This window comes from Nocardioides alkalitolerans DSM 16699, assembly GCF_000426525.1.
Lineage (GTDB): Bacteria > Actinomycetota > Actinomycetes > Propionibacteriales > Nocardioidaceae > Nocardioides > Nocardioides alkalitolerans.
The window spans coordinates 56229-111674 of the sequence record NZ_KE384533.1; the positions used below are offsets into that span (position 1 = coordinate 56229).

At 74.8% G+C, this 55446-nt stretch carries 57 protein-coding genes (1 of these 57 cut by a window edge); 22 read left to right on the forward strand and 35 right to left on the reverse strand.

What is annotated here, in order from left to right:
• The first annotated feature begins 86 nt into the window (after positions 1–86).
• Positions 87–932, forward strand: a complete 846-nt coding sequence (locus tag K329_RS0116980; protein ID WP_043644097.1) for an aldo/keto reductase — start codon at positions 87–89, stop codon at positions 930–932.
• Between the two features lie 55 nt (positions 933–987).
• Entirely contained in the window at positions 988–2967 is a 1980-nt protein-coding gene (locus tag K329_RS0116985) for a beta-propeller domain-containing protein (protein WP_028473992.1), read from the forward strand.
• Between the two features lie 21 nt (positions 2968–2988).
• Here K329_RS0116985 and K329_RS0116990 read toward each other — a convergent pair whose 3' ends face one another.
• Positions 2989–3384, reverse strand: coding sequence for a nuclear transport factor 2 family protein (locus K329_RS0116990; RefSeq protein WP_028473993.1), 396 nt, complete (start codon positions 3382–3384; stop codon positions 2989–2991).
• A gap of 87 nt (positions 3385–3471) precedes the next feature.
• Here K329_RS0116990 and K329_RS0116995 point away from each other — a divergent pair, with 87 nt between their 5' ends.
• Both K329_RS0116995 and K329_RS0117000 read left to right on the forward strand, forming a co-directional pair.
• Positions 3472–3975: a mycothiol transferase gene (locus K329_RS0116995; protein WP_028473994.1), complete on the forward strand. Its 504-nt coding sequence runs from the start codon at positions 3472–3474 to the stop codon at positions 3973–3975.
• A gap of 49 nt (positions 3976–4024) precedes the next feature.
• Positions 4025–4747, forward strand: coding sequence for a sortase domain-containing protein (locus K329_RS0117000; protein WP_043644099.1), 723 nt, complete (start codon positions 4025–4027; stop codon positions 4745–4747).
• On the opposite strand, the gene K329_RS0117005 is transcribed toward K329_RS0117000, so the two are convergent.
• Both K329_RS0117005 and K329_RS0117010 read right to left on the reverse strand, forming a co-directional pair.
• Positions 4734–5717, reverse strand: a complete 984-nt coding sequence (locus K329_RS0117005) for an MsnO8 family LLM class oxidoreductase (RefSeq protein WP_028473996.1) — start codon at positions 5715–5717, stop codon at positions 4734–4736. The two genes, K329_RS0117000 and K329_RS0117005, sit on opposite strands and share 14 nt — an antisense overlap.
• A gap of 67 nt (positions 5718–5784) precedes the next feature.
• Positions 5785–7302 (reverse strand): MDR family MFS transporter, encoded by a 1518-nt coding sequence (locus K329_RS0117010; protein WP_052337033.1) that lies wholly within the window; start codon positions 7300–7302, stop codon positions 5785–5787.
• Between the two features lie 93 nt (positions 7303–7395).
• Here K329_RS0117010 and K329_RS27510 point away from each other — a divergent pair, with 93 nt between their 5' ends.
• Entirely contained in the window at positions 7396–8031 is a 636-nt protein-coding gene (locus tag K329_RS27510; RefSeq protein WP_052337034.1) for a TetR/AcrR family transcriptional regulator, read from the forward strand.
• A gap of 96 nt (positions 8032–8127) precedes the next feature.
• A complete protein-coding gene (locus K329_RS29740) occupies positions 8128–8661 on the forward strand; it encodes an HtaA domain-containing protein (RefSeq protein WP_052337035.1) in 534 nt (177 codons plus the stop codon).
• Positions 8662–8720: 59 nt separating this feature from the next.
• Here the strand turns inward: K329_RS29740 and K329_RS0117025 are convergent, their stop codons facing one another.
• The 5 genes from K329_RS0117025 to K329_RS27525 form a co-directional block, all read right to left on the reverse strand.
• Positions 8721–9155 (reverse strand): SRPBCC family protein, encoded by a 435-nt coding sequence (locus tag K329_RS0117025; protein WP_028473998.1) that lies wholly within the window; start codon positions 9153–9155, stop codon positions 8721–8723.
• A gap of 72 nt (positions 9156–9227) precedes the next feature.
• Positions 9228–9449 (reverse strand): hypothetical protein, encoded by a 222-nt coding sequence (locus K329_RS0117030; protein ID WP_028473999.1) that lies wholly within the window; start codon positions 9447–9449, stop codon positions 9228–9230.
• Between the two features lie 70 nt (positions 9450–9519).
• A complete protein-coding gene (locus tag K329_RS0117035) occupies positions 9520–9903 on the reverse strand; it encodes an STAS domain-containing protein (RefSeq protein ID WP_028474000.1) in 384 nt (127 codons plus the stop codon).
• Between the two features lie 84 nt (positions 9904–9987).
• Positions 9988–10878, reverse strand: a complete 891-nt coding sequence (locus K329_RS27520) for an alpha/beta fold hydrolase (RefSeq protein ID WP_157571803.1) — start codon at positions 10876–10878, stop codon at positions 9988–9990.
• Positions 10879–11029: 151 nt separating this feature from the next.
• Positions 11030–12301: a PucR family transcriptional regulator gene (locus tag K329_RS27525; protein ID WP_052337037.1), complete on the reverse strand. Its 1272-nt coding sequence runs from the start codon at positions 12299–12301 to the stop codon at positions 11030–11032.
• Between the two features lie 131 nt (positions 12302–12432).
• On the opposite strand from K329_RS27525, the gene K329_RS0117050 reads away from it, so the two are divergent.
• Both K329_RS0117050 and K329_RS0117055 read left to right on the forward strand, forming a co-directional pair.
• Positions 12433–13269 (forward strand): SDR family NAD(P)-dependent oxidoreductase, encoded by an 837-nt coding sequence (locus tag K329_RS0117050; RefSeq protein ID WP_052337038.1) that lies wholly within the window; start codon positions 12433–12435, stop codon positions 13267–13269.
• Between the two features lie 89 nt (positions 13270–13358).
• Positions 13359–14600 carry a cytochrome P450 gene (locus K329_RS0117055; RefSeq protein WP_028474002.1) on the forward strand — a complete coding sequence of 414 codons (1242 nt, stop codon included), beginning with the start codon at positions 13359–13361 and terminating at the stop codon, positions 14598–14600.
• 219 nt (positions 14601–14819) lie between these two features.
• On the opposite strand, the gene lpdA is transcribed toward K329_RS0117055, so the two are convergent.
• Genes lpdA through K329_RS27530 form a run of 4 tightly spaced genes read right to left on the reverse strand, consistent with a single transcriptional unit; the run spans position 14820 to position 19842 of the window.
• On the reverse strand, positions 14820–16241 hold the full coding sequence (lpdA, locus tag K329_RS0117060) for a dihydrolipoyl dehydrogenase (RefSeq protein ID WP_028474003.1): 1422 nt from the start codon (positions 16239–16241) through the stop codon (positions 14820–14822).
• Positions 16242–16270: 29 nt separating this feature from the next.
• Positions 16271–17668, reverse strand: a complete 1398-nt coding sequence (locus K329_RS0117065; RefSeq protein WP_028474004.1) for a dihydrolipoamide acetyltransferase family protein — start codon at positions 17666–17668, stop codon at positions 16271–16273.
• A gap of 60 nt (positions 17669–17728) precedes the next feature.
• Positions 17729–18760, reverse strand: a complete 1032-nt coding sequence (locus tag K329_RS0117070) for an alpha-ketoacid dehydrogenase subunit beta (protein WP_084541405.1) — start codon at positions 18758–18760, stop codon at positions 17729–17731.
• The gene (locus K329_RS27530; protein ID WP_043644102.1) at positions 18757–19842 is read right to left on the reverse strand and encodes a thiamine pyrophosphate-dependent enzyme; all 1086 of its coding nucleotides are present in this window, start codon (positions 19840–19842) and stop codon (positions 18757–18759) included. Before K329_RS27530 ends, K329_RS0117070 begins: the two co-directional genes overlap by 4 nt.
• A 137-nt stretch (positions 19843–19979) precedes the next feature.
• On the opposite strand from K329_RS27530, the gene K329_RS0117080 reads away from it, so the two are divergent.
• A complete protein-coding gene (locus K329_RS0117080) occupies positions 19980–20552 on the forward strand; it encodes an Lrp/AsnC family transcriptional regulator (RefSeq protein ID WP_211225898.1) in 573 nt (190 codons plus the stop codon).
• A 121-nt stretch (positions 20553–20673) separates the two neighbouring features.
• On the opposite strand, the gene K329_RS27535 is transcribed toward K329_RS0117080, so the two are convergent.
• The 9 genes from K329_RS27535 to K329_RS27550 all read right to left on the reverse strand — a co-directional run bounded on the left by K329_RS27535 (position 20674) and on the right by K329_RS27550 (position 32907).
• Positions 20674–22590, reverse strand: a complete 1917-nt coding sequence (locus K329_RS27535) for a helix-turn-helix domain-containing protein (RefSeq protein ID WP_052337039.1) — start codon at positions 22588–22590, stop codon at positions 20674–20676.
• A 52-nt stretch (positions 22591–22642) separates the two neighbouring features.
• Positions 22643–23647, reverse strand: a complete 1005-nt coding sequence (locus K329_RS0117090) for an alpha/beta hydrolase (RefSeq protein WP_052337040.1) — start codon at positions 23645–23647, stop codon at positions 22643–22645.
• Positions 23644–24486, reverse strand: a complete 843-nt coding sequence (locus tag K329_RS0117095; RefSeq protein WP_028474008.1) for an alpha/beta fold hydrolase — start codon at positions 24484–24486, stop codon at positions 23644–23646. The genes K329_RS0117090 and K329_RS0117095 overlap by 4 nt, the downstream gene beginning before the upstream one ends.
• 65 nt (positions 24487–24551) lie before the next feature.
• Positions 24552–26129: an ABC transporter substrate-binding protein gene (locus tag K329_RS27540; protein WP_052337041.1), complete on the reverse strand. Its 1578-nt coding sequence runs from the start codon at positions 26127–26129 to the stop codon at positions 24552–24554.
• A gap of 36 nt (positions 26130–26165) precedes the next feature.
• The gene (locus tag K329_RS0117105) at positions 26166–26963 is read right to left on the reverse strand and encodes an ATP-binding cassette domain-containing protein (protein WP_028474009.1); all 798 of its coding nucleotides are present in this window, start codon (positions 26961–26963) and stop codon (positions 26166–26168) included.
• Entirely contained in the window at positions 26950–29013 is a 2064-nt protein-coding gene (locus tag K329_RS27545) for a dipeptide/oligopeptide/nickel ABC transporter permease/ATP-binding protein (protein WP_052337042.1), read from the reverse strand. The genes K329_RS0117105 and K329_RS27545 overlap by 14 nt, the downstream gene beginning before the upstream one ends.
• Positions 29010–29954 carry an ABC transporter permease gene (locus tag K329_RS0117115; protein ID WP_043644105.1) on the reverse strand — a complete coding sequence of 315 codons (945 nt, stop codon included), beginning with the start codon at positions 29952–29954 and terminating at the stop codon, positions 29010–29012. The genes K329_RS27545 and K329_RS0117115 overlap by 4 nt, the downstream gene beginning before the upstream one ends.
• Positions 29955–30088: 134 nt before the next feature.
• Positions 30089–31477: a mannitol dehydrogenase family protein gene (locus K329_RS0117120; protein ID WP_028474011.1), complete on the reverse strand. Its 1389-nt coding sequence runs from the start codon at positions 31475–31477 to the stop codon at positions 30089–30091.
• The gene (locus K329_RS27550; RefSeq protein WP_052337043.1) at positions 31474–32907 is read right to left on the reverse strand and encodes an FAD-binding oxidoreductase; all 1434 of its coding nucleotides are present in this window, start codon (positions 32905–32907) and stop codon (positions 31474–31476) included. Before K329_RS27550 ends, K329_RS0117120 begins: the two co-directional genes overlap by 4 nt.
• 257 nt (positions 32908–33164) lie before the next feature.
• Between K329_RS27550 and K329_RS27555 the strand changes: the two genes are divergently transcribed.
• Positions 33165–33713 carry an ATP-binding protein gene (locus K329_RS27555; RefSeq protein ID WP_084541407.1) on the forward strand — a complete coding sequence of 183 codons (549 nt, stop codon included), beginning with the start codon at positions 33165–33167 and terminating at the stop codon, positions 33711–33713.
• 32 nt (positions 33714–33745) lie between these two features.
• Here the strand turns inward: K329_RS27555 and K329_RS27560 are convergent, their stop codons facing one another.
• Complete coding sequence (locus K329_RS27560; RefSeq protein WP_052337045.1) at positions 33746–34894, reverse strand: PP2C family protein-serine/threonine phosphatase; 1149 nt, start codon at positions 34892–34894, stop codon at positions 33746–33748.
• On the reverse strand, positions 34891–35700 hold the full coding sequence (locus K329_RS0117140; protein ID WP_028474012.1) for an alpha/beta fold hydrolase: 810 nt from the start codon (positions 35698–35700) through the stop codon (positions 34891–34893). Before K329_RS0117140 ends, K329_RS27560 begins: the two co-directional genes overlap by 4 nt.
• 116 nt (positions 35701–35816) lie before the next feature.
• Between K329_RS0117140 and K329_RS27565 the strand changes: the two genes are divergently transcribed.
• On the forward strand, positions 35817–36152 hold the full coding sequence (locus K329_RS27565) for a hypothetical protein (protein ID WP_052337046.1): 336 nt from the start codon (positions 35817–35819) through the stop codon (positions 36150–36152).
• A 129-nt stretch (positions 36153–36281) separates the two neighbouring features.
• On the opposite strand, the gene K329_RS0117150 is transcribed toward K329_RS27565, so the two are convergent.
• Both K329_RS0117150 and K329_RS0117155 read right to left on the reverse strand, forming a co-directional pair.
• Positions 36282–37058 (reverse strand): isocitrate lyase/PEP mutase family protein, encoded by a 777-nt coding sequence (locus K329_RS0117150; RefSeq protein ID WP_028474013.1) that lies wholly within the window; start codon positions 37056–37058, stop codon positions 36282–36284.
• 61 nt (positions 37059–37119) lie between these two features.
• Entirely contained in the window at positions 37120–37452 is a 333-nt protein-coding gene (locus tag K329_RS0117155) for a hypothetical protein (RefSeq protein ID WP_028474014.1), read from the reverse strand.
• 118 nt (positions 37453–37570) lie between these two features.
• Between K329_RS0117155 and K329_RS0117160 the strand changes: the two genes are divergently transcribed.
• The 5 genes from K329_RS0117160 to K329_RS0117180 all read left to right on the forward strand — a co-directional run bounded on the left by K329_RS0117160 (position 37571) and on the right by K329_RS0117180 (position 41378).
• Positions 37571–38167, forward strand: a complete 597-nt coding sequence (locus K329_RS0117160) for a TetR/AcrR family transcriptional regulator (protein ID WP_028474015.1) — start codon at positions 37571–37573, stop codon at positions 38165–38167.
• Position 38168: 1 nt separating this feature from the next.
• Positions 38169–39356, forward strand: coding sequence for a GDSL-type esterase/lipase family protein (locus K329_RS0117165; RefSeq protein ID WP_028474016.1), 1188 nt, complete (start codon positions 38169–38171; stop codon positions 39354–39356).
• A 230-nt stretch (positions 39357–39586) separates the two neighbouring features.
• Positions 39587–39763 carry a hypothetical protein gene (locus K329_RS31015; RefSeq protein ID WP_157571804.1) on the forward strand — a complete coding sequence of 59 codons (177 nt, stop codon included), beginning with the start codon at positions 39587–39589 and terminating at the stop codon, positions 39761–39763.
• Positions 39760–40923 (forward strand): YeiH family protein, encoded by a 1164-nt coding sequence (locus tag K329_RS0117175; protein WP_028474017.1) that lies wholly within the window; start codon positions 39760–39762, stop codon positions 40921–40923. Before K329_RS31015 ends, K329_RS0117175 begins: the two co-directional genes overlap by 4 nt.
• Positions 40923–41378, forward strand: coding sequence for a VOC family protein (locus K329_RS0117180; RefSeq protein ID WP_052337047.1), 456 nt, complete (start codon positions 40923–40925; stop codon positions 41376–41378). The genes K329_RS0117175 and K329_RS0117180 overlap by 1 nt, the downstream gene beginning before the upstream one ends.
• A 5-nt stretch (positions 41379–41383) precedes the next feature.
• On the opposite strand, the gene K329_RS0117185 is transcribed toward K329_RS0117180, so the two are convergent.
• A complete protein-coding gene (locus K329_RS0117185; protein WP_028474019.1) occupies positions 41384–41974 on the reverse strand; it encodes a DinB family protein in 591 nt (196 codons plus the stop codon).
• Between the two features lie 75 nt (positions 41975–42049).
• On the opposite strand from K329_RS0117185, the gene K329_RS0117190 reads away from it, so the two are divergent.
• The gene (locus K329_RS0117190; RefSeq protein WP_028474020.1) at positions 42050–42730 is read left to right on the forward strand and encodes a histidine phosphatase family protein; all 681 of its coding nucleotides are present in this window, start codon (positions 42050–42052) and stop codon (positions 42728–42730) included.
• 12 nt (positions 42731–42742) lie between these two features.
• Here K329_RS0117190 and K329_RS0117195 read toward each other — a convergent pair whose 3' ends face one another.
• The gene (locus K329_RS0117195) at positions 42743–43636 is read right to left on the reverse strand and encodes a helix-turn-helix transcriptional regulator (RefSeq protein WP_043644109.1); all 894 of its coding nucleotides are present in this window, start codon (positions 43634–43636) and stop codon (positions 42743–42745) included.
• A 157-nt stretch (positions 43637–43793) separates the two neighbouring features.
• Entirely contained in the window at positions 43794–45443 is a 1650-nt protein-coding gene (locus K329_RS0117200; RefSeq protein ID WP_028474022.1) for an FAD-binding dehydrogenase, read from the reverse strand.
• Positions 45444–45583: 140 nt separating this feature from the next.
• On the opposite strand from K329_RS0117200, the gene K329_RS0117205 reads away from it, so the two are divergent.
• Positions 45584–46795 carry a PucR family transcriptional regulator gene (locus K329_RS0117205; RefSeq protein ID WP_052337048.1) on the forward strand — a complete coding sequence of 404 codons (1212 nt, stop codon included), beginning with the start codon at positions 45584–45586 and terminating at the stop codon, positions 46793–46795.
• A gap of 25 nt (positions 46796–46820) precedes the next feature.
• Entirely contained in the window at positions 46821–48041 is a 1221-nt protein-coding gene (locus K329_RS27570; protein ID WP_245596590.1) for an MFS transporter, read from the forward strand.
• On the opposite strand, the gene K329_RS0117215 is transcribed toward K329_RS27570, so the two are convergent.
• Complete coding sequence (locus K329_RS0117215) at positions 47997–48335, reverse strand: hypothetical protein (RefSeq protein WP_157571805.1); 339 nt, start codon at positions 48333–48335, stop codon at positions 47997–47999. The two genes, K329_RS27570 and K329_RS0117215, sit on opposite strands and share 45 nt — an antisense overlap.
• A gap of 24 nt (positions 48336–48359) precedes the next feature.
• Here K329_RS0117215 and K329_RS0117220 point away from each other — a divergent pair, with 24 nt between their 5' ends.
• The gene (locus K329_RS0117220; protein ID WP_028474025.1) at positions 48360–49064 is read left to right on the forward strand and encodes a hypothetical protein; all 705 of its coding nucleotides are present in this window, start codon (positions 48360–48362) and stop codon (positions 49062–49064) included.
• 20 nt (positions 49065–49084) lie between these two features.
• Here K329_RS0117220 and K329_RS0117225 read toward each other — a convergent pair whose 3' ends face one another.
• Positions 49085–50362 (reverse strand): PAS domain-containing sensor histidine kinase, encoded by a 1278-nt coding sequence (locus K329_RS0117225; RefSeq protein WP_028474026.1) that lies wholly within the window; start codon positions 50360–50362, stop codon positions 49085–49087.
• A gap of 337 nt (positions 50363–50699) precedes the next feature.
• Between K329_RS0117225 and K329_RS31020 the strand changes: the two genes are divergently transcribed.
• Positions 50700–51401, forward strand: coding sequence for a hypothetical protein (locus tag K329_RS31020; protein ID WP_028474027.1), 702 nt, complete (start codon positions 50700–50702; stop codon positions 51399–51401).
• Positions 51389–51643 (forward strand): hypothetical protein, encoded by a 255-nt coding sequence (locus K329_RS0117235; RefSeq protein WP_028474028.1) that lies wholly within the window; start codon positions 51389–51391, stop codon positions 51641–51643. The genes K329_RS31020 and K329_RS0117235 overlap by 13 nt, the downstream gene beginning before the upstream one ends.
• A gap of 38 nt (positions 51644–51681) precedes the next feature.
• Here the strand turns inward: K329_RS0117235 and K329_RS30450 are convergent, their stop codons facing one another.
• From K329_RS30450 to K329_RS27580, 5 genes are all read right to left on the reverse strand, one after another.
• Complete coding sequence (locus tag K329_RS30450; RefSeq protein WP_245596592.1) at positions 51682–52011, reverse strand: response regulator transcription factor; 330 nt, start codon at positions 52009–52011, stop codon at positions 51682–51684.
• A 218-nt stretch (positions 52012–52229) separates the two neighbouring features.
• Entirely contained in the window at positions 52230–52862 is a 633-nt protein-coding gene (locus tag K329_RS0117245; protein ID WP_028474030.1) for a cytochrome b/b6 domain-containing protein, read from the reverse strand.
• On the reverse strand, positions 52855–53550 hold the full coding sequence (locus tag K329_RS0117250) for a molybdopterin-dependent oxidoreductase (RefSeq protein WP_028474031.1): 696 nt from the start codon (positions 53548–53550) through the stop codon (positions 52855–52857). The genes K329_RS0117245 and K329_RS0117250 overlap by 8 nt, the downstream gene beginning before the upstream one ends.
• Positions 53551–53638: 88 nt before the next feature.
• The gene (locus K329_RS0117255; protein WP_028474032.1) at positions 53639–54454 is read right to left on the reverse strand and encodes an SDR family NAD(P)-dependent oxidoreductase; all 816 of its coding nucleotides are present in this window, start codon (positions 54452–54454) and stop codon (positions 53639–53641) included.
• Positions 54451–55446 carry the 3' portion of a sugar ABC transporter ATP-binding protein gene (locus K329_RS27580; RefSeq protein ID WP_052337050.1) on the reverse strand. The gene runs 603 nt beyond the window's last position, so only the last 996 of its 1599 coding nucleotides appear in the window; its start codon lies beyond the right edge, outside the window; it ends in the stop codon at positions 54451–54453. The genes K329_RS0117255 and K329_RS27580 overlap by 4 nt, the downstream gene beginning before the upstream one ends.

Sequence of the window (55446 nt, forward strand, 5' to 3'; positions counted from 1 at the left end):
GCGCGGCATCGTGGGGAGCAGCGGTCGCCGCGCGGCGCCGTACCCCGGCTGCGGCCCGACCCGTCCCCCACGAGAGGAACCCCCTGATGACCGGCACCACCCTTCCCGGCTCGATCCCCAGCGTCACCCTCAACACCGGCGCGACCATGCCGCAGGTCGGCTTCGGCGTCTTCCAGGTGCCCGACGCCGAGACCCACGCGGCCGTCGCCACGGCGCTCGAGGCGGGCTACCGCAGCATCGACACCGCCACCGTCTACGGCAACGAGGCGGGCGTCGGCTCGGCGATCAAGGAGTCCGGGATCGCCCGCGACGACCTGTTCGTCACCACCAAGCTGTGGAACTCCGACCAGGGTCGCGAGGAGCCCCTCGCCGCGATCGACCGCAGCCTCGAGCTGCTCGGCCTCGACGCGGTCGACCTCTACCTCATCCACTGGCCGGCCCCGGGCCGCGGCGCCTACCAGGCCGCGTGGCAGGCGCTGGAGGAGATCCACGCCTCCGGCCGCGCCAAGGCGATCGGCGTCTCGAACTTCCTGCCCGAGCACCTCGACGCCCTCACCGCGCTCGGCGGCACCGTGCCGGCCGTGAACCAGATCGAGCTGCACCCCGCGCTCCAGCAGCGCGACGCCGTCGCCCGCAACCAGGCGCTCGGCATTGTCACCGAGGCGTGGAGCCCGCTGGCCCAGGCCGCCGTGCTCACCGACCCCGCGGTCACGTCCATCGCCGAGCGCCTCGGGCGCACGCCGGCCCAGGTCGTGCTGCGCTGGCACCTGCAGCACGGACGCGTGGTCATCCCGAAGTCGGTCACGCCGTCGCGCATCAAGGAGAATCTCGACGTCGCCGGCTTCGAGCTGACCGACGCCGACCTCGTCTCGATCGACGCGCTCGAGTCCGACGGCCGGATCGGGCCGCACCCGAACGAGCTGGACGGCTGAGCGAGCGCGGCGGGTCGCGCGGAACCGTCCGGGCGACCCGCCGCGTCAGACGGGTGTGAACCCCACCCGACGTGACACCTCCCGGTGCCTCGGCCTCGCCGCCGTCGTCGCCACCCCCCTGCTGCTCGTCGCCTGCACGGCCGACACCGGCGCACCGACCGCCACGGGCCCGAGCGGGGTCGCCAGCCTCGTCAGCTACTCCAGCTGCGACGAGCTGCTGACCTACTTCACCGACAACGCCCTCGAGCGCGTCACGGCGTGGGGGCTGGGAGACATGGCCCTGTACGGCGACGAGGCCTTCGCGCTGGCGGAATCCGGCGACGGCATGGCCATGCCCCGCGGCGGGACGGCGGCGTCCGCCGACTCTGCCCTCGTCGAGCCCCAGAACTCCGTGACGTTCTCCTCCGGTGACCAGGGCACCTCGGCCACCAACAACCAGGTCGAGGGCGTCGACGAGGCCGACATCGTGAAGACCGACGGCGACACCCTCGTGGCGATCGTCGCGGGCGAGGTGCAGGTGATCGACGCGGCGACGGCGGAGGCCGTGGCGACCGTCGACCTCGCGGGCGTCTCGACGCCCTCCGAGCTGCTGCTGCAGGGCTCGACGCTCGTCGTGCTCGGCGCGGCGGCCGACGCGCCGCCCGGCGAGGACCCCATGGTCCTGCAGGACGGCGTCTGGGGCGGCGGCTACGGCTGGGGCCGCCCCGCGCGCACCGTGCTGACCCAGGTCGACCTCTCCGATCCCGCCGCCCCGGAGGTGGTGCAGTCGACCCGCGTCGAGGGTGCCTACCGGAGCGCCCGGCTGATCGACTCGACGGTCCGGCTCGTCATGGTGAGCGACCCGCCCGGCCTGGAGTGGGTGCAGCCCGAGGGCAGCTCGCTCGAGGCCGAGACGGAGGCGCTGGACGCGAACCGCGCGCTCATCGAGGAGAGCACGATCACCGACTGGCTGCCGAACCTCTCGGTCGACGGTGGCGCGGTCGAGCCGCTGCTGGGCTGCGGCGACGTCGGCGTGCCCACCGAGTTCAGCGGCTTCACCTCGGTCTCGGTGGTGACGCTCGACGTCGACGGTGGCACCGTGCCGACCTCGTCGGCCGCCGTCCTGGGCTCGGGCGAGACCGTCTACGCCTCGTCGGAGCGCGTCATCGTCGCGTCGACGGGCTGGGACCTCTGGGGCGGCGGGTCCGGCGGGGGGACGACCGACCTCCACGCCTTCGACATCTCCGACCCCACCGCGACGTCGTACGTCGGCTCCGGCCGCGTCGAGGGGCGTGTGCTGAACCAGTTCGCGATCGACGAGGCCGACGGGGTCGTGCGGGTCGCGACCACGCAGGACGCCGCCGTCGAGCCGTCGAGCTCGTCGCTGGTCGTGCTCGACGAGCGTGAGGGCGTGGGCCTGGTCGTCACCGGGCGCGTCGACGGGCTCGGCGAGACCGAGCAGATCTACTCGGTGCGCTACCTCTCGCCCGACCTCGCCGCGGTCGTCACGTTCCGGCAGGTCGACCCGCTCTACCTCATCGACACCAGTGACCCGGCGGCGCCGGCGCTGGCCGGCGAGCTGTCGATCCCGGGCTACTCGGCCTACCTGCACCCCCTGGACGACGACTACCTGCTCGGCGTCGGGCAGGACGCGACGACGAACGGGGGCACGACCGGCCTGCAGGCGTCGCTGTTCGACATCTCCGACCCGAGCACGCCGCAGCGGGTCTCGACGGTCACGTGGCCGGGGCACCAGTCACCGGTCGAGGGCGACCACCGCGCCTTCCTGATGTGGCAGGACCGCGTCTACCTGCCGTCGCTGTCGTGGAGCAGTCCGCAGCCGGAGACGGTGCTGTCGGTGGACGTCGACCCGGGAGAGCTGACCCAGGGCCCGAAGATCCCCCTCGGCGGCAGCGACGTCACGGGACTGCGCGGCGGCTACGCGGACCTCCAGCGCGTGGTCGTGGTCGACGACCGCATCTGGCTGGTGGGCACGTCGGCCGTCGTCCAGGTCGCGGAGGGCAACCGTGCCGTGGCCGAGGTCCTCACCTTCTGAGGACGTCGACGCTCCTGCGCCTCAGGCGCCGGTGGCGCGCGCCAGCTCCGCGCCCATCTCCTCGACGAGCGCCTGCAGGCCGCGCAGCGGCCGCACCATCACCGTGAACTCCGTGACCCGTCCGTCGGCGCCCCACCGGACCATGTCGACGCCGTGCACGTCCCTGCCACCGACGACGGTGACGAACTCGAGGACGGCGGAGCCCTCGCCGTACCACTCGGCCTCGTAGCGCAACCCGGGCCCGAGCACGACGAGGGCGGCCCGCAGGTACGCCGCGGCCGTCGCCCGACCGAGCTGCGGCGTGTGCACGGCCGGCGACCGGAAGACCGCGTCCTCAGCCAGGAAGTCGTCGATCGCCGCGGGGTCGCGGTCGGCGACGATGTCGTGCCAGCGCTGGACGGTGGCGGGACGGGACACCGGGCCTCCTCGGTGGTGGGGGTCGGGCAGGTCGGGCGGAGCACCGACGGCGGCAGTCAAGCACGGGGCGGGCGTACGGTCGACGGCATGACGCCCGCCCAGCTGCTGACCGACGCCTACGACCGCGTGCAGGAGTCGACCGTCGCCGTGCTCGACGGCCTCACCCCCGACGAGCTCGCCCACCGGCCGACGCCCGACGCCAACTCGATCGCGTGGTTGGTGTGGCACCTGGCGCGGGTGGAGGACGACCACGTGGCCGACGTCGCCGGCACCGAGCAGGTGTGGACCGCCCAGGGCTTCGCCGACCGCTTCGACCTGCCGTTCGAGGTCGGGGCGATCGGCTACGGCCAGACCTCCGACGAGGTCGGGCAGGTCCGCGCCGGGGCCGAGCTGCTGGCCGAGTACGCCGCGGCCGTCCACGCCGCCAGCGTCGCCTACCTCGCGACCGTCACGCCCGACGACCTCGACCGGGTCGTCGACGACCGCTGGGACCCCCCGGTCACCCTCGGTGTGCGCCTCGTCAGCGTCGTCAACGACGCCACCCAGCACGTCGGCCAGGCGGCGTACCTGAGCGGCCTGCTCGGTCGCTGACCCGCCCGATCCCCCCGCGGGGGTGGGACACGCGCCGTACCGTGGAGGCATGACGCGTCTGCGCGCGGCGGCCCTGCTGCTCTCCCTGCCGTTGCTCACGGCCTGCGGCGGCGAGGGCGCGGAGACCGGCGCGACCGGGTCCACCCCGAGCGGGAGCCCGTCCGCGACCTCCAGCGCGCCGCCCGCGCCGACCAGCACCCCCACCACCCCGGAGGCCCCGGCCCCGACCACGCCGGCCGGTCCCCGGGCCAGCGACGGCACGCCGCAGCCGGCGCTGCTCACCATCCCGTCCCTCGACCTGGTCGACCTCGAGGTCGTGCCGTACGTCGGGTTCACCGACGACGCGCCCGGCACCGAGATCCAGAACGACGGGCGGGCGGCCAGCCCGTACGGCGAGCGCGGCGGCACGGGGCCGGGCGGCATCGGCAACTACCAGGTGACGGCCCACCGGCTCTCGTCGACGCGGGCGTTCGAGTTCCTGCCCGACCTGGTCGACGGCGACGTGGTGCACGTGGCGGCGGGCGGGGCGACGTACACCTACGAGATCGTCGAGACCCGCCAGACGTCGTTCCGGTCGGAGGCCTCGCTCGCGGCGCAGCGGGCCGCGGTGCCCGGCCAGCCGGGGGTCGCGCCCACGCGGGCGATGATCACGCTCTCGACCTGCCGCACCACTGAGGACCACGCCGAGGGCAACTACTGGTCGGACGAGTTCGACAACCCCGAGCACCGCATCGACAAGATCGGCGTGCTCGTGGAGGTCACCGGGGCGTGACCGCGCCCATCACCTCGGCGAGCGCGGCGTCGGAGGCGAGGAGGGCGTCGCGGTCGTAGGTCGACGTGCTCGCCAGCAGCTCGTCGGCCCCGCTGCGCTCGGCCAGGCGCTCGAGGGCGCGTCGCACCGTCGCCGGGCTCCCGGCCACCGCGTCGTCGAGCGCGGCCTCGACCCGGCGCCGTACCTGCTCGGGCCACTCGGCCGCCCGGATCGCGGCGACGGGCTCCAGCGGCGGGAACTCCCCCGTCTGCCGCGAGCGCGCCATCGCCCACGCCTCCGGGAGGGCGAGCTCGCGGGCGGTCGCGTCGTCGTCGGCGACCGTGACGTCGAGGGAGATCGTCACGCGGGGCTCGCTGCCGTGGTGGGGGCGGAAGTCCCTGCGGTACGACGCGAGCGTGGCGCCGAGGTCGTCGCTCGCCAGGATCGGGCCCCCGACCACCACCGGCAGGCCGAGCCGCGCGGCGACCGCGAGGCCGCGCCCGGTGGCGAGCACGTGCATCGGCACGACGCGGCCCGTCACCGGGCGGGCCGTCACCGGCGCGGTGCCCTCGAGGTAGGAGCGGAGCTCGACCAGGTCGGGCTCGAACGTGTCGGGGTCGTCGAGGTCCTGGCGCAGCGCCCGCCGGACGGGCGGGGTGAACCCGAGCGAGCGGCCGAGACCCAGGTCGAGCCGCCCCGGGTGGAGCGCGTCGAGCATGAGGAGCTGCTCGGCGACCACGAGCGGCTGGTGGTGCGGCAGCATCACGCCGCCGGAGCCGAGCCGGATCGTCGACGTGCGGGCCCCGACCGCCGCCAGCAGCACCGGCGGCGAGCCGGACGCGATGCCCGGTACGGCGTGGTGCTCGGCCACCCAGAAGCGGTCGTAGCCGACCTGCTCCGCGTGCACGGCCCGCTCGACCGAGCCGTGCAGCGCCTCGCCCTCCGGGCGGCCGGAACGGGTGCGGGAGCGGTCGAGCAGGGAGAGCCTCACGTCCGTCCCAACGCACGACGGGTGCCCCGGCTTCCCGCCGGGGCACCCGTCTCGCGTCACTGCGCGGTCAGTGGACCGCGGGCGCCTTCGTGGCGGCGTCGTCGCCGACGGTCGCCGGCGGGCGCCGTACGAACAGCGCCACCGCGACGGCGAGGGCCGAGATCACGCCGCCCCAGAAGAGCGCCGCGTGCACGCCCTCGGCGGTCGCCGTGACGACGCTCGCGCCGGCGGCCGTCTCGCTGGCGATGCGGGTGGTCATCACGGTGATGAACAGCGCCGTGCCGGCCGCACCGGCCACCTGCTGCACCGTGCCGACGATCGCGCTGCCGTGCGAGTAGAGGTGCTGCGGCAGCGACCCGAGGGCCGAGGTGAGCAGCGGCGTGAACATCAGCGCGAGACCGATGCTGAGCACGACGTGGATCGCGATGACCGCGCCGAGCGCCGTGCCCTCGCCGAGGGTCGACATCGCCCACAGCGCCGCCGACGCGACGACCGCGCCGGGGGCCACGAGCGGACGGGGGCCGTGGCGGTCGAAGAGGCGGCCGACGACCGGGGCCAGCAGACCCATCACGAGGCCGCCGGGCAGGAGCACCAGGCCGGTCTCGAGGGTGGTCGCGCCCAGCACGTTCTGCAGGTAGATCGGCAGCAGGATCAGCGTGCCGAACAGCGCCATCATCGTCACCGCGACGAGGCCGACGGCGATCGCGAAGGTCGTCGAGCCGAACGCGCGGAGGTCCATCAGCGCACGCTCGCGGAGCGAGAGCTGGCGCAGCACGAACGCGACGAGGGCGGCGGCACCGATCACGAGGGGCACCCACGGCGGCACGGGGGCGTGACCGCCGGCGGACTCGCCGATGCTGGAGAGACCGTAGATGAGCCCGGCGAAGCCGAGCGCGGAGAGCACGACGGAGACCTTGTCGAGGCTCGGGCGGCCCGGCGTCGTCACGTTGCGCACCCAGATCTGGCCGAGCGCCAGGGAGAGCAGGGCGATCGGCAGCACGAGCCAGAACATCCAGCGCCAGCTCAGCGACTGCAGGATCAGCCCGGAGACCGTCGGGCCGATCGCGGGGGCGACCGAGATGACGATGGAGATCGTGCCCATCATCTGGCCGCGCCGCTCCGGACGCACCAGGGTCATCACGGTGGTCATCAGCAGCGGCATCATCACCGCGGTGCCGGTGGCCTGGATGACCCGGGCGAGCAGCAGCACCTCGAAGCCCGGGGCGATCGCCGCCACGAACGTGCCGATCGAGAACGTCGTCATCGCGAAGGTGAAGACGGTGCGCACGTGGAAGCGCTGGAGGATCCAGCCCGTCAGCGGGATGACGACGGCCATCGTCAGCAGGAACGCCGAGGTGAGCCACTGCGCGCTGGTCGCGGTGATGGAGAGGTCCGTCATCAGCTGCGGCAGCGCCACGCCCATGATCGTCTCGTTGAGGATCACGACGAACGCCGAGACCACGAGCAGCGGCACGAGCCCGCGCGGGGCGCCACCGTCGGCCGCTCCGCCGGCGTCGTTCGGCACGCCGGGTCCCGGGTCGCCCCCGGGAACGGTCTCAGGGGTCTTCTGGTCGTGCACGGTCATCGCGTCTGTCCTTTCGCCACCCGATGATTGTGGCAGTCACTGCCAACTCGGCACAAAGTGGCGTCGACTACAGTGCGACAGCGTGGAGGCCAGATGACGACGGAGCAGGACGCACCGACCGGGTTGCGCGAGCGGCGGCGTCGCCAGACCGAGGAGGAGATCTCCGAGGCCGCGCTCGACCTCTTCGAGCGCCGGGGCGTGGCCGGCTGCACGGTGGACGACATCGCCGAGGCCGCGCAGGTCTCGCCGCGCACGTTCTTCCGCTACTTCGCCACCAAGGAGCGCGCGGCCCTGGTCGCGCACCGCGACGTGGAGGACACCTTCCAGCGGGTCGTCACGGGGTTGCGACCCGACGAGCCCCTGCTGCCCCAGATCGAGACGCTCTGGGTCGAGATGCTGGAGCAGCTGCGCGACGGCCAGAGCCCCGCCGGGCGCCAGATGCTGCGCCTGCGGCTGCTGATGCGCACCGAGCCGTCGCTCCGCCTCGCCGCCCTCCACCTCGACGAGGAGCGCCGCGACGAGTTCATCGCCCTCGTCGCCGGCGTGGTCGGCACGACGCCGGACGACCTCGACATCCGCGTGACGGTCGAGACCGCCGGCACCCTCGTGGGCGTGGCGCTCGACCGCTGGGCCGACGCCGTCGAGCGCCGCACGACCGGCCCGACCCCGGACCTCGTCGCGACCTACCGCGACACCTGCGCCGCGTTCCGGCGGCTCTGCCGGGGCTGAGGCCGCACACCCGGTCCGCCGCGCACGAGGGCCCGCCGACCGCGCCCCCGAGGCGCGCCCGACCACGCGGATCATGATCATGGAAGGATCGTCGCCATGACGGAGACGGTTCCCGAGCCCGCGGCGGGCCTGCCGCCCCACGGACTGCGCTGGGGCATCAAGACGTCGTTCATCGACTACGTACGGCGCATGCCCGGCGGCCGTGGGACCGTCGGCGAGGGGGCGACGCCGGTTGGCTCCCACGAGATGCTCTTCGCCCTCGACGCCGCACCCCCGCCCGCGGAGGCGACCGCGGGCGCGGTGCGCGCGTGGGCGTTCCGGGGCGACGTCCGGTTCACCGGGCACGGCGGCATGCTCTTCGTGCGCGTCGCGAACCCGTGGGTCGTGCTGGGGGCGGACGAGGCCGTGCTCTCCATCGAGGACCCGTACCAGACCCCGGACGCCCCGAGGCTGCCGCTCGTGACGATGCGGCTGCGCTCCGACCCGGCCGCCGAGGCCGACGGGCTCGAGGCGTGGTTCTCCACCGAGGTGCGCCTCACGCCGGAGGGCGTCGAGCTGTTCAACGACGTATACCAGGTCGGCGAGGCGTTCGAGCCGGTCGCGATCATCGCGCCGCTGCCGACGACCTGACGGCGGCCGGGTGTCGGGCCCGGGCTCCGCGGGCCACCCCGGGCTCCCGGCCCGACGCGTCAGGCGCGCTTGTTCAGCGCCTCGGTCATCTGCTCGACGGTGTCGTTGCCGATCTTCTCGAAGACGACCTTGACGGCGGGCGCGGCCAGCTTGGCGGCGCCGCTCATCTCGATGACGGCCTCGTAGGTGATCTCGCTGCCGGTCCCGGCCGGCACCACGGTGATGGTGTCGGTGGTGGTGGCGGTGTCGTTCTCGCCGCGGAACACGAGCTTGTCGGCGCTCAGCTCGGTGAGCGTGTAGACCAGCTCGGTGCTGATGCCGGCGATCTTCGAGACGTTCTTGAACTTCGAGCCGACGACGACCTCGCCGACGTCGATGCGCGAGCAGGACTCGGTGCCCGGGTCCCACTCCTCGGCGTTGCTGAAGTCCTTGAGGTAGTCGATCACGGTCGCGGGGGCGGGCTGCACCTCGAAGGTGCGGGTCACGGTGGTCATGCCTCCCCGGTTCCCGACGCACGGCGGCTCACCCCTCGCACGGAGGGGTGAGCCGTCGGGACGGAGCCGGAGTCAGCCGCCGAGGACCTCGGAGGCGCTGACCTCGCCGTGCTCCTCCTGGATCGCGTCGGCGAGCTTCGCGCGGTCGGCCTCGGAGATCTCGATGCCGGCCTCCTCGAAGCCCTTCTTCAGCTCGGCGTCGACGGTGCTCTCGGTGGCGCCGTCCTGCCAGGAGCTGACGCGGTCGACGACGGCCTGCACGGTCTCGAGCTCTTCGGGGGAGTAGTCAGTCATGCCGGAGAGGTACCCCGCCGTACGCGGTTCAGGCCGTCGGTCGGGCCGTGGTCGGGCCGTGGTCGGGCCGTCAGCCGCGAGTGACGACGGGCAGGCCGGAGACGCTCAGCACGCGGTGGGCGAGCGAGCCAGCGGAGGCCACGATCCGCAGCGTCGCGTCGTTCGCCGAGGCCCGGCGCATCGCCGCGACCATCGCGCCCACGGCGCGGCTGGGGAAGAAGTCGGTGTCGCTGAGGTCGACCGTGACAGTACGGGTGAGCCCGTCGCTCGAGTCGACGACGGCCGCCTGGAGGTCCTCGAGCTCGATGTCGTCGAAGACCCCACCGGTGACGCTGAGGGTCGCGCTCCGCTCGTCGTACTCGGTGACGAGCGGGCGTTCCTGCCGCCGCCCCCGGGCGCGCGCGTCGGGGGTGGAGGCGTCAGGCACGCCCGGGCGGTTCTCCGAGTCCGTCATCGAGCAGAAGCCTAGCCACGTCGAGGCCCGGGCCGACTCCTCCATCGGGGGGAGAATCCGGCCCCCATGCGCGGCGCGGATGCGTCAGCCGTGCGCGTACGACGGGGCGCCCGCGTCGGCGGCGCTCACCGGCGCCCCGGCGGCCGCGAGCACGTGCGCGCGCAGCACCGGCACGAAGTCGTCCGGCGACTCGAAGAACGGGAAGTGGGCCCCGCCCTCGGCGCGCGTGAAGACCCGCAGCGCGGCGCCGGGGATCTGCGCGGCGCTCCACGCCTGCGACGACGCGGCCACGTGGCTCACCTCGCCGCCGACGACCAGCGACGGCACGTCCACGCGGGGCAGCACGTCGCGCCAGTCCTGCACGACGTGGTCCAGGAGCAGCTGCGCGCCGTACGGCATCGCCAGCTTCCGGTTCTCGGCCAGCAGGAAGGCGAAGTCGTCGTCGGAGAGGTCCGGCGACAGCATCGAGCGCAGGAAGCCCTCCCGCACGGCGTCGGATTCGGGGCCGAGGAGCGACGCGACGAACGCCTCCGCACCAGCGAAGTCGAGGATGGCGCCGACCTCGGAGGCGTCCGACGGCGCCAGCCACGGCAGCAGCGCGCAGACGCTGGGCTGGTCGATCCACACCACGGAGGCGAGGCGGTCGGTGCCGTGGCTGTCGATGTGCGACCAGAGCACGGAGCAGCCCATCGAGTGGGCGACGACGTGGGCGCGGTCGACCTCGAGGTGGTCGAGCAGCTCGCGGAGGTCGGCGGCCAGCGTGGCGATGCGGGCGCCGTACGGCGTGCGCCCGGACTCGCCGTGGTTGCGGTGGTCGTAGGCGACGACCCGGAACTCGGGGCCGAGCAGCGCGACGGTGCGGTCGAACATCGCGGCGGTCTGCGACCACCCCGGCACGATGACGACGGTGTGCGGGCCGTCGCCGGTGACGCGGTAGCGCAGCGTGCAGCCGTCGCGGGTGGTGAGCTCGGTCATGACGGCGGGCCTCCTGCGGCCGGTGCGGGCCGGGTGTCGGTACGACGGGTCGGTGGGGTCGGTACGGGTGTCGGTGCGGCGGGGCGGGAGCCCCGGCGGCCGCACGCGCGGCCAGGACGAGGATCCACCGCGGGTGACCTGGGTCACCACCTCACTCTGACGCGACCGTCGCGCCACCTCTCCACTCTTTGTCGAACGCCGCCAGGTCGAGCAGCGACAGCCCGACGTCCAGGGCCAGCCGCGTGCGTCCGTCGTCGAGGTCGAGCCCGGTCAGCTGCCGCACGCGGTCGAGGCGGTAGTAGAGGGTCGTGCGGTGGATGTGCAGCGCGGTCGCGGTCGCCGGCATCGAGCCGGCGTGGGCCAGCAGCTGCCGGACGCTCTCGACCAGAGAGCCGTCCCGGTCGGCCGCCAGCAGGCGCTGCAGCTCGTCGGGCAGCAGGTCGGGGTCGAGCGCGCCGGGCGGCAGCTGCAGGAGGGTGCCGGTCGCCCCGAGGGCGGTCCACTGCACGACGCGGTCGGCCACGACACCGCGAGCGGCGCCCGACGCGAGGCGGGCCTGGCGCGCCGAGGCCCACGCCCGGTCGAGGCCGCGCACCGGGCCACCGACGCCCACCACGCTCACGAACCGGTCGGCCGCGATGCTCTCGAGGCTGCGCACGATCTGGGCCGCGTGGCGCTCGGTCGCGGTGTCGCCGACCTCGCGGGGCGACCCCAGCACGACGTGCGCCTCCGCCTCCCCGACGCACGTCAGGGTGACGGGCGCCGCCGCGTTGCCGCCGTGCTCGGCGAGCGCGAACCGGAGGGCGGCGCCGACGTGGGCCGAGCCCGGGACGCGCGGACCCGCCGACCGCGCCCCTCCCCCGGTCCGCACCTCGACGTGCAGCACCCGGACGTGCTCGACCGCGTCGACGTCGAGCAGGCCGGCGAGCTCCCGGACGGCGTCGCGCCGTACGGCGTGGGTGGCGCCGAGCAGGTCGCGGGTCGCCGCCTCGCGGGCGTCGGCCGCCCGGGTCGCCTCGCCGTCGCCCTCCGCCACCAGGAGCGGCGCGACCTCGTCGCCGACCCGGGTGATCTCGCCCAGCTCGGAGGTGGTGATCGAGCCGTCGGCGTCGACCACGAGGAGCAGCCCGATGAGGGCGCCGCGCCAGCGCACCGGGTGGCAGACGCGGGCACGCATGCCGATCTCGGGCAGCGGCGGGATGACCCCGGCCCGGGTCCAGCCGGCGACGCCCTGGGCGAGCACGTGGCCGACCGCGGCGCTCGAGGCGCGGCGCTGGAGCACGGCGTGGGTGCGCACCTCGTCCTCGTCGCCGTAGTGGCGGCTCGTGTAGAGCAGCCGGACCGCCGGGTCGTCGATCACCACCGAGCGACGCAGCCGCTCCGCGAGCCCGTCGATCAGGCGCTGCACCTCGGAGTCGGCCATGCGCGGATGCTACAGATCGTGGAGACGCGGCGTGCCGGTCTCGTCAGCGCGCGGTGCCGGAGGGCCGCTGCCGCGCGGATCATCGACGGCGACCCGCTGCACCGAGCACGCGCCGTACCCCCGGAGGCCCCATGTCGCACGCCGCACCCCCTGCTCCCGTCGGCAGGGCGCACGGGTCGGGCGAGCTGGCCGGCACGGTCGTGCTCGTCGTGGGCGCCGGCTCCAGCGGGTCGGGCGTCAGCAACGGCGAGGCGGCGGCCCTCACCTACGGCCGCGCGGGCGCGCTCGTCGCCTGCCTCGACCGCGACGCCGCGGAGGCCGAGCGGGTCGCGAAGCAGGTCGTCGCCGAGGGGGGCACGGCGAGGCCCGTTCGGGCGGACGTCACGCGGGAGGAGGACGTCGCGCGCGCCGTCGCCGAGGTGACCGCCGCCTGGGGCGCCCCGGGCGTGCTGCACCACAACGTCGGCGTCGCCGTCACGGGCGACGTGCTGACCCTCGACCGCCCGACGTGGGACGCCTCGCTCGCGGTCAACCTCACCGCCTGCTACCTCACGCTGCGCCACGTGCTGCCCGGCATGCTCAGCGCCGGCAAGGGCGCCGTCGTCACCGTCTCGTCGGTCGCCGCCATCCGCGACACCGGCTACGTCTACCCGGCCTACAGCGCGGCGAAGGCGGCGGTGGACCAGCTCACGGTCTCGGTGGCGCTCACGTACGCCGACCGCGGCATCCGCGCGAACGCCGTGCTGCCGGGCCTCATCGACACCCCCCTGGCCGCCGACCAGCTCGTCGACGACCCCGCCGCCGCGGAGCGGGCCCTGGCCGCCCGGCACGCCGCGAGCCCGACGGGCTCCATGGGCACGCCGTGGGAGGTCGCCGAGGTGGCGCTCTTCCTCGCGAGCGACCGCGCGTCGTACGTCAACGGCGTGCTGCTGCCCGTCGACGGCGGACTGTCGGCGCGCTGCCTCTGACCGGGGCACCCTTGCCACCGCCGATCCATGATCACTATGGTCATGGATCCGTGACGTAGGTCACGAGCCCGGCGACCCCGAGGAGCCCCGTGCCCCGCTCGACGACGATGCCCCCCGACCTCGCCGACGCCTTCGGGGCCGTGCTCGACGACGACGTGCGCGTCGACCGGCACGAGGTCTACGCCCGGCTGCGCCAGGAGAGCCCCGCGTTCCGCAGCGAGCGCCTCGGGGCCCGCGTCGTCACCCGGTACGACGACGTGCGCACCGTCCTGCGCGACACCGAGGGGTTCCGCGTGCCCACCGCCGGGGTCGGCTCCCCCGTCTACGGCCGCACGTTCCTGCACATGAGCGGCCAGGAGCACGCGAAGAAGGTCGGCGTCGTGGCCCGGGAGATCCGCAGCCGCAACGCCCTGCGCAACGGCCTCGACGACCGGGTCGAGGGCATCGCCCGCCGCACGACCGCCGACCTCGCCCTCGGCACCCCCGTCGACCTGCGCGACGACTTCGCCATGTGGATCCCGCTCGTCACGATCACCGAGCTGGCGGACCTCGGCCACGAGGGATCGTTCCGGCGCTGGTACCGCGCGATCGGCTCGGGCGGCACCAACAGCATCACCGACCCGGGCGCCCGCGACCTCGCCCTCGCGGCCCGCGACGAGCTGCACGACTTCCTCGTCACCCTCATCGACGAGCGCCGGCGCGCCCCCGGCGATGATCTGTTCTCTCGGTTGGCGACGACCGAGTACGACGGGGAGCCGCTCCCCGTCGACGAGATCGTGAGCTCGGTGATCTTCCTGCTCGCCGCCGGCGTCGAGACGACGGAGCGCGTGATCACGTCGACGCTGCGCCACGCCGCCCTGCACCCCGACGAGTGGCGGTGGCTGCGGGAGCACTCGGGCGACGAGGAGGCCCTGGCGGCGTACTCGGCCGAGGCCCTGCGGATCCTGCCGCCCGTCTGCGGCGTCATGCGCGAGGCGACCGCGCCGACGACCGTGGCCGGGGTGGAGGTCGCCGAGGGCGAGAGGCTCTGCGTGCTGATGGCGTCGGCGAACCTCGACGAGACCGTCTTCGACGACCCGCACACCTTCGACCGGGACCGGTTCGCCGGCCGCGGCTCGGCGCAGTTCACGGCCGCCGGACAGATCCTGCCGTTCGGCGCCGGCACCCACTACTGCGTCGGCGCCCGCCTCGCCCAGACCGAGATGCGCCACGCCTTCGCGGCGCTCGCCGAGCGGGTCGCGACGATCACGCCGGTGGGCGACCTGCCGACGGCGGTCGGGTTCATGCTGCGCTGCCCGCCCTCGCTGCCCGTGGTGCTCGGCGGGGCGTGAGGGGGCGGTCGGGGCCCGACGTGTGCGGACCCACGCCCGCGGAATCCGATGGCCCCGGTCCGCACCCCGATTCTGACCGGGCGGGTGCGGACCCACGCCCGCAGAATCCGATGGCCCCAGTCCGCACCCCGACTCCCCACCGGGCGGGTGCGGACCCACGCCCGCGGAATCCGACGGCCCCGGTCCGCACCCCGACTCCCACCGGACGGACGACCCGCCTCACAGGTTGATCATGTGGCCCTGCAGCCCGTGGAACGCCTCCTGCAGCGCCTCCGACAGCGTCGGGTGCGTGTGCACGTTGCGGCTGAGCTCGAAGGAGCCGAGGTCCCACTTCTGGGCCAGGGTCAGCTCGGGCAGCAGCTCGGAGACGTCCGGGCCGACGAGGTGGGCGCCGAGCAGCTCGCCGTGCGGCTGGGCCGCGACCACCTTGACGAACCCGACCGGCTCGCCGAGCCCGTGGGCCTTGCCGTTGGCCGAGAAGGGGAACTTCGCGACGAGCACGTCGTGGCCCTCCTCGCGGGCCTGGGCCTCGGTGAGCCCGAACGACGCGACCTGGGGGTGGCAGAAGGTGGCGCGCGGCATCATCCGGTAGTCGCCGAGCTCCATGGTGGTCGCGCCCGCGATGGTCTCGGCGGCCACGACGCCCTGCGCCTCGGCCACGTGGGCGAGCGCCAGCTTCATCGTCACGTCGCCGATGGCGTGCACGTGCGGGGCACTGGTGCGCATGCGGTCGTCGACGACGATCGCCCCGCGGGCGTCCACCTCGACGCCGGCGGCCTCGAGCCCCAGGCCCTCGGTGTTCGGCGTGAAGCCGGTCGACATCAGCACGCGGTCGACCACGACCGTCTCGACGGTGTCGCCGCGGCGGTAGATCACCTCGACGTCGTCGCCCCGGTCGACGACGGTCTCGACCGCCGCGCCCGTGACGGTGGTGACGCCGAGCTTGGCGTACGCCCGGGCGATCTCCTTGGAGACGTCGGCGTCCTCGGCGGGGAGCAGGCGGTCGGCGTACTCGACGACGGTGACCGCGACGCCGTACGCCTGCAGCACGTAGGCCATCTCCATCCCGATCGCGCCGGCGCCGACGACGAGCATCGAGCCGGGCAGGTCGCGGGCGAGGATCTGCTCCTCGTAGGTGACCACGCGTGCGCTGGTGGTGACGCCGGGCAGCATCGCGACGCGGGAGCCGGTGGCGATGATCGCGTGCTCGAAACGTACGGCGCGCTCGGCGCCGTCGGCGCCCGTGACCGCGAGCTCGTGGCTCCCGGTGAAGCGGGCGCGGCCGGCGATCTCGGTGATGCCGTTCTTCTTCATCAGGTAGTGGACGCCCTTGACCCGGCCGTCCGCCACGGTGCGGCTGCGGTCGAACGCCGCGCCGTAGTCGAACGTGAGCGCGCCACCGTCGACCCCGATGCCGAGCGCGGCCGCGTCGTGGCTCAGCGTGCTGACCAGGCCGGCGTTGTGGAGCAGCGCCTTGCTGGGGATGCAGCCGACGTTGAGGCAGACGCCACCCCAGTAGCGCTCCTCCACGACGGCGACGCGCCGGCCGAGCTGGGCGGCGCGGATGGCCGCGACGTACCCGCCCGGCCCCGCGCCCACGACCACGACGTCGAACCGGTCGTCGGACGGGGTCTCGGGCACAGCGGTCTCCTGGTGGGTCTCAGCGGCGCTCACAGGAGCGCCAGACCGGGGTCGGTGAGGATCGCGGCGGTGTCGGCGAGCAGCTCGGAGCCCTGCTGGCCGTCGAGCACCCGGTGGTCGAACGAGAGCGCGAGCTGGGTGACCCAGCGCGGCTCGATGCGCTCGGTGCCGTCCGCGTCGGTGACGACCCAGGGCGTGCGCCGCACGGCACCGAACGCCAGGATCGCCACCTCCCCCGGGTTGAGGATCGGGGTGCCGGTGTCGACACCGAAGACGCCCACATTGGTGATGGTGACGGTGCCGCCGGCCTGGTCGGCGGGCGACGTCCTCCCGGCCCGCGCCGTGGCGGCCAGGTCGTTGATCGCGGTGCTGAGCTCGCGCAGCGGGAGCCGCTGGGCGCTCTTGATGTTCGGCACGATGAGGCCGCGCGGGGTGGCGGCCGCGATGCCGAGGTTGACCTCGCGCAGCTGCACGATCTCCTGCGCCTCCTCGTCCCACCGCGAGTTGGCCTCGGGGGTGCGGGCCATCGCGAGCAGGAACGCCCGGGCCACGAACGCCAGCGGGCTGACCTTCACGTCGCGGAACTCGCGGCGCTTCACCACGGCGTCGCGCAGCTCCATCGTGCGCGTCATGTCGAGGGTGACGAACTCGGTGACGTGCGGCGCGGTGAACGCCGAGCGCACCATCGCGGCCGCGGTGTGCTTGCGGACGCCCTTGATCGGGATGCGCAGGTCGCCCTCCGGCGCCTGCTCCTCGGCCGGTGCGGCGGGCGCCGTGGCGGTCGGCTCGTCCCGTACGGCGGGGGCCGCCGTGGGGGCCGGGTGCGCCGGGGTCGGCGCCGCCGGCGCGCGGCCCTCGGACGCGTCGAGCACGTCGGCGCGGGTCGTCGTCCCGCCCGGACCGCTCGGCGTCAGCGACGCCAGGTCGACGCCGAGCACCTTCGCCAGCTTGCGCACCGGCGGCTTCGCGAGCACGGGCCGCTCGGCGGCGTCCGTCGTACCGGCGGCTGCTCCCCCGCGGCGACGGCGGCGGCGTCCGCCGGTGTCCTCGCGGGCGCCGTACCCGACGAGCAGCTTCGGCTCCGGCTCGGTCTCCTCCGCGGCGGGCTCCGGTGCGGCGGGCGCCGCCGGGGCCTCGGCAGCGGTCGCGGCCGGGGCCGCCTCGGTGGCGATGCTGATGATCGCGACGCCGACGTCGACGGTCTCGCCGACGGCGGCGTGCAGCTCGACGACGGTGCCGGCGTACGGGCTCGGCAGCTCGACGACCGACTTCGCGGTCTCGATGTCGACGAGCGGCTGGTTCACCTCGACGACGTCGCCGACGGCCACGTGCCAGGCGACGATCTCGGCCTCGGTGAGGCCCTCACCAACGTCGGGGAGGTGGAAACGGGAGACACCGGCGGGGGCGGGTGCGGAGACAGGGGACAACGGGAGACCTTCCGGTGCTCGGGCGTGCGGGCGCTCAGGCGATCGGGGCGAGGGGGCGGGTCAGTGCTCGAGGCTGCGGTCGACGGCGTCGACGATGCGGTCGACGCCCGGCAGCCAGTCCTCCTCGAGGCGGCTGGCGGGGTACGGCGTGTCGTAGCCCGTCACCCGGAGCACCGGGGCCTCGAGGGAGTAGAACGCCTCGTCCTGCACGCGCGCGGCGACCTCGGCGCCGAGCCCGGCGGTGCGCGACGCCTCGTGGGCGACGACCAGGCGGCCGGTGCGCCGCACGGACTCGAGGATCGTCGCGTCGTCGATCGGGGAGAGCGAGCGCAGGTCGATCACCTCGACGCCGACGCCCTCCTCGGCGTACTGCTGCGCCGCCTTGAGCGCGGCCGGCACCAGCGCGCCGTACGCGACGATCGTGACGTCGTCGCCCGGGTGCACGACCTGCGCGCGGTCGAACGCGGGCGCGGCGACGGTGGTGTCGACGTCGCCCTTGAGCCAGTAGGAGCGCTTGGGCTCGAGGAAGATGACCGGGTCGTCGCTCGCGATGGACTCGCGCAGCAGGTGGTAGGCCTCGTGGGCGTTCGACGGGCTGACCACGCGCAGGCCGGCCGTGTGGGCGAAGTAGGCCTCGGGCGACTCGGAGTGGTGCTCGATGGCGCCGATGCCGCCGCCGACCGGGATGCGGATCACGACGGGCAGCGAGACGGCGCCCTCGGAGCGGTGCCGGTACTTCGCGAGCTGCGTGATGATCTGGTTCATGGCCGGGAAGACGAACCCGTCGAACTGGATCTCGCAGACGGGGCGGTAGCCGGCCATCGCCAGGCCGATCGCGCTGCCGACGATGCCGGCCTCGCCGAGGGGCGAGTCGACGACGCGGAGGTCGCCGAAGTCCTTCTGCAGGCCGTCGGTGACGCGGAAGACGCCGCCGAGGCGGCCGATGTCCTCGCCGATCAGCATCACCCTGTCGTCGCCCGCGAGCGCGTCGCGCAGACCGCGGTTGAGGGCGTGGGCGATCGGCAGGCGCACGGGGCCGGCGACCGGCTCGTCGGCCTGCGCGGGCGGGGTGGGGACGGCGGGGGTGCTCATCGGTCCTGCTCCTCTCCGGCGGCCACGAACTCGAGGTGCTCGTGCATCTGCCGGGCCAGCTCGTCGGGCATGTCGGCCAAGGTGTTCTCGAACGGGGACGACGCGGTCGGCACGGGCAGCGCGCGGCAGCCCGAGCGCAGCCGCTCGGCCAGGGCCTGCTCGTCGGCGGCCAGCGCGGCCTCGGCGGCCTCGTCGAGCACGCCGGCCCCCGCGAGGTAGGTGCGCATCCGGGCCAGCGGGTCGCGGGCCTCCCACTCCTCGTTCTCCGTCACGGGCCGGTAGCGCCCGTCGTCGTCGGAGGTGGTGTGGGGGTTGCGGCGGTAGGTGAACGCCTCGATGAGCGTGGGTCCGTTGCCCTCGCGCGCCGACGCCAGCGCCTGCTCGGTGACCTGGCGGACAGCGACCACGTCGTTGCCGTCGACCCGCACGCCCTCGAAGCCGAAGCCCTGGGCGCGCTGGGCCACCGGCACGCGGCTCTGCACGCTGTACGGCGCCGAGATCGCCCACTGGTTGTTCTGCACGAAGAACACGACGGGCAGGTTCTGCGCGGCGGCCCAGACGAACGCCTCGTTGCTCTCGCCCTCGCTCAGCGCCCCGTCGCCGAGGAACACCAGCACGGCCCGGTCGCGCTCGGGGTCGCCGGTGCCGACGTCGCCGTCCCGCACGATGCCCATCGCGTAGCCGACCGCGTGCAGCGTCTGGGCGCCGATGACGAGCGTGTAGAGGTTGAAGTTGTTGTCGCGGGGGTTCCAGCCGCCCATCGTCGTGCCCCGGAAGAGGCCGAGGAGGTTGACCGGGTCGACCCCGCGGCACCAGGCCATGCCGTGCTCGCGGTAGGTCGGGAAGACGACGTCGCGGGGACGCAGCGCGTGGCCGGCGCCGACCTGGGCGGCCTCCTGGCCGAGCATCGAGGGCCACAGGCCGAGCTCGCCCTGGCGCTGCAGCGCGATCGCCTCGGTGTCGATGCGGCGGGCCATCACCATGTCGCGGTAGAGCGCGAGCCCGTCGGCGGGCGTGGGCGCGGCGGTGGCCGCGTCCAGCTGCCCGTCGGGCCCGAGGAGGGACAGGAGCGGGTGGTTCATGACGCCTCCGACGGGGTGGTTCGTGCACTTCCGGGTGGCTCAACTGTGGGTGGGGTGATCAGGACGGTCAACAACAACGCGAGCAACTGAGCAGGTGGGGCAGTACGGTGGTGAGAGGCGTCCGTGGACTGACCAGGATGCGCAGCCCCGACCCCGTCGACGTGACGGCGGTCACGACGAGAGGTGAGCCCGTGGTCGACCTCGACCGGCTCGACGCCGAGATCCTCGGCCGGCTGAGCGTGAACGCGCGCACCGGGATGGCCGAGCTGGCCGTCGCCCTGGGCGTCGCCCGCAACACCGTGCAGGCGCGGCTGCGGCGGCTCGAGGAGGAGGGCGTGCTCCGCGGCTACGGCACCGACGTCGACCTGCGCGCCGCGGGCCTGCACGTGCAGGCGTTCGTCGCCGTCGAGCTCGACCAGAAGCGGATGCCCGAGGTCACGGCCGCGCTCCGCGACATCCCCGAGGTGCTCGAGGTCGTCACCCAGGCGGGTCGCGAGGACCTCCTGGTGCGCGTCGCGGCCCCCGACCACCCGGCCCTCCAGGCCGTGGTGACGGCGATCATCGAGCTGCCCGCGGTACGCCACACGACCACCACCCTCGCCGTCGGCACCCCGGTCCGCTACCGGACGCAGCCGCTGCTCGACAAGGTCACCCGCACCCGGGGCTGGGGCCGCTCCACGCCCGCGCCGTCCTCGGGCGACGGGGGCTGAGGGGGGCTGAGGGGGGTGCCGGTCCGGGGCGCGAGGTAGTCCGTGACGATCTGCCGTCCGACACGCCGCAGGACGGCCGCAGAACGTCACGGACTACCCGCCACCGGGGGGCGGGACGGGCTCAGGCGAGCGGCACGTCCGCCATCAACCGCCGCAGCTTCAGCGCCAGCTGGATCTCGAGCACGCGCTCGGGGTCGCGCCAGTCGGGGCCGAGCACCTCGGCGAGGCGGTCGAGCCGCTGGTAGAGCGTGTTGGCGTGCACGTGCAGCTCGGCGCAGGTGCGGGCGTGGTGCTGGGCGAGGCGCAGGTAGGTCTCGAGCGTGACGGTGAGGTCACGCTGGCGCTCGGCGTCGTGGCGCACGACGGGGCCGACGGTGGCGTCGACGAAGGCGCCGATCTCCCCGCGGCCCGCGCGGCTGAAGAGCGAGCGGTAGACCCCGAGCTCGGCCGGCTGCGCGACCGCCGACTCCCGGCCCAGCGCGAGCAGGAGCGTCGCCGTCCGGCGGGCCTCCTCGTGGGCGGCGCGGATCGCGGGGCCTCCCCCGGCGCAGGGCGCGACCCCGACGGCGGCGGGCAGGGGGCCGTCGGTGAGCCCGAGCAGCCGCTCCCGCGCGACCTCCGGGCCGACGCGCGGCACCAGCACGACCGCGTGCCCGGCGTGCTCGGCCGACCACCCGCCGAGGGCGGCGGCGAGGCGGGTGCCGAGGCGTACGGCGGGGCCGTGGTCCCGGGCGCCCGCGTCGAGGACGACCACCGCGGTCACGGCGTCGAGCGCGATGCCCGCCGCGCGGGCCCGTCGCCGGAGGCTGGCGTCGTCGACGTCCGGGGCCAGCAGCGCGTTGACGAGCTCGCCGCGGGTGCGCAGCTCGGCCTCCGCGACCGTGCGCTCCGACGACACGACGAGGGCGACGGAGGTCGCGCCGATCTCGAGCAGCCGCACCTGCTGCTCGTCCACCGGTGCCGGACCCGCGGCCACGACGCAGCCGGCGTACCCGTCGCGCAGCGTGACCGGGGTGAGCGCCAGGTGGCGGCCGTCGCGCTCGACGCGGCGGGTGCGGCCCTCAGCCGCCCCGGGCGGGGCGTCGGCGGCGAACCAGTCCGCGTCGGGTGTCGTGCCGACGACGGCCTCGACCTCGGCGTCCGGGCCGGCCCGTTCGCCGTCGCCGTCCGCGACGCGCCCGTCGGCGACCAGCACCCGGACGGTCGCGTCGACGGCCCGGCCGATGGAGGCGGCCACCTCGGCGAGCCCGCCGCCGCGGATGACGACGTCGGTGAGCTCGGCCCGCAGGTCGGTGGCGCGCTGGCGCTCGTCGCTCGTGCGGCGGAGCGCGGCGTTGACGACCCGCTGCTCCTCGACGGCGGCCTGCACCTGCTCGAAGAGGGCCGCGTTGCGCAGCGCGATGGCGGCGTGGGAGGCGAGGCCGGCGAGCAGCTCGACCTCGTGCTCGGAGAAGCGGCGGGGCCGGCGGTCGGCGGCCAGCAGGACGCCGATCGTGTCCTCACCCACCCGCAGCGGGACACCGAGGATGCCGCCGAGCTGCTCGGTCACCGCCACCGCGTCGACGGAGCTGACACGGCGCAGGCGGTCGTCGTCGAGGTAGGCCTCGGTCCACATCGGGCTGCCGCCGCGCAGCACCATGCCGCCGATGCCCTCGCCGTCGCGCAGCACGACGCCGCGCAGGGCGCTGCCCATCGAGCCGTCGGCGACCTCGATGCGCAGGTCGGTCTCCTCGAAGCGCAGCATGATGTAGGCGACGTCGACGCCGAGCAGCCGCCGGGCCTGGGCGGCCACCTCCTGCAGCACCTCCGCGGTGTCGCGCAGGTGGGCGAGCCGACGGGCGAGGTCGTTGAGCACGACGAGCTCGCGGGCGGCCTGCGTGCGCTCGTCGAGCAGGCGCCGGATGACCTCGGCCTCCTCGGCCTCGGCCTCGATGCGCGCGCGGTCCGGCTCTCCCGCGGCGGCCAGCAGCGCGGTGCGGTGGGCGCGCAGCGCCTCGGCCGAACCGTCGTCCGCGAGTAGCCCGAGCCAGGAGGTCATGGGCCCCATCGTGCCCTCCCCCGCGCGCGCTGTCTCGACGTCCGGGCCCGGGTCAGCCGCGGGCGAGGCGGCGCAGGGCGGCGTACCGCGTCGCGAGCACCTGCCGCGAGACGGCCGCCTCGGGCGCCACGACCTCGAACGCGTGGACGGCGCCGGGCACGACGTGCAGCTCGAGGGGCACGCCGGCCGCCGCGAGGCGCCCGGCGAAGACGAGCACCTCGGCGCGGAAGAGGTCGAGGTCGCCGACGTCGAGGTACGTCGGGGGCAGGCCACCCAGGTCGGCCGCCCGGGCCGGGACGACGTACCCGTCCTCACCGGCCTCCCGGCCGCCCAGCACCGCGTCCCACGCGACCCCGTTGGCGACGTGGGTCCAGGTGGCGACGGGCGCGAGCACCGGGTCGGCCCCGCGGGTGCGGTCGTCGAGCATCGGGTAGACGAGCACCTGGCCGACGAGCGGACGGCGGCCCTGGTCGCGCCAGGTGAGCACGGTCGCCGCGGCGATCGCGCCGCCACCCGAGTCGCCCATGACGCCGACCGCGTCCGGGTCGACACCGAGCTCGTCGGCGCGCTCGTGCAGGAAGGCGAGCGCGGCGAGGCAGTCCTCGCGCGCGGCCGGGGCGGGGTGCTCCGGGGCGAGCCGGTACTCCACCGCCAGCAGCGGCACGCCGCTCTCGCCGGCGTAGCGCCGTACGAGCGGGTCGTAGTCGTCGAGGTCGGCCGCGACCTGCCCGCCGCCGTGCACGTAGAGCGCGGCGGCCGTGCGGCCCGGCGTCCGTGTCGGCGCGGCGTCGTGCGGGGCGTACCAGCGCAGCGAGAGCACGCTGCCGTCGTCGCGGAGCACGTCGTACTCGGTCACGGTGACGTCGTCGCGGGCCGGGACCAGGCTGCCGTAGTAGCCGAACGAGGCCGGGGTGCCCGCCCGCAGCGACGCCACGTCGACCGGGCCCGAGGGCGGCGGCAGCGCGGCGGCGAGAGCGGTGAACGCCGTGGTCAGGCCGGCGAGCACCTCCGGGTCGAGCGTCGGTACGGCGACCGCCCGCTGCTGCCGGGCGGTCACGCGAGGCCCGCGACGAACTCGAGCAGCGCGGCGTCGAACGCGTCGGGCTGGTCGAAGTTGGCGGCGTGCCCGCAGTCCTCGAGCACCACCGAGCGGCCCTGCGGCGCGAGCGCCGCCGTGGCGGCCGCGTGCTCGGCCGGCCAGTACTGGCTGTCGGCCCCGGCCACCACCAGCACCGGAACCGTCGTCCGCGCCACGACGTCGCGCCAGTCCTGCAGCGCGTGGTCCTGGAGCAGCGGCAGCGTGGTCGGGTGGAGGCCCGGCATCAGGGTGGCGATCGCCGCGGCGGGGTCGCCGCCGATGCGCTCGGCGAGCACCTGGAGCGTCGCGAGGGTGCGCTCCGGGCCCGCCCCGCGGCCGGTCTGCGGGATGGCCTCGGCGAAGTACGTCGCGGCGTTGCTCCGGTCGTACCCGTAGAACCCCAGCTCCCAGCCGTCGCCGTTGAGCATGCGCGGGGTCTGGTCGACGCTGACGACGGCCCGCACGCGGTCCGTGCCGTGGAGGTCGAGGCACGCCCAGATCGTGCTGGCGCCCTGCGAGCCGCCGACGAGCACGGCGTCCGTGAGGTCGAGCTGCACGAGCGCCTCGTGGAGGTCCTGCCCGTGGCGCCCCATCCGCTGCCCGTGGTCGGGGAAGTCGGAGCGCCCGTGGTTGCGCCGGTCGAGGGCCACGACGCGGTGGCCGGCCGCGACGAGGGCGTCGACCTGCAGCGCCCAGGTGGCGGCGGACGCCATGTAGCCCGCCACGAGGACGACCGTGGCACCACCGGGCGCGGACGCCGGTCCGGAGTCGGTGTGGTGCAGACGCACTCCGTCGGACGTGCGGATGGTGGTGCTCACGGTCTTCCTCCTGCGGGGGCGGCGGGTGGGACGGGTCAAACGGGTGGAACGGGTGGAACGGTGATTCAGGACGCGGGCGTCCAGGACAGCACGTCGAGCGCGCCGGCGTTCCCGACCGTGCCCACGTTGTCGATGCCCCGGGTGAACGCGTACGACGAGCTCTGGATGAGCGGCACGAACCAGGCCTGCTCGACCACGGCGCGGTTGAGGTCGACGGCGGCGGCCTCGGCCTCGGCCTCCGGGGCGAGCGCCAGCGCGTCGAAGGCGCCGATGACCTCGTCGCCCTGGCTGGCGAACGGGTTGAGCGGGGAGGCCGGCGAGGCGAAGTTCTGCAGCGCGTTCGTGAACATGCCCGTGCCGGCGTTGAAGAACACCGCGGAGTACTCGCGGCTGGCCATGTCGGAGATCAGCTGGTTGAGGTCCGCGCCGTCGCTCTTGACGTTGAGGGTCACGCCCACCTCGGCGAGCTGGGAGGCGACCGCCTGGGCCAGCGTGTCGGTCTGGAAGAGGCTGATGGAGAGCGCGTCGATCTCGAAGCCGTCGGCGTAGCCGGCCTCCGCGAGCATCTCGCGGGCGAGCTCCGGGTCGTAGGCGTAGGTGTCGTCGAGGCTGTCGTCGTGGCCGTCCGTGCCGACCGGCGCGATCTGCGCGGTCGGGGTGTAGTCGCCACCGAGGGCGGTCGCGATGGACTCGCGGTCGACGGCGTGGTTGAGCGCCTGGCGCACCCGGACGTCACCGAGGGGCTCGGCGACCTCGCCGGCGCGGTCCATGAGGAACATGGCCTGCACGGCGCCCGACCCCTCCACGACCTCGGCGTCGGAGATCTGGCGGGCCTGGTCGACGACCTCGGCGGTGGTGTTCATGTCGACCTGGATCTGGCCGCTCTGCAGCGCCTGGAGGGCGGCGTTGGTGTCGGGCAGCACCCGCACGACGACCCGCTCCCAGTGGATCGCCTCGGGGTTCCAGTAGTTCTCGTTCGGCACGAACGTGTAGTGGTCGCCGTCGACGGTCTCGGCGGTGTCCATCACGTAGGCGCCGGCACCGAAGGTCTCCGACGTCAGCTTCTCGGGGTTCGCGAGACCCGCCGGGCTGATCACGTTGCCCCAGTTCGACGACTGGCTGAAGACGATGGGCAGGATCGGGTTGGGCGCGGACAGGTTGACCGCGACGGTCTGCTCGTCCTTGACCTCGGCGCCGTCGACGCCGGTGAGGAAGTGGCTGAGCGGGCCCGGGTTGGCCACGTAGTGGTTGATCGTGTCGGCGACCGACTGCGCGGTGACGGGCGTGCCGTCGGCGAACTTCGCCTCGGTGCGGATGGTCATCTCGAAGGCCTGGTTGCCCTCGCCGACGTAGCCCCACTCGGTCGCGAGGCCCGGGCTGAACGTGCCGTCGCTGTTGTGGCGGATGAGCGGCTCGTAGGAGAGCCAGTGCACGATGTTCTGCCCGCCGTTGCCGTTCTTGCCCGGGTCGAGGCTCTGGGGCTTCAGCGCCAGGGCGACCGTCAGCGTGTCGGACTCGGTCGCGGCGCCGCCGGCACCGCCGCCGCTGCCGCAGGCGGCGAGCAGCGACGCGCCCAGCGCGAGGGCGACGGTCGAGCAGGCGACGCGCCAGGTACGGCGGGTGCGTCGGGGGGTGGTGGACATGGGGGCTCCTCGGGGGTGTGCGGTGGTGAGGGGAGGTCAGGCGCGGGCGAGCCGCGGGTCGGCGACGGGCGCCGAGGCGAGCAGGGTGCGGGTGTAGGGGTGCGCCGGGGCGGCGCAGACGGCGGCGGTGTCGCCGGTCTCGACGAGCTCGCCGCGCCGCAGGACGGCGACGCGGTGGCAGAGGTGGCGGACGACCGCCAGGTCGTGGGTGATGAAGAGGTAGGTGAGCCCGAGCTCGTCCTGCAGGTCGACGAGCAGGTTGAGCACCTGCGCCTGGATCGAGAGGTCGAGCGCGCTGACGGCCTCGTCGCAGACGACGACGTCGGGGCGGGGCACGAGGGCGCGGGCGATCGCGATGCGCTGGCGCTGCCCGCCGGAGAAGGCGCCCGGGTAGCGGTCGGCGGAGGCCGGCGGGATGCCGACGCGCTCGAGCATCTCGAGGCTGCGGGCGCGGGCCTCGGCGCGGTCGACCTCGGGGCTGCTCGCCAGGGTCTCCATCACCGACTGCAGCACCGTGCGCTGCGGGTTGAGGGAGAGGTAGGGGTTCTGGAACACCACCTGGATCCGCTGGCTGAGGCGGCGACGCGTCCGGCGGTCGGCCCGCGTGATGTCCTCGCCGTCGAATCGGATGGCGCCCGCGCTGACGGGCACGAGGCCGAGCACGGCGCGACCGAGCGTGGTCTTGCCCGAGCCGGACTCCCCCACGAGACCGAGGGTCTCCCCGCGGTGGAGGTCGAGGGACACGTCGGCCAGCGCCGCCTTGCCGGTGGAGCGGCGGCCCGCGCGGCGGGCGCCGTACGTGACCGAGAGGTCGTCGATCTCAACGAGCGGCATCGGCGTACTCGCCCTTCTGGTCGGTGGACGGCCCGGTGGCGGGCTTCGTGGGCGAGGCACCGGTGACGGGGTGGAGGCAGCGCACGCGGCGGTCGCCCACCGCCCCCGTCGAGCCCGTGGTCGGGCCCGCGGTCAGCACGAGCGCGACCGGGGTCGACGTGCAGTCGCTCTCGCGGCGCTCGCAGCGGTCGGCGAACGCGCAGGCCGAGGAGCGCTCGCGCGGCGACGGCACCTGGCCGGGGATCGAGCGCAGGCGCTCCCGGAAGGCGGCGCCGGTCGGGTTCGCGGCCATGAGAGCCCGCGTGTAGGGGTGGGCCGGGTGGTCGAAGAGGTCGAGCACCGTGCCCTCCTCGACCACGCGCCCGGCGTACATGACGACGGCCCGGTCGCACAGCTCGGCGACCACGCCCCAGTCGTGGGTGACGATCACGATCGCCAGGCCGGTGCGCTCGCGCAGGTCGCGCAGCAGGGCGAGGATCTCGGCCTGCACCGTGACGTCGAGCGCGGTGGTGGGCTCGTCGGCGAGCAGCACGCGCGGCCGGCCGGCGAGCGCCCGGGCGATGGCGACGCGCTGGGCCATGCCCCCGGAGAGCTCGTGGGGGTACGACGCGAGCACGCGGTCGGCGTCGGGCAGCTGGACCTGCTCGAGCAGCTCCCGCACCCGGACGTCGGTCGCGGCCCGGTTGCCGCCGTCGCGCAGCCGCACGACCTCGCGCAGCTGGGCCCGGACGGTGAACGAGGGGTCGAGACCGGCCACCGGCTCCTGCGGCACGAAGGCGACGGCGGAGCCGCGCAGCGCGGCCATCCGGCGCTCGGTGAGGTCGAGGGCGTCGGCGCCGTCGATCTCGAGCCGCTCCGCCTCGAGCACGAGGCCGGGCGGCAGGAGCCGCAGCAGCGCGGAGAGGGTGAGGGTCTTGCCGCAGCCGGACTCGCCGACCAGGCCGACGACCTCGCCCGGCGCGACCCGCAGGTCGACGTCGTCGACGAGCGCGGTGCCCTCGTGCAGCACCCGGAGGCCCCGGAGCTCGAGGACGGCGTCGATCTTCGCGTCGGCGGCGTCGGTCTCCTTGCCGGCGACGTCGGCCGTGGCGTGGGCCTTCGCGTCGGCCGGCGTCGTACGACGCACGCGGGTGCGCAGCTGGCGCCACGAGGTGGGGGCGGTGTCGCTCCGGTCGGCGCTGACGTCGCGGACCACGTCGCCGAGCACGCCGAAGGCCAGCGCGGTGAGCACGATGACGCCGCCGCTGGGCACGAGCAGCCACGGGTGGCTGGCGATCGCGGCCGAGGCGTCGGTGACGAGACCGCCCCAGCTCGGGGTCGGGGGCTGCACGCCGAGGCCGAGGTAGTTGATGCCGGACTCGACGAGCAGCGCGGAGCAGGCCAGGAGCGACGCCTGCACCAGCACGGGCGGCAGCACCCGGGGCAGCACGTGGCGCGCCACGACCTGGTGGGCACGCAGGCCGGCCACCTCGGCGGCGAGCACGTAGTCGTCGGAGCGCACCGTCATCGCCGCCGCCCGCACCACGCGGCCGAGGCCGGCGGAGGCGAGGAACCCGAAGGTGAGCATCGCGGCCGTCTCGTTGCGGCTGAACACCGCGAGCACCACCAGCAGCGTGACCACGAGCGGGATCGCCAGCGCGACGTCGCACAGCCACATCAGCACCCGGTCGGTGCGGCCGCCGCGGTAGCCCGCGACCAGGCCGGTGAGGGTGCCGACGACGACGAACACGGTGACCGCCTGCGCCACGGCGAGGAGGCTGACCTGCCCGCCGTGGAGGATGCGGCTGAGCACGTCGCGGCCGAGCTGGTCGGCGCCGAGCAGGTGGGCGCCGCCGGGGCCGGCGAAGCTGGAGGAGAGGTCCTGGTCGAGCGGTCCGTACGGCGCGACGACGTCGGCGAGCACCGCACCGCCGACCACGAGGGCGATCCAGAGCAGGGCGAGGGCGCCGGCGGGGCGGCGCAGGACGCGGGCCCAGAGGCGACGGCGACGGGGCGCGGCGGCTGCGGCGGACGGCGCCAGGGGGGCGATCGAGGCGAGCTGCTCGGTCATCGGGAGACCTCCACGCGGGGGCTCAGCCAGGCGTAGCCCAGGTCGGTGAGCAGGTTGGAGCCGAGCACGACGAGCGTGTAGACGGTCACGACGCCGACGAGCACGGGCAGGTCGTGGCTGAGCGTCGCGGAGACCGCGAGCTGGCCGAGGCCGGGCAGGGCGAAGACCTGCTCGACGAGGATCGTGCCGCCGAGGAGGCCGATCATGACGAGGCCGACGACCGTGGTCACGGGCACGGCGGCGTTCTTGAGGCAGTGGGTGAGCACGATCCGCCGGTCGGGCACGCCGTTGGCGCGCAGGGCCCGGACGTGCTCGGTGGCCATGGCGTCGAGCACCGCGCCGCGGGTCTGCTTGGCGATGGTGGCGATGCCGCCGACCGAGAGCGCCAGCACCGGCAGCGTGAAGGAGCGCACCCAGCCGGCCGGGTCGACCGCGAACGGCACGAACCCGGTCGCCGGGAACCAGCCGAGGCGGGTCGCGAAGAGCAGGATGAGGAGCAGCCCGAGCCAGAAGGTCGGCACCGCCATGCCCAGCATCGCGAGGCCGTCGGTGACGCGGCCGGCGATCCCGCCGCGCACCGCGCCGACGAGCCCGAGCGTGACGCCGACGAGGGCGGCGAGCACGGTGGCGCTGAGGATGAGCGTGAGCGTCACCCCGAGCCGGGCGCCGATGATGTCGAGCACCGGCTCCCCGGTGAACAGCGACTGGCCGAGGTCGCCCTGGAAGGCACCGACGAGCCAGTCGCCGTACTGCGACCACAGCGGCTGGTCGAGACCGAGCTGGTCCCGCACCCGGTCGTAGGCGGCGGGGTCGGTGTTGGTGCCCAGCACGACCCGGGCGGCGTCGCCCGGGGTGAGGGACGCGAGCACGAACGTCAACGCGGAGACGATGCCGAGCGACGGCAGCGACCAGGCGATGCGACGGAGCACGAGCAGGTGCACGGTCTCCTCCTCTGGTGGGATCGGGCGGGGCGGGGGCGGATCAGGCGGTGCGGGTGACGGTCGTCACAACGGGCTCATCGGACCATGGGCGCGAGGGCGTCGGAACGGACCTTCTCTCCATCGCCCGGAGCGGCTCAGGGAGAACTCGTCCACTCCGCATCGGCGACGAGGGAACGGACGAGGCCCCGCGGCCCGACGGAGCGGACGAGCGCCTCCGCGGCCCGCACCTCGTCGCCGAAGCGGGGGTCGCCGGCGAGGTCGCCGAGCACCCGCGGGTCGCCCAGGAACGCGTCGAGGGCCTCGCCCTCGCCGCCCGGGAGGTCGACGTCCGGGGGCGCCTGGAGCGCCGGCGCACCGGTCGCGCCCGCCCGCCGCAGCGTCGTCCACCACAGCGCCACGAGCGCGGCGGTGACGGGCACGGGCCTCCCGACGGAGACCGACTCCGCGGCCGCGGCCAGCACGAAGCCCGGCACGCGGTCGGCCGAGTGCGCGGCGAGACGCACGAGCGTGTCGGGCAGCTCGGGCTGCGCGAAGCGCGCGAGCACCGTCTCGGCGTACGCCGCGGGGTCGGTGCCCGGGACCGGGTCGAGCGTCGGCAGCACCTCGGCGTGGAGGAAGCCACGCAGGAACGCGCGGACGTCGGGGTCGGTCGCCGCCTCGTGCACGGCGTGGTGGCCGAGCAGCAGCCCCGGCCAGGCGAGCGCCTGGTGGCCGCCGTTGAGCACGCGGAGCTTCAGCAGCTCGTACGGCGCGACGTCGGCCACGACCTGCACGCCGACCTCCTCGAGCGGGGGCCGCGCCGGGCCGGGGACGTCCTCGAGCACCCACTGCCGGAAGGGCTCCGCGACCACCGGGCAGGCGTCGTCGCGGCCCGTGGCCGCCCGGATGCGGGCGACGTCGGCGGGCGAGGTCGCCGGGGTGATCCGGTCGACCATGGACGACGGGAACCCGACCTCGTCCGCGATCCACCGCCCGAGGTCGGCGTCGACGTGGCCGGCCGCGGCGAGCACGGCGGCCCGCGCGACGCGGCCGTTGTGCTGGAGGTTGTCGCAGGACACGACGGCGAAGGGCGCCGTACCGGCCGCGCGGCGACGCCGCAGGGCCTCCACGAGCACCGCGAGCGTCGGCGTCGGCGGCCCGTCGACCGGGTAGCCGCCCTCGGTCACGGTGAGCGTCACCCAGCGCGTGCTCGGCCGCTCGAGGCGGTCGAGCACGGCGGTCGCCCCCGCCGGGTCGGTGAGCAGGAGGTGCTCGAGGTGGGACCCCACGACGAGGTGCTCGGCGCCGGCCGCCGTCCGCGTCTCGACGGTCCAGAGGTGGTCCTGCGCCCCCAGCGCGGCGTGGAGCCGCGCGTCGTACGACGTGGTGCCGACCCCGACGACACCCCAGTCGAGGGCGCGCCCGCGGGCGAACAGCTCGTGGAGGTAGACCGCCTGGTGGCTGCGGTGGAAGCCTCCGACGCCGAGGTGGACGACCCCCGGCGTCAGGTGGGCACGGTAGGCCGGCGCGACGAGCGCGCTCACCCCTGGTGCGCCGGGGCGGTGCGGGGGTCGACGTCGAGCGCCGCCACGACCTTGCCGGGGTTGAGGATGAGGGCCGGGTCGAGGGCGCGCTTGACCGCGCGGTGCATCGCCAGCACGGCCGGGTCGAGCTCGCGCTCGAGGCCGCCGCGCTTCAGGATGCCGACCCCGTGCTCGCCGGTCACGGTGCCGCCGAGCTCGAGGGCCGCGTCGAGGATCTCCTCGAACGCCGCCTGGGCGCGCTCGCGGGCCGCGTCGTCGCCCGGCGGCGTGATGATCAGCGGGTGCAGGTTGCCGTCGCCGGCGTGCGCGATGTTGGCGATGCGCACGTCGTGGCGCTCGGCGACCTTCTCGATGCGGGCGAGCATCGCGGGCACGTGCTCCTTGGGCACGCAGACGTCCTCGGTGAGCACCGGGCCGAGACGCTCGAGCGCCGGGTAGGCCAGCCGACGGGCCTCGAAGAGCGCCTCCGCTTCCTGCTCGTCGGTCGAGCGGTCGGCCCACGTGGCGCCGGACTCGGTGAAGCAGGCCACCACCCGGTCGGCGATCTGCTCGCCGACGGCGCCGGGCTCGTCGACGCGCGCCAGCAGCACGGCGTCGGCCTCGACCGAGAGACCCATCTGCTTCCAGGCGTCGACCGCCTCGAGGCAGTGCCGGTCCACGAGCTCGAGCGCCGCGGGGGTCAGCCCGGCAGCCGCCACCGCGCGTACGGCGGACCCGGCGTCGACCACGGAGGAGAAGTAGCCGGCGACGGTGATCGCCGGGGGCGGCAGTGGACGGAGCCGCAGGGTGACCTCGGTGACGATGCCGAGCGTGCCCTCGGAGCCCACGAGCAGGCCGGCGAGGTCGTAGCCGGCGACGCCCTTCGCCGTACGGCGACCCAGCCGCACCACCTCGCCGGTGCCCGTGACGACCTCGAGCGCGAGCACGTAGTCGCGCGTCACGCCGTACTTCACGCAGCACAGGCCACCGGCGTTGGTGGCCACGTTGCCGCCGATCGTCGACCACGGCGAGCTCGCCGGGTCGGGCGGGTACCAGAGGCCCTGCGGCGCGACGGCGGCGCGGAGGTGGTCGTTGACGACACCGGGCTGCACGACGGCGAGCCGCTCGAGCGGGTTGATCTCGAGCACGGCGTCCATCGCGGCCAGCGAGAGCACGATGCCGCCGTCGACCGCGTTGGCGCCGCCCGACAGGCCGGTGCCGGCACCGCGCGCGACGACCGGCACCCCGTGCCGGTGGCAGGCCGCGACGACCGCCTGCACGTCGGCCGTCGACCGGGCGCGCACGACCGCCAGCGGCGCACCGACCGGCGCCCACTCGGCGTGGTCGTGGCTCAGCGGACCCGTCGAGACGGGGTCGACGAGCACCTGGTCGGGCGTGAGCGCTGCGCGGATCTCCGCGAGCACGGGCGGGCCGGTGACGCTGTCGGGCATGGGTCCTCCGAGGGGTGACGGGCGTCACGGTGAACGCCCGGGCCCCAGAGGACCATCCCGGGCCGGGGGACGACTGCGGACGATTCCTCCACCATCGGCGGCGGAGGCCGGAGAGATGCTCCCCGCCCTCCGGGGTCGACGAGGCCGCCCGGGGCGGGCGCGACCGGAACCTTCTCCGTTCGGCCGCGTTCAAGTGGGTACCAACCGCACGACGGCCCGCCGCCTCCCGGGCCGTCGCCGAGAGGAGCACTTCTTCGATGGACCAGGTGACGGGTCACCGGCCACACCCCCCGCAGAGCCGCGAGCCACCGCACGACCCCTCCCAGCCCGGGCCAGGTCACCGCGAGGGCGCCTTCGTCGCCCGGGTGCCCGCCTCGACCACCTCGACGCGGCCCCTGCGCACGCTCATCTCCGAGGCGCTGCACCTCGCGGGGGCCGACAGCGAGCTCGTCGACGACGCCACGCTCGTGCTCCACGAGCTGGTGGTGAACGGGATCGAGCACGGCGTCCACGACGAGGACGGCACGATCGAGGTCACCTGGCACGTCGCCGACGACAGCGTGGAGCTCGCCGTGCGCGACCTCGGCACCACGCTCTCGGAGGCGGTCGCGAACCGGGCCGCGGCCACCGACCCGATGGAGTCCGTGCGCGGGCGGGGGCTGACGATCGTCGAGGCGCTCAGCGAGGCCTGGGGCGTCGAGGAGGCCGACGGCACGCGGGTGTGGGCCCGGCTGCGCGTACCACCGCGACCGGGCCTGCCTGACCGGGCGCCGCCCACCCCGGCCGACCGCACCGACGTCGCCTAGGACCATCGGCCTCGGACAGCCGGGCAGCCGGCTCAGCCGGGCAGCCTGCCCAGCCGCGGCGACAACGTCAGCACGGCGATGTCGTCGCTGGCCAGCCCGACCTGGTGCGCCAGCGCACCCTCGACCACCGCCGCCGTGATGGCCCGGGCGTCGTGGGGCGCCCCGGCGACCAGCCGGGCCAGTCCGTCCTCCCCCAGCATCCCGCTCGGCCCCTGCGCCTCGGTGACCCCGTCGGTGTAGAAGGTGACGGTCTCGTCGACCAGGTCGAGCGACACCGTGCCGAACTCCGGGCGGGGCAGGAGCCCGACCGGGGTGCCGTACTCGCCGACCTCGACGACGCTGCCGTCGGTCCTGCGCAGCAGCGGCGGCGGGTGCCCCGCCAGGGACACGTCGAGGCGCCACCGGTCACCCAGGAGGTCGAGCCGCCCGAGCGCGAGGGTGCAGAAGTGGTCGGTGGGGTCGTCCGCCAGCGTGCGGTCGAGGTGGCGCAGCACCTCGCTCGGATCGGCGTGCTGCATCGCGAGGGCGCGCACGTGGTGACGCACGGAGGCCGTGACCGCCGCGGCCAGCGCCCCCTTCCCGCTGACGTCGCCGAGCACGACCACCCACGAGCGCCCGCCGGTCTGGAAGACGTCGTAGAAGTCGCCACCGACCTCGTTGCCGTCGCCCGCGGGGCGGTAGCCCGCGGCGATGTCGAGGTGCTCCACCACCGGCGGCGCCGGCGGGATGAGGGTGGCCTGGAGGGCGACCGCCAGCGCGTCCGCCGCGGCCCTCGCGGACTCCGCCTCGCGGGTCGCCCGCAGGAGGTCGCTCTCGTAGCGGCGGCGCTCGCTGACCCCCACGACCAGCGCGCGCACGACCGCGGGCGTCACGTCGCCGTCGCGGGTGGCGCTCACCATGACGGGCACCCGCGTGCCGTCGGGCGTGACGACGTCGAGCGCGACCTCGTCGATCCGGCCCGTCCGCCGGAGCATCGGCAGGAGGTGGGTCTGCGTCATGATCCGGCCCCCCGCCGAGAGCAGGTCGCCGATCGGCCGGCCCACCACGTCCGGCTCGGGGCGGGCCGCCAGGTCGAGCATCGCGTGGTTCGCGGCCACCACGACCAGGGCGTCGTCGAGCAGCAGGGCACCCCCGGGCAGGAGCGACCACTCGACGCCCTCGGGTCGGTGCGGGGCGCTCACGCCCTCCCGCCGTCGACGAACGAGCGGATCGCGTCGGCGGTCGCGCCCGGCGCCGTCAGGTGCGGCGAGTGCCCGACCGTGTCGATGGTGACGAGCTGCGAGCCCCGCACGTTCTCGTGCACGAACCGGCCGGCCTCCGGGGGCGCGACGACGTCGACGGCGGACTGCAGCACGAGGGTCGGGGCCGCCACCCGGGCGAGGTCGGCGCGGTTGTCGCCGCGGAAGGTGAGGCTCGCGAACTGACGGGCGATGTCGGGCCGGGTGCGGCAGAAGCTCTCCTCGAGCTCGGCGGCCACACCCGTGTCGCCGCCGGCGGCGGTCGCCCCGACCATCCCGGCCAGGGGCGCCTGCCAGCCCAGGTGGTTCCGATCCATCGTCGCGAGCAGGTCGTCGATGTCGGCCTCGGAGAAGCCGCCCACGTAGTCGCCCTCGTCGATGTACCGCGCGGAGGGGGCCACCATCACGAGCGTCGAGACCCGCTCGGGGGCCAGGGCGTGGGCGAGCACGCCGATCATCGCCGACACGGAGTGGCCCACGAGCACCGCGTCGTCGAGGTCCAGCTCGACGAGGAGGTCGACGACGTCCTGGGCGTAGGCCTCCAGCCGGTCGTACCGCGCGGCGTCGTACGCACGGACGTCCGAACCGCCCGAGCCCGCCAGGTCGAGCAGCACCACCCGGTGGTCGTCGAACGCCGGGGCCACGAACCGCCACATCTGCTGCCCGCACCCGAACCCGTGGACGAACACCATCGGCCGTCCGTCCACCGCACCGTCGACGTGCGCGTTCAGGCGGGCGGCGACACTCACGCGCCCATCCTAGGGGCCTGCGCCGGTCCGGCGCCGAGGAACGACGGGGCGGCCGGACTGACTCACCGGCAGTCGGGTACCGCCTCCGACCAGACGCCACAGAAGGAGGCACGACCATGCGGAAGCTGACGTTGCTCGTCGGGATCGGGATCGGCTACGTGCTCGGCGCACGCGCCGGTCGCGCACGCTACGACCAGATCAAGACCCAGGCCCAGAACGCCTGGAACAACCCCACCGTCCAGGAGAAGGCCGCCGAGGCCCAGGCCAAGGTCCGTGAGACCGCGCCGAAGGTGGGCGAGGCGGTCACCGAGAAGGCCGGCGAGGTCGCCCACAAGGCGAGCGAGGTCGCGTCCGACGTCGCCGCCAAGGTCCGCCGCCACGACGACGACACCGACCCGGGCACGCCGATCGCCGACGGGCTCGCCCAGCCGGGCTCCTCGTTCGGTCGCTGAACCGGCGAGGTCCCACACGCACCACCTGCTCGACGGCACCACCCGTACGACGACGGGGCGGCCGGCGCACCCAGCGCCGACCGCCCCGTTCGCACGTCCCGACCCGTCGGGCCGTCGGGCCGCGGGCCGTCAGTTCAGAATGCGCACCGTCGAGGGCACGCCGCCGCCGGCGTGCACGTCCTCGACCAGCTCGGCCAGCGCGGTCAGGGCCACGTTCTGCGAGAGCGGGCCGTAGGAGACGCGGCCGACACCGAGCTCGGTGAGCCGGGCGAGCGACGGGATCCCCGGGATGCCGATGAGCGTGAGGCGACGCGGGCCGAACGCGTCGGCGAGCGTGCGCACCTGGTCCTCGTCGAGCTTGCCGGGCACGAACACGACGGGCGCGCCGGCCTCGAGGTAGGCCAGCCCGCGCCGTACGGCGTCGTCGAGCACCTCGGCGGGGTCGCGGTCGCCGGCCTTCACGAAGGCGTCGGTGCGGGCGTTGAGCACGAAGTCCGGTACGCCGGCCGCGGCGGCGGCCTGCATGATCGCCGCCACCTGGGCCGTGGCCTCCTCGACCGGCTTCATCTGGTCCTCGATGTTGGCCCCGACGACGCCGATCTCGATCGCGCGGCGCACCGTGTCGGCCGCGTCGCCGTACCCGCCCTCGAGGTCGGCGCTGACCGGCAGGTCGGTGGCGCGCACGATGCGCTCGACGGCGGCGAGCATCTCGTCGCGGGGGATGTTCTCCCCGTCCTCGTAGCCGAGCGAGGCGGCGATGGAGTGGCTCGCGGTGGCGAGCGCGGTCGTGCCGGGGATGTCGGCGACGACCTTGGCGGTGATGACGTCCCAGACGTTGACGACGGTGAGCAGCTCGTCGGCACGGTGGAGGTCGAGGAGCGCGGTGGCGCGCGATGCGGTGGTCATGCTCGTCAACGTAGCCGGGGGGCCGCAGTCGGGGTGGTCAGCCGCGTGGTCAGCCGGGTGGTCAGCCGGGGCAGGTGGCGAACACGTCGCCGTACGCCGGGTCCGCGGCCGTCGTCGCGGCGCCCGCGTCGACGACGGGGCCGCCGGTGACGGCGTAGCGGCCGTTCCAGCTGACGAAGCGCGCACCGTCGGCGCACTCGCGGTAGGGGGCGCCGGTCAGGGTGCCGTCGACGTCCAGGCAGCCGGCGTAGTCGCCGGGGAGGGTCTGGCCGACGGCCCAGGCGTCGACGCAGGCCGGAGGCTCCGCGGGGCTGTCGGCCTGCGCGACCCCCACGCCGTACACGGCTGCGGCGACCGCGCCGAGCACTCCGAGTCGCGTCAGCACCGAGATCACGTCGCGGAACCTAGCCACGCCCCGCGGCCGGCGGGTGAACGACGGGCGTCGGACCGGGGACGACTGGCCGCCCACCCGTCGGCTTGCCTAAATCCTTTAGGAAAACGACTATGTCTCTATGGTTCGCAAGGGACTCACCCCGACGTCGGTCACCGAGGCCGGAGCCCAGCTGGCCGACGAGGTCGGCTTCGCCCACGTGACGCCGTCCGCGCTCGCGCGCCGGCTCGACGTCCAGGTCGCGAGCCTCTACTCCCACGTGGCGGGCGCCGACGACCTGCGCACGCGCATCGCCCTGCTCGCCCTCACCGAGCTCGCCGACCGCGCCGCCGACGCCCTCGCGGGGCGCTCCGGCAAGGACGCCCTGCGCGCCCTGGGCGACGTCTTCCGCGACTACGCCCGCGACCACCCGGGCCGCTACGCCGCCGCCCGCCACCCGCTCGACCACGCCACGGCGATGGCCAGCGACGGTCCGCGGCACGCCCGGATGAGCCGGGCGGTGCTGCACGCCTACGGGCTCGACGAGCCCGACGAGACCCACGCCGTTCGCCTGCTCGGCAGCGTCTTCCACGGCTTCGTCAGCCTCGAGCTCACGGGCGCGTTCAGCCACAGCGCGCCCGACTCCGGCGCCACCTGGACGCGCATCGTCGACTCGCTCGACGTGCTGCTGCGCACCTGGACCGCCACCACCCCCACCGACGACACCGAGAGCATCTGAGATGACCACCCTCACCACGACCCCGATCACCGCCGACCTCGTCGCCGGCGCCCTCGAGCTGGAGGCGACCCCGCGCGGCCTCCTGCCCCACCGGCTACCCGCACGGGCCCGCGCCCAGAACACCGACCCGCAGCTCGCGATGGCCGAGTCGCAGCCGTCGGGCGTCCGTGTCGCCCTCCGCACCCGCGCGACGGTCGTCGAGCTCGACACGATCCCCACCAAGCGGGCGTACGTCGGGGTGCCGCCCCGCCCGGACGGCCTCTACGACCTCGTCGTCGACGGCGTGCCCGCCGGCCGGGGCAGCGTCACCGGGGGCGACCTGCTCACGATCGACATGCGCACGGGCGGCTTCGAGCACACGGCCGGCGATCCCGGCACCCTGCGCTTCGACGGACTGGCCGACGACCTCAAGACCGTCGAGATCTGGCTGCCCCACACCGAGACGACGGTGCTGGCGGCACTGCGCACCGACGCGCCCGTCGAGCCGGTACGGCGCGGGGACCGCCCCGTCTGGCTGCACCACGGCAGCTCGATCAGCCACGGGTCCGACGCCGCGAGCCCGAGCACGACCTGGCCGGCGCTCGCCGCCGCGCGGGGCGGGGTCGACCTCGTCAACCTCGGGTTCGGCGGCGGCGCGATGCTCGACCCGTTCACGGCGCGCGCGATGCGGGACACCCCGGCCGACCTGCTGAGCGTGAAGATCGGCATCAACGTCGTGAACGCCGACCTGATGCGGCTGCGCGCCTTCTCCCCCGCCGTCCACGGCTTCCTCGACACGGTCCGCGACGGCCACCCGACCGCCCCGCTGCTCGTCGTCTCCCCGATCTGGTGCCCGACCCACGAGGACACCCCCGGCCCGCTCGCGCCCGACGCCGAGGCCATGCGGGAGGGGCGCGTGCGGTTCGTCGCCACCGGCGACCCGGCCGAGGTCGCCGCCGGACGCCTCACCCTGGGCGTGGTCCGCACCGAGCTCGCGCGCATCGTGGCCGAGCGCGCCGCGAGCGACCCGCACCTCCACCTGCTCGACGGCCTCGAGCTGTACGGCGAGGCCGACCACGCCGAGCTCCCCCTGCCCGACGGGATCCACCCCGACGCCGCCACCCACCGCCGCATCGGCGAGCGGTTCGCGGAGCGGGCGTTCGGCGCGGGCGGGGCGTTCGGCGGCCGGGCCGGGGACCTTTCGCGGTAGGTCGTACCCGGGTCACGGGTGCCACCTACCGCGGACGACCGACCCGAGCCCCGCCCTCCGCCCCGAGGGACTTCTGCGGTGCTGTGGCGTCCGGGTGCGCGTTCTGCCGCGTGTGCAGTCACCCGGACACCGCGTTACCCGGGCTCGAGCGGCGACCACCCCATGAGACCCCGGATGTGTAACTCGCGTGACTCACTACAGTTTGACGCTCCGTCTCTCGAGGAGCACCCATGGCTGACGACGACACCCGGCCCGCACCCGCGGCCACCACCCCTCCCCCGACCGGTGAGACCGACGGCGTACGACGCTTCGCCCTCAACGAGGACTGGGCGGCCACCGGGGTCGGCCTCGCGATCGTGCTGCTCGCGGCAGCCGGCGTCATCACCGAGGGCTGGCTGCCGCTGTGAGCGCGTCGACGCACGACGGCGCCTCCCCCGGGTCGACGACCACCGGCGGGGCCACACCCCCGGACCGCTCCGTCGTCGAGGACGGCACCCGCGTCACCGGGGCCGGGTTCGTGCTCGGGCTCCTCGCGGTCCTCGCCGGCGGCGTCGCCACCCGGCTGCTCACCGAGAACGTGCCGGTCTGGGCCGAGGACACGGCGTTCGCCGACGTCGCCGGGGCGATCGAGTACCCCGTCTACGCCATCCTCCTCGGCCTCGGCGGCAACGCCCTGCTGAGCGCGCTGGGGGTGCGCGACCGGCTCGCCGGTGGCTTCCGGACCGAGTTCTTCATCAAGACCGGCCTCGTCGTGCTGGGCGCGACCGTGGTGCTGTCGGTCCTGGTGCGGGCGGCTGGGCCGGCGATCCTGCAGGGACTCCTGCTCATCACCGGCGTCTTCGCGTTCGCGTGGTGGCTGGGCGGGCGGCTCGGGCTCGACGACCGGTTGCGCGCCCTGCTCGCCTCGGCGGTCTCGATCTGCGGGGTGAGCGCCGCCATCGCGGCGGCGGGCGCCGTACGCGCGCGGCGGGAGCAGCTCGCCTACACCGCGAGCCTCGTCATCGCGTTCGCCCTGCCGTCGATCTTCCTGCTGCCCTGGCTGGCCGGGCTCCTCGGCCTCTCGGACGCCGTCACCGGCGCCTGGCTCGGCGGCAACATCGACACCACCGCGGCCGTGACCGCGGCCGGCGCCATCGCGGGCGAGGACACGCTCCAGGTCGCCTCGGTCGTGAAGCTCACCCAGAACGCGCTCATCGGTTTCGTGGCCGTCGGCCTCACCGCGTGGTTCGCGTTCAAGGTCGACCGCGGCGCGGAGAAGCCGCGGGCGATCGAGCTGTGGCACCGCTTCCCGAAGTTCGTGCTCGGCTTCGTCGCGGCCTCCGTGATCGCGACGATCTTCGTCGAGCAGGCCGACGCTGCGACCGTGGAGCAGTTCGACACGGTGGTGAAGGGCTTCCGCGACTACTTCCTCATCCTCGCGTTCGTCAGCATCGGCCTGGAGTTCAAGGTCTCCGACGTGAAGGAGGCCGGGTGGAAGCCCGTCGGCCTCTTCGCCGCGGCCACCGTGGTCAACGTGCTCCTCGCCCTCGCGCTGGCGTCGGTGCTCTTCCGGAACTTCACCCTCTGATGACCACCGACGAGCCCACCGGCGAGCCGACCGGGGACGAGCCTGCCGCGTTCTGGCGCGAGCGGCCGAGCAGCGAGGGGAAGCCGCCGCGGGTGCTGATCCGGGTGTTCCTGGCCCCCGGCACGCTCCGCGAGGGGATCACCTTCTACGAGCAGCTGCAGGGCACGCGGGCCGACGCCGTCTTCCCCTACCCGGAGGTGGGCCTGGCGCTCGCGACCGTCGGGGCGTTCCTGCTCCTCGAGGGCACCGACGAGGCCCTCGCCCCCTTCCGGGCGACGACGGGCACGCTGCTGGTCGACGAGGTGCAGCCCTACCACGACGCGCTCGTCGCCGCCGGCGCGGAGATCGTCGTACCGCTACGGGAGGTCCCGACCGGTGCCGGGTTCAACGCCCGGCACCCCGACGGCACCGTGGTCGAGTACGTGCAGCACCGCCCCCGGCCCGACGGCCGCTGAGCGCGTCAGCCCATCGACTTCCGACCGTCGATCGTCTCGCGCAGGATGTCGGCGTGGCCGGCGTGCTGCGCCGTCTCGGCGACGAGGTGCACGAAGACGCGTCGTGCGCTCCACGACGCCCCGGGCTCGAACCACGGGGCCTCGGGGAGCGGCTGACGGGCGGCGAGGTCCGTCGTCTCCACGAGGCGGTCGGTCGCGGCGGCGACCTCGTCGTACGCCGCGAGCAGCCCCGCGAGCGTCTCGCCCTCCAGCATGCGGAACCCGTCGGCGTACGCCTGGACCGCCGCCGGCGGGTTCGCCCAGTCGACGTTCGCCCAGTCGACGTCGGGCGCCGGCGCCGGTCCGTCGGTCACGAACGACGCCCACTCGGCCTCGGTCGACGACACGTGCTTGACGAGGCCGCCGAGGCTCAACGAGCTGACCGTCGGCGTGAGCCGGGCCTGCTCGTCGCTCAGCCCGGCGACCGTGACCCGGAAGAGGCCACGGTGCTTGCGCAGCGCCTCGAGGAGGTCGGCGCGCTCGGCGTCGAGGTCGCCGACAGCGGTGGTGGAAGTGGTGGTGGAAGTGGTGGAGGTGGACTGCTCGTTCGTCGTCATGCCTCCACGCTAGGAGCCCTTCCGGTCAGGTCCTGTCCTGAAAGCAGACGTGTTCCCGTCCCCTAGGCTCGCGGAGTGCGCCTCCTCCTCATCCGTCACGGCCAGACCCCGAACAACGTCGTCGGAGCGCTCGACACGGCCTTCCCGGGCGCCGGCCTCACCGAGCTCGGCCACACCCAGGCCCGCGCCGTGCCCGCCGCCCTGGCCGACGAGCCGATCGCCGGCCTCTACGCGTCGCGGCTGGTGCGCACGCAGCTGACCGCCGCACCGCTCGCCGAGGCGCGCGGCCTCGAGGTGGTCGTGCGCGACGGGCTGGAGGAGATCTCGGCGGGCGACCTCGAGATGCGCAGCGACCTCGACTCCGTCAAGGCGTACGCCGGCAGCGTCGGCGCGTGGCTGGAGGGCGACCTCGACCACCGCGTGCCGGGCGGCCCGAGCGGGCGGGAGTTCCGGGAGCGGTACGACGCGGCGGTCCGCGAGATCGCCGCCGCCCACGGGCCCGACGACACCGTCGCGGTCGTCAGCCACGGCGCGGCGATCCGGGCCTGGTCGACCCTGGCCGCGGGCATCGACCCCGACACGGCCACCGAGCTCTTCCTGCGCAACACCGGCCTCAGCGTGGTGGCGGGCAGCCCCGACGGCGGCTGGCGCCTCGAGCGCTGGTCGAGCGACCCCCTCGGCGGCCCCGGGCTCGCGGGCGAGCACGCCCACGACGTCACCGGCGAGAGCGCCGACGAGGTCGCGGAGGAGGAGTAGCCCTCCCGACGCCTACCGGGCGTCGGGGGCCGCGACGTCGTCCTGCGTCACGGCGGCCGGCGCCGACCACGAGGCGAGGAGGCGCAGGCGCTCGGCCGAGGGCGAGCCGGGCTCGGCGGTGTAGACGAGCAGCACGAGGCCCGGCTCCGCGGTGACGGCCAGCTCCTCGTACGCCAGGCTCAGCTCGCCGACCACGGGGTGGCAGAACCGCTTGGTCCCGGAGCCGTGCGTGCGCACGTCGTGGGCCGCCCACAGCCGGCGGAAGACGTCGCTGCGGGTGGAGAGCTCGCCGACGAGGTCCTGCAGCCCGCGGTCGTGGGGGTCGCGACCGGCCTCGGCGCGCATGACCCCGACGCACATCTCGGCGAAGAGGTCCCAGTCCGGGTAGAAGTCGCGGGCGGCGGGGTCGAGGAACTGGAACCGGGCCAGGTTGGGCACGCGCCCCCCGTCGCCGATGACGGGCGAGTAGAACGCCCGCCCCAGGGCGTTCAGCGCCACGAGGTCCTGGCGCGGGTCGCGCACGAAGGCGACGCCGTCGGTGACGGCCTCGAGCGCCCACTGCAGGCTGAGGCGGGGTGCCGACCTGCCCGTCGTACGACGCCGCGCGCGCCCCGAGGTGGGGATGCCGTCCGCGGCGCGGGCGAGGTCGTGGAGGTGGGCCCGCTCGGTCTCGTCGAGCTGCAGCGCCCGGGCGAGGGCCTCGAGCACGCCGCTGGACGCGCCGCCGATCTGGCCACGCTCGAGACGCGCGTAGTACTCCATGCTGAGGCCGGCGATCGACGCCACCTCGCTGCGCCGCAGTCCCGGCACGCGACGCGCGCCCACGGTCGGCAGCCCGACCTGGTCGGGGGTGATGCGGGCGCGGCGGGTGGTGAGGAACTCGCGCACCTCGGAACGGTTGTCCACACGTCGAGCGTAGGCCGCCCGGGGCGCGCACGGGCCCGAGAAGGGTGCCCTGCCGGTACACCCGTCGAGATGCGGACGTCAGACGGAGGTCCGGGGGCCGCGAACGCGATGACGTCCGCCCTGGGAGCCGCGCCCGGCCGGGCGCCCGTCCCGCTCCTCAGCCGATCGCCGCGGCCGCGCTGCGCCCGGCGGTGCGGCCGGAGAACAGGCAGCCGCCGAGGAACGTGCCCTCGAGCGCGTTGTAGCCGTGCATGCCGCCGCCGCCGAAGCCGCTGACCTCGCCCGCGGCGTACAGGCCCGGGACCGGTGCGCCGGCCGCGTCGAGCACCCGGCCGTCGAGGTCGGTGTGGAGCCCGCCGAGGGTCTTGCGGGTGAGGATGTTGAGCCGCACCGCGATGAGCGGCCCGGCCGCGGGGTCGAGCAGCCGGTGGGGCGTGGCGACCCGGATGAGCTTGTCGCCGCGGTAGGCACGCGCCCCGTTGATGGCGGTGACCTGGGCGTCCTTGGCGAACGGGTTGGTGATCTCGCGGTCGCGGGCCTCGACGAGCCGCTGCAGCCGGTCGGCGTCGACGAGCGGCTCGTCGGTGAGGCGGTTCATGCCGGCGACGAGCTCGGGCAGCGTGTCGGCCACGACGAAGTCCTCGCCGTGCTGCTTGAACGCCTCCACCGGGCCCGGCGCGCCCGGGCGCACGCGCGAGAGCAGGAGCTTGACGTCCTTGCCGGTGAGGTCGGGGTTCTGCTCGGAGCCGGAGAGCGCGAACTCCTTCTCGATGATCTTCTGCGTCAGCACGAACCACGAGTGGTCGTGGCCCGTGGCCATCAGGTGCTTCAGCGTGCCGAGGGTGTCGAACCCGGGGAAGTACGGCGCGGGCAGGCGGTTGCCCTCCGCGTCGAGCCACAGCGACGACGGGCCCGGGAGGATCCGGATGCCGTGGTTGGCCCAGATCGGGTCCCAGTTGCGCAGACCCTCGGTGTAGTGCCACATGCGGTCCGGGTTGATGATGCTGCCGCCCGCCGCCTCGGTGATCGCGAGCATCCGGCCGTCGACGTGGGCGGGGACGCCCGCCACCATCCGCCTCGGCGGCGTGCCGAGGCGCTCCGGCCACGCCTTCCGCACGAGGTCGTGGTCGCCCCCGATGCCGCCCGAGGTCACGAGCACCGCCTGGGCGCTCAGCTCGAACTCGCCGATCTCGTCGCGCGAGGAGGCCGCGCCGCGCTCGACGGCGGACGGGGCCAGGACGGCGCCCCGGACCCCGGTGACCACACCGTCGTGGGTGACGAGCCCGTCGACGCGGTGGCGGAAGCGGAGCTCGATGCGCCCGGTGGCGACGTGCTCGCGCACGCGTCGCTCGAAGGGCTCCACGACGCCCGGCCCGGTGCCCCACGTGAGGTGGAAGCGCGGCACCGAGTTGCCGTGGCCGTCGGCGCGACCGTCGCCGCGCTCGGCCCAGCCGACCACCGGGAAGAGCCGGTGGCCCATCTGGCGCAGCCACGACCGCTTCTCACCGGCGGCGAAGTGCACGTAGGCCTCGGCCCACTGCCGCGGCCAGTGGTCCTCGGGCCGGTCGAACTGCGCGGAGCCGAACCAGTCCTGGAGCGCGAGGTCGAGCGAGTCCTTGACGCCCATGCGGCGCTGCTCGGGGCTGTCGACGAGGAAGAGACCGCCGAGCGACCAGTGCGCCTGCCCCCCGAGGGACTGCTCCGGCTCCTGGTCGAGCAGCAGCACGCTCCGGCCGGCGTCGGCCAGCTCCGCCGCCGCCACGAGGCCGGCCAGTCCCCCACCGATGACGATGCTGTCCGCGTCCATCTCGCCCTGCTCTCCGTCGGTCCGACCCGGTGGTCGGTACGACGCCAGCCTCGGGCCCCCGCTCCGACGCGACAAGACCGACGCAGCATTGCTGCGTAGAGTCGTTGTCATCCGATGACAACCCACGACCGAGGTGAGCCATGCCGCAACCCGAGCCGGGCACGACGGACGGGACGGCGACCGGACGGCAGCAGGTGGCGGCCGACGTGCTCGCCCGGCTCGACGACCTGGCCCGCGACGTCACGGCCGAGATCGTCCACGAGATCCCGGCGTACGCGGTCCTCTCCCCCGACCAGCTCGGCGAGGTGGGCGCCATCGCCACCTGGGGCACCACCCGGGTGCTCGGGCTCTGGGCCGCCGGCGGCACCGACCTGACCGAGGCCGACGTCCGTCGGTTCCGGGGCATCGGGACCGCCCGCGCGCTCGACGGGCGTCCGTTGCCGGGGGTCCTGCGCGCCTACCGCCTCGCTGCCGGGCGGATCGTCGACCACGTCGAGGCCGTCGCCGGCCGGCGCCTCTCGGTCGGCGACGCCATGGCGCTCGCCCGGTTGTGGATGGTCGCGATGGACACGCTGACCGAGGCCCTCTACGAGGGGTACGGCGCGGGCACCGCCCGGGTCAGCGGCGACCGCGCACGGGCCGTGGGGGACCTCGTCGACGACCTGCTCGTCGGGCGCCAGGTCACCCGCACGAACGTCGACGACCGGTGCCGCGAGCTCGGGATCACGCTGCCCGCCCGCCCTGCGGTGCTGGTCGTGCAGTCCGCCGACCCCACCGACGCCGTCTCGGCCGACGCGCTCGGGGAGGCGCTCGGGGACGACCGGCGCACGGCGCTGCGCCGGACCCGGGGTCGCGCCGCGGTGGCCCTCGTCGACGCCGGGCCCGAGGCCGAGGCGGCCCCGGACGCCGTACGGCGCGGGGTGCAGCAGCGGGGGTGGCGCGCGGTCGCCGTACGCAGCGAGCGGCTCACCGACCTGCCGCGGTGCCTGCGGCTCGCCGAGCACGCCCTCGCGCACGCCCCGGCCCACGCCTTCGCCGCCCGGACCGTGCTCGAGGAGGCCGACGTCCAGCTCGTGGCGCTGCTGTCCGGGCACCGCGACGGCGACGCCGACCGCTTCCGCGCGCTGGCCCTCGGCCCCCTCGGGGCGCAGGGCCTCCTGCTCGAGGGACTCCGGGCGTTCTTCGCCGAGGGCTCCGCCACCGACGCGGCGACCCGCCTCGGCCTGCATCCGCAGACCCTGCGCTACCGGCTGCGCCGTGCCCGCGAGCTCTCCGGGCGCGACCCGCGTCGACCCTGGGACCACCTCGTGCTGCAGGCGGCGCTCACCGTGCGGTCGGGCCCTCCTACCTGACCCCCCGGACCGCTACCTTGCCTCCGTGACCGAGCCTCTCGCCGTCGGCCGGCGGGACCCCCGCATGTGGCCCCTCTACGCCGCCGGGTTCACGACCGCGTTCGGCGCTCACGCCGTGGCCGCGAGCCTCGGGAGCGCGTCGGAGGACGCGGTCACCTCGCTCCTCACCCTCGGCCTCCTGCTCGCGCTGTACGACGGGGCCGAGGTGCTGCTCAAGCCGGTCTTCGGCACGATCGCGGACCGCGTCGGCGCGCGACCCGTGCTGCTGGCAGGGCTGGTCGGCTTCGCGTGCGCCTCGGCGACGTACGTCGTCGCGGACGAGCCCGCGTGGCTCTGGGTCGCGCGGCTGGGCCAGGGGGCGGCGGCCTCCGCGTTCTCACCGGCGGCCTCGAGCATGGTCGCCCGGCTCAACCCGGCGGCGAAGCACGGCCGGGCGTTCGGGTCCTACGGCTTCTGGAAGAGCATCGGCTACACGCTCGGCCCGCTGCTGGGCGGCGCGCTGATCTGGCTCGGCGGGCTGCAGCTGCTGTTCGCCGTGACCGCGGCCCTCGCCCTCGTCGTCGCCGTCTGGGCCCTGCTGGTCGTGCCGGTGGTGCCACCGCTGCCCCGGACCCGGCAGACCGTCCTCGACCTGGCCCGGCGTCTGGCCGACCGGTCCTTCCTCGTGCCCACCTCGGCGCTGGCCGGCGCCACCGCGGCCCTCTCCGTCGGTGTCGGGTTCCTCCCCGTCACGGGCGCCGCGTCCGGTCTCGGGCCGGTCGTCACGGGTGCCGCCGTCTCCGTGCTCGCGGGCACCGCCGCCGTCGTGCAACCGCGGGCGGGTCGCGCGCTCGACGCGGGCCGGCTGCGGACCCGCACCGGGCTCGTCGCCGGGCTGCTGCTCGCCGCCGCCGGCCTGGTGGCGGCCCTGCTGCCCGGGGTCGTGGGCGTGGTGCTCGCCGCCGTCCTCATCGGCGCGGGCACCGGGCTCATCACGCCGCTCGGCTTCGCGGCGCTCGCCGCCTCCACCCCGCCGGCCCGCCTGGGCCAGACGATGGGCACCGCCGAGCTCGGCCGCGAGCTGGGCGACGCGGGCGGCCCGGTGCTGGTCGCCGCGGTCGCCACCGCGGCGTCGTTGGACGCCGGGTACGTCGCCCTCGCCCTCGTGCTGGCCGCCGGCCCCGCCGTCGTACTGATCACGACCGCGCTCGGCCGAGGCGGCTCAGCCGAGACCCTGGACCACGGTGAGCGTGGTGGAGAGCGGTGACAGCGCCGCCCCCACGGCGAGGTCGGTCGGCGTCGCCGTCGCAGCGATCCGGTGCCGGGTGAAGCCGAGGTCGGACGTGACCACGACCTGACCGTCCCGCGAGAGCTCGGCGCTCCCGCGCCCCCGAGCCCGCAGCCGCCACTCCGCCGCACCCACCCTCGCCCGCACCGTGCGCGAGCGCCGGGTGAGGAGCAGCCAGCCGAGACCGCGCCGGTACGGCAGGTCGACGGGGCCGGAGAGCGCGGTCCCGGGCCCGGCCTCCTCGATCGAGAGCGTCATGGGGAACGAGAACATGCCGTCCAGCACGACCGATCCGGGGTGCGGGAACCGGCCGGCCCCCACCAGCAGCTCGACGGCCGGGAAGCCGGTGCCGACGGCCGCACGCTGCTGGCCGTGACGACCGGCTCGTACGCCGACACCGCCCCCGAGCCCCTCACCGGCGTCGGGGACGCGGCGTACACGACGACCAACAGCTACGACGGGGTCCGCGTCACCGCGCAGGTCGGGGACGACCTCGTGATGGTCGACAGCCAGTTCGCCGACCGTGACGACCCGACCCTGCCCGCCGACCTGCTCGTCGACGTCGCCCGCGAGCTGAGCGAGGGCGTGGCCGCGGCCGACGTGCCGCTCGCCGAGGTGCCCGACACCTGCCCCGCACCGGACGACTCCCTCGTCACCGACCAGGTCGGCGAGGTGCGGCTGGCCCGCGGCAGCGCCGGCGACGCCGGCGTCGTCTGCTCCTACGTCGGCGACGGGGCCTTCACGACGATCGCGGCGCGGACGACGAACCTCGGCCTGCTCGCCATGGGCCTGGCCGAAACCGGTCCGCCGGTCGACGTCGACGGCGACGAGGTGTACGTCGTCGACGAGCAGGCGGTGCTCGTCGCCTCCGACACGTGCGCCGTCACCGCCACGCGCGAGCCCCTCGGCTGGGCGCTGGCCGGCACCGACGACGAGGAGGACGAGCGGGAGAACCTGCTCGACCTCGTCGCCGCGGCGCACGAGCGCCTCGGCTGCTCCTGATCGGCTGCTCCCGGGACGGCTCAGCCGGCCGGTGCGACCGGGAGGTCGAGCGACACCGACGTGCCCTCGCCGAGACGGCTGACGATCGCCACCGACCCCTGCTGGCGCGTGATCAGCTGACGGACGCTGTTGAGGCCGAGCCCGTGACCACCGTCGTCGCGGGCCAGCCGCCCGCGCTCGCCGGGCTCGAAGATCGTGCCGAGGTCGTCGGGGTGGATGCCCCGCCCGGTGTCGCTGACCTGGATGCGGACCATGTGCCGCGGCTCCGAGTCCGTCGTCAGGAGGGCGGTGGTGACCAGCACGTCGTCGTGGGAGTACTTCACCGCGTTACCGATGACGTTGGCCAGGGCCCGCTCCAGCGCCTGCCGGTCCACGTAGGCGACCTGGGCGTCCGGGGCCGTGCGCACCTGCACCCGTTCGGTGGCGGCCGGCTCGAGCGTGGCCTGCACGGTGGCCTCCACGACGCCGTCGATCCGCAACAGCTCGGGCGCCTCGACACCCGCCGTGCCCGCCGTGCCCGCGGCGTGGGACGCGTCCAGGTGACGCTCCATCATCACGTTGAGGCGACGCAGGCTGCGGCTGGCGTGGCCGAGCAGACCGGATAGGTGGCGACCCGGGCCGTCGAGCTCCTGGTCGGGGCCGTCGCCCCCGGCGGTCCCGTCCGCGCCCTCCGCGCCGCCCGCGCCCTCCGCCTCGGCGAGGTACTCCAGCGCGAGGTCGAGGTAGCCGACGGCCGTGGTCAGCGGCGCGCGCAGGTCGTGGGTGAAGGCCGCGTGCTGCTGCTCCTGGGCCAACTCGTGCAGGCGCTGGTCGGTGATGTCGCGCGTCACCTTGACGTAGCCGGCGAGCGCACCGCCGGGCTCGCGCAGCGCACTGACGGTGACGTCGGCCCAGAACAGCGACCCGTCCCGGCGCACCCGCCAGCCGACCGAGTGGGCCACCCCGTTCTTCTGCGCGCGGGCGAGGATCCGGGTCGGGAGGTCGGCACGACGGTCGGGCTCGGTGTAGAAGCGCCGGAAGCTCGTGCCGACGATCTCGGCGGCGGCGTAGCCCTTGACGTGCTCCGCGCCCGCGTTCCAGCTCAGCACGGTGCCCTCGGTGTCGAGGGTGATGACGGCGTAGTCGCGGATCTGGGCGAGGAGGGCGTGCACGTCGCGCAGCACCCACGAGGGGCTGGAGGCGCCGAGCCCGCCCGCACCGACGTCGAGCGCCTCGGCAGGCACGACCACGGGCGCCTCGACCGACGAGGCCGGGCCGGAACGTGCGGCGTCGGCCGCTCCGTGGTCCACCGTGCTCATCAGGCCGTCTCCCTCGGTCGATGCTCTGCCTGGCCGAGCTGCGCCGACGCGGCCCGAGATGCCGCTCTCCCCGGGCACGCGCGCTGCCGTCAGGGATACCCGACGGTAGGCTACGACACAGTGTTCTCTCAGCGCACGAGATCGGCAACGGTCGCTCCACAGGCCCTGCGGACCCGCGACAGTGGGCACTCTCTCTGGTGAAAGTCCTTGCATGGCGCCCTGACCGACGTACGGTGTCATGACACACCGTCTCCCCCGAGTCTCTGCGACCGCCGGCCCCGGCTTCGGCCCGTCCCGTCCTTGGCACCCACTCGCTCCCCACGAGTCAGGACGCCCCATGCCCGATCGCCCCGCACCGCGGACCCACCCCCTCACCGCCGAGGCCGCGTGGCTCGACGAGTACGCCGCCACTCCCCGCGACCTCAGCGAGGGCCGAGCCGGCCCCGCTCTCCGGCCCGCCGCCCCCGCACGGCCAGGCAGCGAGCACCACCTCGCGGCCGAGCACGACTGGCTCGGCGAGGCGTGGGACTCCCTGCCCGAGACGGCCCGCGACATCGCCGCCCGCACGTGCGCCGGCGAGAACGCGACCGCGCTGGGTTACCGGCTCCAGGTGCCCGTGCTCGAGGTGCGGCGACTGCGTCGTACGGCGACGGAGACCCTCGGCCGCGCCCAACGGGTCCACGACCCCGACCTCGGCGACCGAGTCGACCGGCTCCTGCGCGGCAGGGTCGCCGTACCGGACCGCGACGTCGGCCGCCTGATGCCGATCGGTCCCGCCTCGTCCCGGGCGGTGCTGCTCACCCACCTCGGCGCCCAGCACCCGACCACCTGGAGCGGCCCGGTCGTCGGCTACTGGACGCTCGAGCCCGGCGCGCTCGACCTCGAGCTGCGCAGGCTCGCCGGCCACGCGCCGTTCACCCGCGAGCAGGCCGAGGCCCTCGCCCGCGAGAGCGACCTCCCGGCCGACCTCCCCTGGTGGGACCTGCTCTCCGAGCCCACCAGCCCCCTGCGGTGCAGGCCCGGCGGATGGATCCCGTAGCCGCCGCGGCGCCCGACGGCGGGCCCGGGGACGAGCCGCCCGTCTGGTACGTCGTGCGCTTCATCAACTGGTCCTCGACCGACCTCGCCGGCCTGCGGGTCATCGAGCGCCTCGTGGTCCCCGGCGGCGACCTGGACCGCGCACTCCGGCGCGCCCGGGCCGTGGCGGACCAGGTGGCCGGGCCCGTCCAGGTCGTCGAGCGGGTCTCCGGACGCATCGTCGAGACCGTCCGCCCCGGGTAGTCGTCGCCCGGCGGCGGCAGCGCCGTACGAGCGGCGCCTCAGCCGTCGAGCAGACCGTTGCGGGCGCCCCACCCCACGGCCTGCGCGCGCGAGGTCGCGCCGATCTTGCGGTACGCCCGCCGCACGTAGGTCTTCACCGAGTTGATCGAGAGATCGAGCTCGGCGCAGATCTCGGGGTTGGTGAGGCCGTTGGCGACGAGCCGGAGCACGTCGAGCTCCCGGCGGTGGAGACCGCAGGGCGGACGGTCCGTGGCGGGCACGGCCACCAGGGGCGGGACGACGGGCGTCGACGTGGCACCGGGCGACTCGTCGGACGGGTCGACGGTGGAACCGAACGTGGGGTCGAGATCGGGAACGGGTTCGAGCACGGAGAACACACCTCGCTGGTACTGGGCACGAGGCGACGACGCATCGGGGTCCGGCCTCACCAGCGGTTCGGAGCGGCCTGACCCGTCGGATGGGCCGCAGCGACTGTCACGATCGACGCGACCCGGGTGCTTCGTCGTCGTCTGGGGCCGATCAGAAGCGGGGCTGGTCGAACGTACTACCGAACGCGGCGGGTGACCACACCCCCGCGACCCCCACCTCAGTCGACCTCGTCGGCCCACCGACGGTGCTCGGTCCGCGCCCACCGTCGCGAGACCCGGCCCGTGCGCATGCCCCGGCGCGCCTCCGGGTCCTTCGAGGCCTGGAGGATGTGACCGACCACCAGCAGGCCGAGCCCGAGGGCGACCCAGTCGTGCACGAACGTGGCACCGGAGCGCCACGACAGCTGCACGAGCCCGGTCCAGTGCATGAGCACGCCGGTGCCGAGGAGCACCCCCGTCGAGGCCGCCACCAGCCAGGCGTTCACCTTCTGGCCGGCGTTGAACTTGCCGACCGGGATCGTGCCGTCACGCCGGGAGCGGCTGCGCAGCCAGCGCCAGTCGGCGCGACCGAAGCGGTCGAGCCGCGACACGTCGCGCCGGTACGCCGCCGAGGCCGCGCCGAGCAGCATCGGGACCGGCAGCGCGATCCCGCTCCAGACGTGCACGTCGCTCACGAGCTGGCGGTGGCCGACGACCATCATCAGCGCCCCGTTGTAGAGGATCGCGGCCGTCACGAGGCAGACGCCTGTGAGCAGCGCGACGGAGCGGTGCACCCACCGCTCGGCCGCCGTGAACCGCTGGACGTCCTCGGAGGGCGCCGCGGGGCCGGGCCGGGAGCCGACCTCACTCATCGAGGTACCCGTCGAGCGGGTAGCCGCGGTCCTCCCAGTAGCCCGGTGCGTTGTCGGGCGTCACCTCGATCTCGGAGAGCCACTTGGTGCCCTTGTAGCCGTACATCGATCCGGCGTGCACGCGCGCCGGGCCCCCGTGGTCGTGGGTGACGGGCTCGCCGTACATCTGCAGCGTCACCACCACGTCGCGCGCGCGGGCCTGGGCGAGGGTCATGTTCACGGAGTAGGTGCCGTCGAAGGAGCGGAACCGCACCCCGACCGCGTCCGAGGTCGGCCCGGCGGCGTCGAGCAGGTCGGCCACCCGGACGCCCGTCCAGGGCACGTCCGGCACGCGCCACCCCGTGATGCAGTAGAAGGTGCGCACGAAGGACGTCTGCGGCAGCGCCTCGAGGTCGGCGAGCGAGTACGTCGCGGGCTCGTCCACCAGACCGGTGACCGCGAGCGTGTACGACGCGGCGTCGCGCGGCTCGACCGCGCCGGTCACCGAGTAGTAGCGCCAGGTGTCGCCGAGCGGGATCAGCGAGGTGAGCCCGGTCGGGTCACGGAGCTGGATGGGCGCCAGCAGACGGCTCAACCCGTCCTGGACGGCACCGCCCGTCACCACGCCGACCGCCCCCAGACCGAGGAGGCCCAGCACCACGCGCCGGCCCACGGGGGCGCCGGCGTCGGCTGCGGACGGGTCCGTCACCCGGCTCTCCTCCCGACTGAGATCGCCCAGGTCGCCCTGGCGTCCCCCAGTCTGCGCCCCGGGACCGAATCGGGGGTCACGAGCGGGATCACGTCCCGACAGGCACCGCCCGCGGCCGGAGCCGGGAGGTCAGGAGGTGGGCGCGCCTCTCGGCGAAGACGGCATGCATCTCCGGGTGGGGCGAGATCCAGAACGCGCCGTCCTCCAGACCCGCGAACAGCGACTCGGCCGCGGTCTGCGGCGTGACGCCGTGGAGGTTGACGTAGTCGCGCAGCGACGCGCGGTACTCGGACGCCGCCCCCTCGCCGGCCGTGGCGTCGTCGAAGATCGTCGTCGCCACCGGCCCGGGCAGCAGGACGTGGACCGTGACGTCCGCTCCCACGTCGTCGAGGTCGAGCTGCAGGCTCTCGCTCAGGGCCAGCACGGCGTGCTTGCTGGCGTTGTACGCCGACTGCCGCGCCGGACCCGAGGCGAGGGCCGCCAGCGAGGCGACGTTCACGATCGCAGCGGGGGCCCCGGCCTGGCGCAGCATCAGCGGCACCGCCGCCCTGACCCCGTGCACGACGCCGAGGACGTTGACGTCCAGCATCCGCTCCCACCGCTCCGGCGACGTCTCCCAGAGGTAGTCCGTCGCCTCGATCGCGGCGTTGTTGACGAGGAGGTCAAGCCGTCCGTGCCGCTCCCGGGCGACATCGACCACCCCGGCCACGGCCGCTCCGTCGGAGACGTCCGCCACCACCGTCGCCACGTCGTGCCCCTCGGCGGCGAGCTCGCCGCCGATCTCCCGGAGACCGGCCGCGTCCACGTCGGACAGCACGACGGCGTACCCGCGACGCGTGGCCTCCCGGGCCACCGCCCGACCGATGCCGTTCGCGGCCCCCGTGACCACCGCACTGCGGGTCAACGGCCCGCTCCGACCGACCCGGCGCCGACCGAGTCCGTAGGCGCCTCCGACGTGCCGTCGGCGACCGTGCCCGCCGTACCCATCGTCAGCTCGGTCAGGTCGTCCGCCGTGAGGCCCGCCGTGGCGAACACACCGATGCACCGTCCCGCCACCATCACGGCGACCCGGTCGCAGAGGGCGAGGAGCTCCTCCGACTCCGTCGCGAGCACCAGGACGCCCGCGCCGTCCACGGCCGCGCGCCGCACGATGTCGTGGATCGTCCGCTTCGCCCCGACGTCGACCCCCTGGGTCGGCTCGTCGAGCACCAGCGCCGCCGGACCGAGACGGAGGGCGCGCGCCAGCATGACCTTCTGCTGGTTGCCACCGCTCAGGGTCGCGAGCCGTGCCTCGGGATCGCACGGCTTCACCTCGAGATCCGTCAGCCACCGCAGCGTCTCCTGCCGCTCGCGCTCCCGCAGCAGGCCCCGGCGGCCGTAGACGTCCCGCAGCCGGGAGATGGTGAGGTTCTCCCGCAGCGTCATGTCGACGAAGGCGGCGTTGCTGAGCCGGTCGGCCGGCACGTAGGCCATCCCCGCTGCGATCGAGGCCACCGGGCTCCCGGCCGTGACCGCGGTCGACCCGACCTCCACGAGGCCCGCCCGGGGAAGCGACCCGAACGCCAGCCTGCCGAGGGACTCGCGTCCGGAGCCGGTCACCCCGGCCACACCGACGATCTCGCCGCGCGCCACCTCGAGGTCGAACGGTTCGATCCCCTCTCCGACGAGACCGCGCAGACGCAGTGCGACGTCGTGCTCCTCCGACCGGGCGGCGGTCGCGTGGCGCGCACTCGGGCCCTCCAGGTCGCGACCGATGGTCAGGCGCACCAGGCCGGGCTCGGTGAGGTCCGGTACGTCGCGCGTCGCGACGTGGGCGCCGTCCTTGAGCACGGTGACGCGGTCGCACAGCTCGAAGATCTCCTGGAAGCGGTGCGAGACGTACACGATCGCGACCCC

What these genes read in the sequence shown, in the direction of transcription:
- K329_RS0117105 (WP_028474009.1), bottom strand. Translation starts at nt 26,963, where the DNA reads ATGCCGCTCGTTGAGATCGACGACCTCTCGGTCACGTACGGCGCCCGC.
- K329_RS0116995 (WP_028473994.1), top strand. Translation starts at nt 3,472, where the DNA reads ATGACGCCCGCCCAGCTGCTGACCGACGCCTACGACCGCGTGCAGGAG.
- K329_RS27565 (WP_052337046.1), top strand. Translation starts at nt 35,817, where the DNA reads ATGCGGAAGCTGACGTTGCTCGTCGGGATCGGGATCGGCTACGTGCTC.
- K329_RS0117185 (WP_028474019.1), bottom strand. Translation starts at nt 41,974, where the DNA reads ATGACGACGAACGAGCAGTCCACCTCCACCACTTCCACCACCACTTCC.
- K329_RS0117150 (WP_028474013.1), bottom strand. Translation starts at nt 37,058, where the DNA reads ATGACCACCGCATCGCGCGCCACCGCGCTCCTCGACCTCCACCGTGCC.
- K329_RS0117235 (WP_028474028.1), top strand. Translation starts at nt 51,389, where the DNA reads ATGGATCCCGTAGCCGCCGCGGCGCCCGACGGCGGGCCCGGGGACGAG.
- K329_RS27510 (WP_052337034.1), top strand. Translation starts at nt 7,396, where the DNA reads ATGACGACGGAGCAGGACGCACCGACCGGGTTGCGCGAGCGGCGGCGT.
- K329_RS0117180 (WP_052337047.1), top strand. Translation starts at nt 40,923, where the DNA reads ATGACCACCGACGAGCCCACCGGCGAGCCGACCGGGGACGAGCCTGCC.
- K329_RS0117245 (WP_028474030.1), bottom strand. Translation starts at nt 52,862, where the DNA reads ATGAGTGAGGTCGGCTCCCGGCCCGGCCCCGCGGCGCCCTCCGAGGAC.
- K329_RS27540 (WP_052337041.1), bottom strand. Translation starts at nt 26,129, where the DNA reads ATGTCCACCACCCCCCGACGCACCCGCCGTACCTGGCGCGTCGCCTGC.
- K329_RS31020 (WP_028474027.1), top strand. Translation starts at nt 50,700, where the DNA reads ATGCCCGATCGCCCCGCACCGCGGACCCACCCCCTCACCGCCGAGGCC.
- K329_RS31015 (WP_157571804.1), top strand. Translation starts at nt 39,587, where the DNA reads ATGGCTGACGACGACACCCGGCCCGCACCCGCGGCCACCACCCCTCCC.
- K329_RS0117200 (WP_028474022.1), bottom strand. Translation starts at nt 45,443, where the DNA reads ATGGACGCGGACAGCATCGTCATCGGTGGGGGACTGGCCGGCCTCGTG.
- K329_RS0117035 (WP_028474000.1), bottom strand. Translation starts at nt 9,903, where the DNA reads ATGACGGACTCGGAGAACCGCCCGGGCGTGCCTGACGCCTCCACCCCC.
- K329_RS0117160 (WP_028474015.1), top strand. Translation starts at nt 37,571, where the DNA reads ATGGTTCGCAAGGGACTCACCCCGACGTCGGTCACCGAGGCCGGAGCC.
- K329_RS0117205 (WP_052337048.1), top strand. Translation starts at nt 45,584, where the DNA reads ATGCCGCAACCCGAGCCGGGCACGACGGACGGGACGGCGACCGGACGG.
- K329_RS0117050 (WP_052337038.1), top strand. Translation starts at nt 12,433, where the DNA reads ATGTCGCACGCCGCACCCCCTGCTCCCGTCGGCAGGGCGCACGGGTCG.
- K329_RS0117080 (WP_211225898.1), top strand. Translation starts at nt 19,980, where the DNA reads ATGCGCAGCCCCGACCCCGTCGACGTGACGGCGGTCACGACGAGAGGT.
- K329_RS27550 (WP_052337043.1), bottom strand. Translation starts at nt 32,907, where the DNA reads ATGCCCGACAGCGTCACCGGCCCGCCCGTGCTCGCGGAGATCCGCGCA.
- K329_RS0117025 (WP_028473998.1), bottom strand. Translation starts at nt 9,155, where the DNA reads ATGACCACCGTGACCCGCACCTTCGAGGTGCAGCCCGCCCCCGCGACC.
- K329_RS27535 (WP_052337039.1), bottom strand. Translation starts at nt 22,590, where the DNA reads ATGACCTCCTGGCTCGGGCTACTCGCGGACGACGGTTCGGCCGAGGCG.
- K329_RS0117000 (WP_043644099.1), top strand. Translation starts at nt 4,025, where the DNA reads ATGACGCGTCTGCGCGCGGCGGCCCTGCTGCTCTCCCTGCCGTTGCTC.
- K329_RS0117030 (WP_028473999.1), bottom strand. Translation starts at nt 9,449, where the DNA reads ATGACTGACTACTCCCCCGAAGAGCTCGAGACCGTGCAGGCCGTCGTC.
- K329_RS0117215 (WP_157571805.1), bottom strand. Translation starts at nt 48,335, where the DNA reads ATGTTCTCGTTCCCCATGACGCTCTCGATCGAGGAGGCCGGGCCCGGG.
- K329_RS29740 (WP_052337035.1), top strand. Translation starts at nt 8,128, where the DNA reads ATGACGGAGACGGTTCCCGAGCCCGCGGCGGGCCTGCCGCCCCACGGA.
- K329_RS0117225 (WP_028474026.1), bottom strand. Translation starts at nt 50,362, where the DNA reads ATGAGCACGGTGGACCACGGAGCGGCCGACGCCGCACGTTCCGGCCCG.
- K329_RS27520 (WP_157571803.1), bottom strand. Translation starts at nt 10,878, where the DNA reads ATGACCGAGCTCACCACCCGCGACGGCTGCACGCTGCGCTACCGCGTC.
- K329_RS27530 (WP_043644102.1), bottom strand. Translation starts at nt 19,842, where the DNA reads ATGAACCACCCGCTCCTGTCCCTCCTCGGGCCCGACGGGCAGCTGGAC.
- K329_RS27555 (WP_084541407.1), top strand. Translation starts at nt 33,165, where the DNA reads ATGGACCAGGTGACGGGTCACCGGCCACACCCCCCGCAGAGCCGCGAG.
- K329_RS0117010 (WP_052337033.1), bottom strand. Translation starts at nt 7,302, where the DNA reads ATGACCGTGCACGACCAGAAGACCCCTGAGACCGTTCCCGGGGGCGAC.
- K329_RS0117165 (WP_028474016.1), top strand. Translation starts at nt 38,169, where the DNA reads ATGACCACCCTCACCACGACCCCGATCACCGCCGACCTCGTCGCCGGC.
- K329_RS27525 (WP_052337037.1), bottom strand. Translation starts at nt 12,301, where the DNA reads ATGGCCGACTCCGAGGTGCAGCGCCTGATCGACGGGCTCGCGGAGCGG.
- K329_RS0116980 (WP_043644097.1), top strand. Translation starts at nt 87, where the DNA reads ATGACCGGCACCACCCTTCCCGGCTCGATCCCCAGCGTCACCCTCAAC.
- K329_RS27545 (WP_052337042.1), bottom strand. Translation starts at nt 29,013, where the DNA reads ATGACCGAGCAGCTCGCCTCGATCGCCCCCCTGGCGCCGTCCGCCGCA.
- K329_RS0117070 (WP_084541405.1), bottom strand. Translation starts at nt 18,760, where the DNA reads ATGAGCACCCCCGCCGTCCCCACCCCGCCCGCGCAGGCCGACGAGCCG.